Annotated in this window: 51 protein-coding genes and 1 other RNA gene (1 of these 52 running past the window's edge); 43 read left to right on the top strand and 9 right to left on the bottom strand. The window is 59.5% G+C overall.

What is annotated here, in order from left to right; translation table 11 throughout:
* The 3 genes in view from H3Z84_RS10550 to H3Z84_RS10540 are tightly spaced (at most 34 nt apart) and all read right to left on the bottom strand, a layout consistent with a single transcriptional unit that may run on beyond the window.
* A protein-coding gene (locus H3Z84_RS10550; RefSeq protein WP_199457423.1) for an SDR family oxidoreductase crosses the window boundary here: on the bottom strand, positions 1-678 show its 5' portion. 270 nt of this gene lie to the left of the window's left edge; only the first 678 of its 948 coding nucleotides appear in the window; the start codon lies at positions 676-678; its stop codon lies beyond the left edge, outside the window.
* Positions 678-1,493 carry a lysophospholipid acyltransferase family protein gene (locus H3Z84_RS10545; RefSeq protein ID WP_199457422.1) on the bottom strand — a complete coding sequence of 272 codons (816 nt, stop codon included), beginning with the start codon at positions 1,491-1,493 and terminating at the stop codon, positions 678-680. The genes H3Z84_RS10550 and H3Z84_RS10545 overlap by 1 nt, the downstream gene beginning before the upstream one ends.
* Before the next feature lie 34 nt (positions 1,494-1,527).
* Positions 1,528-2,448, bottom strand: a complete 921-nt coding sequence (locus H3Z84_RS10540; RefSeq protein WP_199457421.1) for a D-hexose-6-phosphate mutarotase — start codon at positions 2,446-2,448, stop codon at positions 1,528-1,530.
* A 109-nt stretch (positions 2,449-2,557) separates the two neighbouring features.
* Between H3Z84_RS10540 and H3Z84_RS10535 the strand changes: the two genes are divergently transcribed.
* From H3Z84_RS10535 to H3Z84_RS10435, 21 genes are all read left to right on the top strand, one after another.
* Positions 2,558-3,319, top strand: coding sequence for a 2OG-Fe(II) oxygenase (locus tag H3Z84_RS10535; RefSeq protein ID WP_199457420.1), 762 nt, complete (start codon positions 2,558-2,560; stop codon positions 3,317-3,319).
* A gap of 80 nt (positions 3,320-3,399) precedes the next feature.
* An RNA gene (ffs, locus tag H3Z84_RS10530) (signal recognition particle sRNA small type) lies at positions 3,400-3,496 on the top strand.
* Between the two features lie 195 nt (positions 3,497-3,691).
* Entirely contained in the window at positions 3,692-4,621 is a 930-nt protein-coding gene (locus H3Z84_RS10525) for an esterase/lipase family protein (RefSeq protein WP_199457419.1), read from the top strand.
* Between the two features lie 51 nt (positions 4,622-4,672).
* A complete protein-coding gene (locus tag H3Z84_RS10520) occupies positions 4,673-5,707 on the top strand; it encodes a lipase secretion chaperone (protein WP_199457418.1) in 1,035 nt (344 codons plus the stop codon).
* Positions 5,708-5,778: 71 nt separating this feature from the next.
* The gene (dnaX, locus tag H3Z84_RS10515; protein ID WP_199457417.1) at positions 5,779-7,659 is read left to right on the top strand and encodes a DNA polymerase III subunit gamma/tau; all 1,881 of its coding nucleotides are present in this window, start codon (positions 5,779-5,781) and stop codon (positions 7,657-7,659) included.
* Between the two features lie 4 nt (positions 7,660-7,663).
* The gene (locus tag H3Z84_RS10510; protein WP_022989044.1) at positions 7,664-7,987 is read left to right on the top strand and encodes a YbaB/EbfC family nucleoid-associated protein; all 324 of its coding nucleotides are present in this window, start codon (positions 7,664-7,666) and stop codon (positions 7,985-7,987) included.
* A gap of 32 nt (positions 7,988-8,019) precedes the next feature.
* Positions 8,020-8,622, top strand: coding sequence for a recombination mediator RecR (gene recR, locus H3Z84_RS10505; protein WP_022989043.1), 603 nt, complete (start codon positions 8,020-8,022; stop codon positions 8,620-8,622).
* Between the two features lie 14 nt (positions 8,623-8,636).
* Positions 8,637-9,788, top strand: coding sequence for a ribonuclease D (locus tag H3Z84_RS10500; protein WP_199457416.1), 1,152 nt, complete (start codon positions 8,637-8,639; stop codon positions 9,786-9,788).
* Positions 9,785-10,078, top strand: coding sequence for a YcgL domain-containing protein (locus tag H3Z84_RS10495; RefSeq protein WP_199457415.1), 294 nt, complete (start codon positions 9,785-9,787; stop codon positions 10,076-10,078). Before H3Z84_RS10500 ends, H3Z84_RS10495 begins: the two co-directional genes overlap by 4 nt.
* Positions 10,075-10,521 carry a YcgN family cysteine cluster protein gene (locus H3Z84_RS10490; RefSeq protein ID WP_199457414.1) on the top strand — a complete coding sequence of 149 codons (447 nt, stop codon included), beginning with the start codon at positions 10,075-10,077 and terminating at the stop codon, positions 10,519-10,521. Before H3Z84_RS10495 ends, H3Z84_RS10490 begins: the two co-directional genes overlap by 4 nt.
* On the top strand, positions 10,521-10,865 hold the full coding sequence (locus H3Z84_RS10485) for a hypothetical protein (protein ID WP_022989039.1): 345 nt from the start codon (positions 10,521-10,523) through the stop codon (positions 10,863-10,865). The genes H3Z84_RS10490 and H3Z84_RS10485 overlap by 1 nt, the downstream gene beginning before the upstream one ends.
* A 31-nt stretch (positions 10,866-10,896) precedes the next feature.
* Complete coding sequence (locus H3Z84_RS10480) at positions 10,897-11,739, top strand: AAA family ATPase (protein WP_199457413.1); 843 nt, start codon at positions 10,897-10,899, stop codon at positions 11,737-11,739.
* Positions 11,740-11,761: 22 nt separating this feature from the next.
* Positions 11,762-12,940, top strand: coding sequence for a vWA domain-containing protein (locus H3Z84_RS10475; protein ID WP_058340808.1), 1,179 nt, complete (start codon positions 11,762-11,764; stop codon positions 12,938-12,940).
* A 380-nt stretch (positions 12,941-13,320) separates the two neighbouring features.
* A complete protein-coding gene (locus H3Z84_RS10470) occupies positions 13,321-14,925 on the top strand; it encodes a hypothetical protein (protein WP_199457412.1) in 1,605 nt (534 codons plus the stop codon).
* Positions 14,922-17,720, top strand: a complete 2,799-nt coding sequence (locus tag H3Z84_RS10465) for a tetratricopeptide repeat protein (protein ID WP_228285807.1) — start codon at positions 14,922-14,924, stop codon at positions 17,718-17,720. Before H3Z84_RS10470 ends, H3Z84_RS10465 begins: the two co-directional genes overlap by 4 nt.
* On the top strand, positions 17,713-18,201 hold the full coding sequence (locus tag H3Z84_RS10460; RefSeq protein ID WP_199457411.1) for a tetratricopeptide repeat protein: 489 nt from the start codon (positions 17,713-17,715) through the stop codon (positions 18,199-18,201). The genes H3Z84_RS10465 and H3Z84_RS10460 overlap by 8 nt, the downstream gene beginning before the upstream one ends.
* Complete coding sequence (locus H3Z84_RS10455; protein WP_199457410.1) at positions 18,198-18,548, top strand: hypothetical protein; 351 nt, start codon at positions 18,198-18,200, stop codon at positions 18,546-18,548. Before H3Z84_RS10460 ends, H3Z84_RS10455 begins: the two co-directional genes overlap by 4 nt.
* Before the next feature lie 26 nt (positions 18,549-18,574).
* Positions 18,575-19,219 carry a MotA/TolQ/ExbB proton channel family protein gene (locus H3Z84_RS10450; RefSeq protein WP_022989032.1) on the top strand — a complete coding sequence of 215 codons (645 nt, stop codon included), beginning with the start codon at positions 18,575-18,577 and terminating at the stop codon, positions 19,217-19,219.
* Between the two features lie 40 nt (positions 19,220-19,259).
* Complete coding sequence (locus H3Z84_RS10445; protein WP_199457409.1) at positions 19,260-19,790, top strand: ExbD/TolR family protein; 531 nt, start codon at positions 19,260-19,262, stop codon at positions 19,788-19,790.
* Entirely contained in the window at positions 19,787-20,275 is a 489-nt protein-coding gene (locus H3Z84_RS10440) for an ExbD/TolR family protein (protein ID WP_036219463.1), read from the top strand. Before H3Z84_RS10445 ends, H3Z84_RS10440 begins: the two co-directional genes overlap by 4 nt.
* Positions 20,268-21,251, top strand: coding sequence for an AgmX/PglI C-terminal domain-containing protein (locus H3Z84_RS10435; RefSeq protein WP_199457408.1), 984 nt, complete (start codon positions 20,268-20,270; stop codon positions 21,249-21,251). Before H3Z84_RS10440 ends, H3Z84_RS10435 begins: the two co-directional genes overlap by 8 nt.
* Positions 21,252-21,262: 11 nt before the next feature.
* On the opposite strand, the gene H3Z84_RS10430 is transcribed toward H3Z84_RS10435, so the two are convergent.
* Positions 21,263-21,748, bottom strand: a complete 486-nt coding sequence (locus H3Z84_RS10430) for a MaoC/PaaZ C-terminal domain-containing protein (RefSeq protein WP_058340814.1) — start codon at positions 21,746-21,748, stop codon at positions 21,263-21,265.
* A gap of 163 nt (positions 21,749-21,911) precedes the next feature.
* Here H3Z84_RS10430 and H3Z84_RS10425 point away from each other — a divergent pair, with 163 nt between their 5' ends.
* From H3Z84_RS10425 to H3Z84_RS10415, 3 genes are all read left to right on the top strand, one after another.
* Positions 21,912-23,585: a long-chain fatty acid--CoA ligase gene (locus H3Z84_RS10425; protein ID WP_199457407.1), complete on the top strand. Its 1,674-nt coding sequence runs from the start codon at positions 21,912-21,914 to the stop codon at positions 23,583-23,585.
* Between the two features lie 140 nt (positions 23,586-23,725).
* Positions 23,726-27,658, top strand: coding sequence for an ATP-dependent RNA helicase HrpA (gene hrpA, locus H3Z84_RS10420; protein ID WP_199457406.1), 3,933 nt, complete (start codon positions 23,726-23,728; stop codon positions 27,656-27,658).
* A gap of 117 nt (positions 27,659-27,775) precedes the next feature.
* Positions 27,776-28,897 (top strand): beta-ketoacyl-ACP synthase III, encoded by a 1,122-nt coding sequence (locus H3Z84_RS10415; protein ID WP_199457405.1) that lies wholly within the window; start codon positions 27,776-27,778, stop codon positions 28,895-28,897.
* A gap of 6 nt (positions 28,898-28,903) precedes the next feature.
* On the opposite strand, the gene H3Z84_RS10410 is transcribed toward H3Z84_RS10415, so the two are convergent.
* Positions 28,904-29,311, bottom strand: coding sequence for an acyl-CoA thioesterase (locus H3Z84_RS10410; RefSeq protein ID WP_094624080.1), 408 nt, complete (start codon positions 29,309-29,311; stop codon positions 28,904-28,906).
* Between the two features lie 90 nt (positions 29,312-29,401).
* Here H3Z84_RS10410 and H3Z84_RS10405 point away from each other — a divergent pair, with 90 nt between their 5' ends.
* Genes H3Z84_RS10405 through dinG form a run of 5 tightly spaced genes read left to right on the top strand, consistent with a single transcriptional unit; the run spans position 29,402 to position 36,281 of the window.
* Positions 29,402-30,181 (top strand): VacJ family lipoprotein, encoded by a 780-nt coding sequence (locus H3Z84_RS10405; protein WP_199457404.1) that lies wholly within the window; start codon positions 29,402-29,404, stop codon positions 30,179-30,181.
* A 23-nt stretch (positions 30,182-30,204) separates the two neighbouring features.
* Positions 30,205-31,689, top strand: a complete 1,485-nt coding sequence (locus H3Z84_RS10400; protein ID WP_199457403.1) for a DUF3336 domain-containing protein — start codon at positions 30,205-30,207, stop codon at positions 31,687-31,689.
* Between the two features lie 6 nt (positions 31,690-31,695).
* Positions 31,696-33,384, top strand: coding sequence for an ExeA family protein (locus H3Z84_RS10395; RefSeq protein WP_199457402.1), 1,689 nt, complete (start codon positions 31,696-31,698; stop codon positions 33,382-33,384).
* 3 nt (positions 33,385-33,387) lie between these two features.
* Positions 33,388-34,095 carry a general secretion pathway protein GspB gene (locus tag H3Z84_RS10390; RefSeq protein ID WP_199457401.1) on the top strand — a complete coding sequence of 236 codons (708 nt, stop codon included), beginning with the start codon at positions 33,388-33,390 and terminating at the stop codon, positions 34,093-34,095.
* A complete protein-coding gene (gene dinG / locus H3Z84_RS10385) occupies positions 34,095-36,281 on the top strand; it encodes an ATP-dependent DNA helicase DinG (protein WP_199457400.1) in 2,187 nt (728 codons plus the stop codon). The genes H3Z84_RS10390 and dinG overlap by 1 nt, the downstream gene beginning before the upstream one ends.
* A gap of 236 nt (positions 36,282-36,517) precedes the next feature.
* On the opposite strand, the gene H3Z84_RS10380 is transcribed toward dinG, so the two are convergent.
* Complete coding sequence (locus H3Z84_RS10380; RefSeq protein ID WP_199457399.1) at positions 36,518-39,274, bottom strand: LuxR C-terminal-related transcriptional regulator; 2,757 nt, start codon at positions 39,272-39,274, stop codon at positions 36,518-36,520.
* A gap of 214 nt (positions 39,275-39,488) precedes the next feature.
* On the opposite strand from H3Z84_RS10380, the gene cysB reads away from it, so the two are divergent.
* Complete coding sequence (gene cysB / locus H3Z84_RS10375) at positions 39,489-40,466, top strand: HTH-type transcriptional regulator CysB (RefSeq protein WP_199457398.1); 978 nt, start codon at positions 39,489-39,491, stop codon at positions 40,464-40,466.
* 67 nt (positions 40,467-40,533) lie between these two features.
* On the opposite strand, the gene H3Z84_RS10370 is transcribed toward cysB, so the two are convergent.
* The gene (locus tag H3Z84_RS10370; protein ID WP_199457397.1) at positions 40,534-41,259 is read right to left on the bottom strand and encodes a phosphoadenylyl-sulfate reductase; all 726 of its coding nucleotides are present in this window, start codon (positions 41,257-41,259) and stop codon (positions 40,534-40,536) included.
* A 209-nt stretch (positions 41,260-41,468) separates the two neighbouring features.
* On the opposite strand from H3Z84_RS10370, the gene thrH reads away from it, so the two are divergent.
* A complete protein-coding gene (thrH, locus tag H3Z84_RS10365) occupies positions 41,469-42,083 on the top strand; it encodes a bifunctional phosphoserine phosphatase/homoserine phosphotransferase ThrH (protein WP_094624072.1) in 615 nt (204 codons plus the stop codon).
* Positions 42,084-42,141: 58 nt separating this feature from the next.
* On the opposite strand, the gene pabB is transcribed toward thrH, so the two are convergent.
* Positions 42,142-43,503, bottom strand: coding sequence for an aminodeoxychorismate synthase component I (gene pabB, locus H3Z84_RS10360; RefSeq protein WP_228285806.1), 1,362 nt, complete (start codon positions 43,501-43,503; stop codon positions 42,142-42,144).
* 177 nt (positions 43,504-43,680) lie between these two features.
* Between pabB and H3Z84_RS10355 the strand changes: the two genes are divergently transcribed.
* Positions 43,681-44,280, top strand: coding sequence for a hypothetical protein (locus H3Z84_RS10355; RefSeq protein ID WP_199457396.1), 600 nt, complete (start codon positions 43,681-43,683; stop codon positions 44,278-44,280).
* 170 nt (positions 44,281-44,450) lie between these two features.
* The gene (locus tag H3Z84_RS10350) at positions 44,451-45,518 is read left to right on the top strand and encodes a DUF6160 family protein (protein WP_199457395.1); all 1,068 of its coding nucleotides are present in this window, start codon (positions 44,451-44,453) and stop codon (positions 45,516-45,518) included.
* A gap of 134 nt (positions 45,519-45,652) precedes the next feature.
* On the opposite strand, the gene H3Z84_RS10345 is transcribed toward H3Z84_RS10350, so the two are convergent.
* The gene (locus H3Z84_RS10345; RefSeq protein ID WP_022990102.1) at positions 45,653-46,267 is read right to left on the bottom strand and encodes a hypothetical protein; all 615 of its coding nucleotides are present in this window, start codon (positions 46,265-46,267) and stop codon (positions 45,653-45,655) included.
* A gap of 251 nt (positions 46,268-46,518) precedes the next feature.
* On the opposite strand from H3Z84_RS10345, the gene H3Z84_RS10340 reads away from it, so the two are divergent.
* The 10 genes from H3Z84_RS10340 to H3Z84_RS10295 all read left to right on the top strand — a co-directional run bounded on the left by H3Z84_RS10340 (position 46,519) and on the right by H3Z84_RS10295 (position 57,133).
* The gene (locus tag H3Z84_RS10340) at positions 46,519-47,547 is read left to right on the top strand and encodes a DUF58 domain-containing protein (RefSeq protein ID WP_199457436.1); all 1,029 of its coding nucleotides are present in this window, start codon (positions 46,519-46,521) and stop codon (positions 47,545-47,547) included.
* Positions 47,544-49,640, top strand: coding sequence for a transglutaminase TgpA family protein (locus H3Z84_RS10335; RefSeq protein WP_199457394.1), 2,097 nt, complete (start codon positions 47,544-47,546; stop codon positions 49,638-49,640). Before H3Z84_RS10340 ends, H3Z84_RS10335 begins: the two co-directional genes overlap by 4 nt.
* Entirely contained in the window at positions 49,633-50,664 is a 1,032-nt protein-coding gene (gene holB, locus H3Z84_RS10330; protein WP_199457393.1) for a DNA polymerase III subunit delta', read from the top strand. Before H3Z84_RS10335 ends, holB begins: the two co-directional genes overlap by 8 nt.
* Positions 50,665-50,723: 59 nt before the next feature.
* Entirely contained in the window at positions 50,724-51,074 is a 351-nt protein-coding gene (locus H3Z84_RS10325) for a PilZ domain-containing protein (protein ID WP_022990106.1), read from the top strand.
* 12 nt (positions 51,075-51,086) lie between these two features.
* On the top strand, positions 51,087-52,007 hold the full coding sequence (locus H3Z84_RS10320; RefSeq protein ID WP_199457392.1) for an alpha/beta fold hydrolase: 921 nt from the start codon (positions 51,087-51,089) through the stop codon (positions 52,005-52,007).
* Between the two features lie 94 nt (positions 52,008-52,101).
* Positions 52,102-52,911: a DUF4892 domain-containing protein gene (locus H3Z84_RS10315; protein ID WP_323126978.1), complete on the top strand. Its 810-nt coding sequence runs from the start codon at positions 52,102-52,104 to the stop codon at positions 52,909-52,911.
* Between the two features lie 3 nt (positions 52,912-52,914).
* Positions 52,915-54,111, top strand: a complete 1,197-nt coding sequence (locus H3Z84_RS10310) for a patatin-like phospholipase family protein (RefSeq protein ID WP_199457390.1) — start codon at positions 52,915-52,917, stop codon at positions 54,109-54,111.
* 84 nt (positions 54,112-54,195) lie between these two features.
* Positions 54,196-55,101: a 50S ribosomal protein L3 N(5)-glutamine methyltransferase gene (prmB, locus tag H3Z84_RS10305; protein ID WP_199457389.1), complete on the top strand. Its 906-nt coding sequence runs from the start codon at positions 54,196-54,198 to the stop codon at positions 55,099-55,101.
* Between the two features lie 37 nt (positions 55,102-55,138).
* On the top strand, positions 55,139-56,233 hold the full coding sequence (aroC, locus tag H3Z84_RS10300; RefSeq protein WP_199457388.1) for a chorismate synthase: 1,095 nt from the start codon (positions 55,139-55,141) through the stop codon (positions 56,231-56,233).
* Positions 56,234-56,251: 18 nt separating this feature from the next.
* Positions 56,252-57,133 (top strand): MFS transporter, encoded by an 882-nt coding sequence (locus H3Z84_RS10295; protein ID WP_323126979.1) that lies wholly within the window; start codon positions 56,252-56,254, stop codon positions 57,131-57,133.
* Positions 57,134-57,245 lie beyond the last annotated feature (112 nt).

The raw sequence follows: 57,245 nt of genomic DNA, 5'->3' as shown, positions 1-57,245 counted from the left end.
GAATACGCCTTTAACCGGCTTTTGCCAGGCCAGCACGATGGCATCGGCCATGTCGTCAATATGGATGAACTGCATCATCGGCGAAAAACCTGCCAGCACCGGCGCCCGTTCACTGGAGAGCAGGGCGCTCATGGTGTTGCGTACACCCGGGCCGACGATGTTGCAGGGCCGCAGAATGGTGATGTTCAGCTCCGGATACCGCCACAGGTAGATGTTGGCCAGGTTTTCCAGTTCCACGGAATCCACCAGGTCTGCGCTCAGCCCGGCACTTTTCAGGGGTGCTGCCTCGTCAATCAGCGCCGGGTTGTAGGCCATGGCGCCATACACGTGGAAGGTGGAGAGGATAATCACCCGGTTGATGCCGTATTTGTGGGAGAGGTCCAGTAGCCTCTGGGTGCCCAGTACGTTGGCGTTGTAGCGGCGCATCCGGGTCAGTTCGCTGGTCATCAGCCGGCCCAGGTGGATAACGCCGTCAAACCGGTATTGCCGGAACAGGTCCTCGAAGCCGCGTTTGTTCAGGTCGATGCAGTAGCTGGGAATGTCATCGCCCAGGTACACCTGCTGCCGGAAGTCCACCGCGACAATGTCGCAGTTATCGCGCAGGCGGTTAATGACTTGCTGGGTGAGGGCGCCGGCTGCACCGGTCACCAGGATTCTGGGCTTGCGTTGCTCAGACATCAGAACAGCCCCTCCCGCTCGCTCAGGCCTTTGTCGATCAGTTTGCGGATTTCTGTCTTGACCGTTTCAACCCGTTCGGTCACCTGTTCTTCCGGAATCTCGCTGTTGTCGAAGTACATGGGTTCGCCAAAGTTCAGGCGCACTTTCACCGGGAAGATCACCGGTAGCGCCACCGGTACGTAGGGCACGCCCAGCGCCTTGGCCAGGGGTTTGATGTTGGCAATGGCCGGAATGGTTTCTTCGCAGCCGACAACGCCCACGGGCACAATTGGGGTGTTGTATTTCATCGCCAGATGCATGAATCCGTTGCCAAAACGTTGGAGCTGGTAGCGGTCCCGGTAGAGTTTGCCGGAGCCCCGAACCCCTTCAGGGAAAACGATGACGGCTTCATCGTTCTCCAGCATTTTGGCGCAGTTGATGGGGTCGCCCAGCACAGCGCCCACATCGTTGAGCAGGTTGCCCAGCCATGGGACGGTCGGGAAGAAGCGCTCGATCATGGCTCTGGGTATGCGAGGCTGGTCCGGGCGGGAAGCCAGCGCATAGCCGATCAGCAGGCCGTCCAGGGGCAGCTGGCCGGAATGGTTGGCGATCAGCAATACCGGGCCTTCCGCTGGAACCTTTTCCACGCCGGAGGCCTCTACCCGAAAGTATTTCTCGTAGATTTGCCGGGTGAGGGTGAAGCCGTACTTAACGGCATCGTTGTTGAATCCCCAGGGGTCGTAGCCAAGGCTGCCGATGGGTTTACGAATTCGGTTCAACTGCTCTTCCAGCTCCGCCGGAACCAGTCGGGATTTCAGATAAGATGCCAGGCCCATGCCCGCTCCCTGTGTTGACGATTACTTCAGGCCGTCAGCCGCGACCAATGACAACGCCAAGCGTGTGGCTTTGGCCCTCATTTAATACCCGGTAGTCGGTGGCTGCATTGGCCGTTTCGACACACACCATTTTTTGCCAGCCAGTGCCAGGAAAGTCAGAAAGTCTTAAGGCTTTCCCGGGCCCGGGGTTCCACACTACCGTGGAATCGCTGCCAACAGATGTCAGTTTGCGTTTTCCCGCCGGGGTGACCAGAGTAAGGGGTTCGGCCGATTCGTAGATGCGATCGGTTTCACCGTCAAAATAAACCGGGCCCTCCTGTTCAAAGTAGTCCCAGTCTTTCAGGGTATCCATATATTGGCTGTGGCCCAGCCCCAGTAACCGGGTGCGGCTGATATCCGAGGTTGGCAGATAGGTGTGCAGGGCCTGGCTGAGGGCCAGCGGGTGTTTGGACAGATTGGTGGTGGTCAGGGCAATCTGGCAGCCGCGGACTGAAAAGCTGAAGGTGATCAGCGCCAGCGCGTGGCCGTCCCACTGGTCTTCAAAGTCTTCATTGGCATTCAGCGACAGGCTGATTTCCACTTCGTGGGCACTTTCCCGGACATCTTCCAGCCGCCAGAGGGCAGTGCGGGCGAAGCCATGGGCAGAGGGAGTGTGCACCCGTTTGCGGATCTCCGGCGGGTTGCGGGCCGGGTCGCCAAACCACGGCCAGCACACAGGAATGCCGCCGCGTATGGCACGGCCCGGTTCAAATCGGGCGGTATCACTCAGCCACAGCCAGTTGGTGTCGTCGTTTACGGCAAAGTGGGTGATGTGCGCGCCCTGCAGAAATACCGTAGAGCTGAATACCGGATGATGAACCTCCAGGGCTTCCAGCTGGCCAATGGTTTTCCAGCGGGTGAACGACCATTGGCCCGGGGTGACGGATGACGGCGGAGTGTGGCTGCTTTCAGGCATGGCGGGTGGTTTTTCCTTAAGTGTATCTTCTTATCAGCAGATTAAATTAAATACGGCTTGCCGGCGAGTTTGACCCTACAATAGCTGGATAATTCCGCGAGGCCCCACCATGCATTCAGACACCGACCAGGCCATTATCATTTCGTTTCCGGACCCTGTGCTGGAACGTGCTGCCGACCAGCTCGAACAGGTTGCCGGTGACGAACTGATAGGCACCGTTACCGGGGCAGATGTTCAGCCAGCGATTGATGGCTTCTGGCTGGATGAGCTGGCGGATGGTTTGAGTGAATCGGCCTGGATGGAGCTGGACCTTACCCCCCGGTTGCCGGCTGGTTTGCTGGCGGCGTTGCGCAACGAAGTAGCCATCCTGGATAAAACCGAGGCCATGAGCCGCGCCGGTATCGGCCGGGGCTCGGGCCTGGTGAAAGACCGCAGTGTGCGCCGCGACAAGATCGCCTGGCTGGATGGTTACAGTGAGCCTCAGCGTTTGTTGTTCGAGTGCCTCGAACAGATAAGGGAAGGTCTGAACCGGCGCCTGTATCTGGGGCTCAAGCGGTTTGAGGCCCATTACGCCACCTATCACCCCGGCGATTTCTATAAGCGCCACCTGGACAGCTTTCGTGGCCGTGCCTCCCGCGTGGTCAGCCTGGTGTTGTACCTGAACGAGGACTGGGGGCTGGAAGATGGCGGAGAACTGCGGGTGTTCTCTGCGGCTGATTCCGGGCAGGTGGTAGGGCAGGTGCGTCCGGAAGCAGGCAGGGCGGTGCTGTTCCTGAGCGAGCAGGTACCCCATGAGGTTCTGCCGGCAAGGCGCACCCGTTACAGCATTGCCTGCTGGTTCCGGCAGGATGAAGTGCCATTACCGCTATAGGCCGTTGTAGTCCTGAAACCCTTCTGATACTATTCGCGCCGCTTTCGGGGAAATGTACCGAAACGCCGTTATGGTGGCCCCATTGGTGCCTCCGCAACATGAAACCGTGAACCCGGTCAGGCCCGGAAGGGAGCAGCCGAAGCGGTGGATGTGTGTGCCGGGGGATTGCTGGTGGGGTCACCCCCAGATTTTCCCCTCGTTGTTCGTTCTTTCCGATTTTTCTCTATTTTCCTGTACCGCTTTGTGATCCGTGTCACAATTGAGCGTTATGTGGCCCTGTTGGCACTTATCCCTGTCTATAGTGTTTTTGGCATGCTGCCCGTTGGGTATTGTGCCGTTGCCCGAACACAACAAAGACAAAAAGGGAAACACATGAAAAGTGCCAAAACAAAAGCAGTTGTAACAGCGGGTGTACTGGCGGCAGCACTGACTGCCCAGCCGGCTTCCGCATGGTGGTTCAGCAAACAGGATACCTATACCCAGACCGAGCATCCGATTGTCCTGGTGCACGGGTTGTCAGGCTTCAATAAGCTGTTTGGCCTGGTCTCCTATTTCAACGGAGTGCCGGATGAACTGGCGGAAAGCGGGGCGGAAGTCTTTGTTCCCCAGGTGTCTGCGGCCAACTCTACCGAGATCCGTGGTGAGCAGTTGCTGGCCCAGATTGAAGAATATATCGCTGTAACCGGGGCCGAGAAGGTGCACCTGATTGGTCACAGTCATGGCGGCCCGACCATCCGCTATGTGGCGGGCGTGCGGCCAGACCTGGTGGCTTCAGTATCCAGTGTCGGTGGCGTTAACTGGGGCACCCCGCTGGCGGATACCCTGAATAACGGCAGCCTGGACGGCCTGGGAGACTGGTTCTTCGGCTTGATCGATACCTTCTCCGGTGGTGGCGGCCTGCCGCAAGACACCGCCGCTGCCATCCAGTCACTGAGCACGGAAGGCAGTATTGCCTTCAACGCAGACTTCCCGGCAGGCCTTCCTTCTTCTTATTGCGGTAATGATGGCGCACAAGTGGCCAATGGCATCCGCTACTACTCCTGGGGCGGCAATAAAGCGGTCACCAATGTTCTGGACCCGAGCGATCTGCTGCTGGGTGCCCTGACTCCCATCTTTGACGAACCCTCCGATGGCATGGTGCCATCCTGCAGCATGAAGCTTGGCAAGGTGCTGGGTGTGGATTACCGCCACAACCACCTGGATGAAGTGAACCAGGTGCTGGGGCTGGTAGGGCCGTTTGTGACGGATCCGGTTCAGCTGTACCGGCAACAGGCAAACCGTCTCAAGAATCTTGGCCTCTGACACAGCCGATAACCGAAGGCGGGCCCCAGCGGCCCGCCACGGATCGATTTTATGAACCATAAACGATTTGCTGTATTGGCTGGCCTGCCGCTTATATTCGGAGCAGTCGGCTGGTGGCTTATGCCGGGTCCCGTCAAGACGGCCCCGGAGCCAGTCTCATCGGTAGTAGAGCAGGAGCATCAGAAACCGGCAGCTACTGCTGGTTCAACGGGTTCCGCGCTGGTGCCCGGTAATGTGAATCATCCTGCCTTACCCCGTGATGACCGCGTTTCTGACATTGAAGTGGACGGACAGGTGCGCCTTGATATGAATGGCAACCTGGTGCTGGACCGCCAGCTGCGCCGTTACCTGGATTTCTTTATCGGGCTGACGGGGGGCGCCTCCCATTACGAAACCCTGAAGGCCCGCCTGGCGTCTGAACTCAAGGCACAGGATTTACCTCCGGAGATTCAGCGACAGGTTCTTGCCATTCTCGACGACTACCTGTCTTACCGGAAAGCTGCCGAAGCGATGGCCAGTAACGAGCACCACAGCGTTGACGACGTTCGCCAGCCCCTGGGCCAGATTCATGACCTGCGCCGGGAGCATCTCGACCCGGATGTGGCGGAAGGCTTTTTTGGTGAAGAAGAGCGCCGGTTGCAGGTGATGCTCGACCGCCAGAAGATTCTCAGCGACGAAAGCCTGACAGCTTCCGAGCGTGACCGCGCCCTGGCGCAGCTGGACCAGCTGTTGCCGGAGCATTCCGTTGAACTCCGGCGCCGGTCCCGAACCGTGGTCGAAACAGCCATGCAGGTTCAGCAACTGCGGGAGCAGGGTGCTTCGGAAGCCGAAGTGCGGGAGTTGCGTTTGCAGGCCTATGGTGCGGAAGCTACCGAACGCCTGGCAAAGCTCGACCAACAGCGGAATCAGTGGCAGAACCGGCTGGGTGAATACCGGCAGCAAAAGGCCCTGATCGATAATAACGAAGGCCTGGCTCCGGCCGACCGGCAGGCGGCGGTGGAAGCCCTGCGGGAACGGATCTTCACCGAAGAGCATGAACGTCGGCGAATTCGCGCCCTGGAGCGCACGGCCGGCATGGATTCATAGCCACGTCATCCTTCTTCTGAAACCGGGTCCATGCTAGAGTTAAGCGCATTTTTCACAGCAGTTGACGGAACATGAGCTATCAGGTTTTAGCCCGGAAATGGCGCCCCCGTACGTTTGAAGACATGGTTGGGCAGGAACACGTGCTGCAGGCACTTGTTCACGCACTGGAACACCAGCGCCTGCACCATGCGTATCTGTTCACCGGTACCCGGGGTGTGGGTAAAACCACCATTGGCCGCCTGCTGGCCCGGTGCCTTAACTGTGAAACCGGCATTACCCCGAACCCTTGCGGCGAATGTGACAGCTGCAAGGAAATTCTGGAAGGCCGGTTTGTCGATCTTATCGAAATTGACGCCGCATCCCGCACCGGCGTGGATGACATGCGCGAACTGACCGATAACGTTCAGTACGCCCCCAGTCGTGGCCGCTTCAAGGTGTACCTCATCGACGAGGTGCACATGCTCACTAACCAGTCCTTCAACGCGTTTCTGAAAACTCTGGAAGAGCCGCCGGAGCACGTGAAGTTCCTGCTGGCTACCACCGATCCCCAGAAACTGCCGGTTACCGTGTTGTCCCGCTGTTTGCAGTTCAACCTCAAACGGATGACGCCGGAACACATTGTCGGCCACCTGAAACACGTGCTGACAGAAGAAACCATTCCTTTTGAAGAGCCGGCCCTGTGGCTGCTGGCCCGGGCAGCCGATGGCAGTATGCGGGATGCCCTGAGCCTGACCGACCAGGCCATCGCCTTCGGCAACGAGAACCTCAGTGCCAGCGATGTCAGTACTATGCTGGGTACCATCGACCAGCGGGACATCGAACGGATAGTCAGTACCCTGGTAGAGCGGGATGGCCCCGGGTTGCTGGCGGAAATCAGCCGGATTTCGGAATTTGCGCCGGATTACGGGGTCATCCTGGCAGACCTGCTTTCCCTGTTCCATCGCGTGACCATGGAGCAGGTAGTGCCGGGCAGTGCCGATAATGCGCTGGGTGATGCCGCCCAGGTGCAGGCGCTGGCCAGGCAGCTGAGTGCCGAAGATGCCCAACTGTTCTACCAGACCGCCCTGATCGGCCGCAAAGACCTCGCGGTAACGCCAGACGCCCGCATGGGTTTTGAAATGACCATGCTGCGCATGCTCGCGTTCCGGCCAGGGGCTGACCGTCGTGAGCCGCCAGCAGTGACTTCCGGTAACACGGAAAACACCGGCCGCGCCGAACCGGAGCCTGACCCTGGCCCGGTATCGCCCCCGGTAGCGGAACATCCGCAACCTGAGCCGCCGCCCGTAGCGCCATCACCGCAACCGGAGCCGGAACCTGCGCCCGCGCCCGCACCGGAGCCTGCGGCAGAAGCTATGCCGGAACCACCGGTTATGGATACCCCGCCCTGGGAGGATGAGCCGGAACCCCCGTATTATGATGAGGTGGCGCCGGAGCCAATGGTAGCGCAGGAGCCGGTCAGCGAACCGGAACCCCGTAGCCCGCAGCCTGTCGAAACACCGGAGGCTGTAATCGAGCCGGATCCGGAGCCCGAAGCCGTAGCGCCGGCCGAACCGGTTAACCCGGACGGTTTTGTCTGGGAACGTGACTACCGGCAGCTGGAAATCACCGGCATGCCCGGCAACCTGGCCAGCTACAGCGCCATGGCCATGGACGGGCAAACCGTTGTGCTTACCCTGGATGAAGGCCATGCCCGGCTGCTGAACGCGCGACACGAAGAAAAAATTGTGGCGGCCTTGAGATCCTACTTTGGCGACGCCACACAGTTAAAGATAGAGCAGGGCATTCCCGGGCCCCATACTCCGGCGGCGTTTGAAGAGCGCCAGCGGGTCGCCCGGCAGAAAGCCGCAGAAGCTGCCATCCGGCAAGATCCGGTGGTGCAGAGCATCGTTGAACGATTTGAAGGACGGGTGGTAGAAGAATCCATCCGCCCCGCAGAGACAGGCAGGAGATAAGCAGATGATGAACAATATGGGCGACCTTATGAAAAAGGCCCAGCAGATGCAGGAGCAGATGCAGAAGGCCCAGGAAGAAATCGCCAAGGCGGAAGTGACCGGAGAATCCGGCGCCGGGCTGGTGAAAGTCACCATGAACGGTCGACACGACGTTAAAAAGGTAGAGATCGATCCTTCCTTGCTGTCCGAAGACAAGGAAATCCTGGAGGACCTGCTGGCCGCAGCGGTGAATGATGCCGTTCGCCGGGTAGAGGCGAACCAGAAGGATAAAATGTCCGGCATGATGTCTGGCATGGGCATGCCGCCCGGCTTCAAGATGCCGTTCTGACGCCAGCCTGCCATCGGAATTGAGGAGTATTCATGGCGTTCAGCCCCCTGGTTGATGAATTGGTGGAATCACTCCGGTGTTTACCCGGAGTAGGCCAGAAAACCGCCCAGCGTATGGCCTTTCACCTGCTGGAACGGGGTCGTTCCGGCGGCACCCGGCTGGCCGGCGCTCTGAGCCAGGCCATGGACGGTGTGCGCCGCTGCGACAGTTGCCAGAACTTTTCCGATACCGACATCTGCCAGATCTGCGAAAAGCCCGAACGCCGCACCGGTACCCTGTGTGTGGTGGAGAGCCCGTCAGATCTGCTGGCTATCGAGCAGGCCGGTGACTACCGTGGCAGCTACTTTGTGTTGATGGGACACTTGTCGCCCATCGATGGCGTTGGCCCGGAAGAAATCGGCATTGAACGTTTGCTCCGGCGGGTGCGCGAAGAAGGCGTTACCGAGCTGATACTGGCCACCAACCCCACGGTGGAAGGCGAAGCCACAGCCCACTATATTGCCGACCGACTGGATGGCCAGAATATCCTCATTACCCGGCTGGCCCACGGTATTCCGGTGGGTGGCGAGCTGGGTTACGTTGACGGTTTTACCCTCACACACGCCTTCCGGGGCCGTAAACCCCTTTCCGAATAACTCCAGGTTTTCCTATGACAGATAGCCCATTGGCCGCACCGGTTCCCCCGGCCCCCGAGACTGTCCGCTGGCTCAGCAGCCCGGCGGAGCTTGATCAGTGGCTGGAGCAGCTGGCGCCCGGCGCGCCGGTGGCGCTGGATACTGAATTTGAACGGGTCTCCACCTTTTACCCCATCCCCGGCCTGGTGCAACTGGGCGGGCAAGGGGAGTACTGGCTGATTGACCCGGACATAGCCGAAGGCTCGGCAGGGTTTCGTAATATGTTGGCAGATCCGGCTCGCCCGAAGCTGCTCTATGCCATGAGCGAAGACCTGGAACTGTTTCGCCACTGGCTGAACGTGGCACCGGCCGGGCTGCTGGACCTGCAGATTGGCGCCGCCATGGCCGGTGCCGGGTTCTCGCTCGGTTACGCGAAGCTGGTGGAAACCCTGTTCGGAGAAGCCCTCGACAAATCCGTTACCCGCTCAGACTGGGTGTCCCGCCCGCTGTCGCCGGAGCAACAGCGGTACGCTATAGACGACATCCGTTTTCTGGAGCCCCTGTACAACTGGGTGATTGAAAAGCTGAAGCAGCGGAATCTGGAACAGGCCCTGGCCGAGGAATCCCAGCGCTTTGCCGATGAAGCCGCAGGCCAGGAAGATCCGGAGCAGCATTACCTGAAACTGCGCGGTGGCTGGACCCTCACCCGGGAGCAACAGGCCGTTTTGCGGTTGTTGGTGGCCTGGCGAGAGCGGGAATGCCAGAAGGTCGACCGCCCCCGAAACCGGGTGCTGAGCGATGGCCTGCTGATTGCCATCGCCGAACGCCTGCCGGGTTCACGGAGAACGCTGAATGACATCCAGGGCGTTCCCGGCGGTATCGTAAAACGCTATGGCGAGCACCTGCTGGAACTTGTCCGCGAAGGTCGGGAAGCCGATAATGCCAACCTCGAGCCAATCCCCCGGCCCCTGAGCCGGGACCAGCAAGCTGTCTATAAAAAGGTAAAGCGTTGCTTTAACAAGGCGGCGGAAGATCATGATATTCCGATAGAACTTCTGGCTCCCAGGAAGCGTATCGAGAAGGTGTTGCAAGACGGCGCCCTGGCCGGAAACGAATTTTTTCAAGGCTGGCGAGGCGAATTGCTGAAGCCGGTAGAAACAGACATCGAGGAACTTCTCAGACCATGACAGACCGTGAATTCGTTTCGGTGTTTCGCAGCAGCAAGAAGATGGACACCTATATCTACGTACGCCGCGGCCAGGTTTGGGACGATCTGCCGGAAGCATTGCGGAGCATCTTCGGCAAACCGGTCCATTCGATGGACCTGCTGCTAACACCGGACAAGAAACTTGCCCGCACGACCGGGAAAGAAGTCCTTGAAGCTATCCACGATAAATCCTTCTTCCTCCAGATGCCGGAAGAGCAGGAAACCTATATCGTCGATTTCAAGCGCAAGATCGAGCAGCGTCAAAGATGATTGCCGAGATTCCCTTCTGGCAGCGCAAGCGCCTGGATGAAATGACGCCGGCCGAATGGGAATCCCTGTGCGATGGCTGCGGCCTGTGCTGCCTGCAGAAGCTGGAAGATGAAGACACCGGCGAGGTGTACCATACCGACCTCGCGTGCCGGTATATGGACCTGGAAACCTGCCGCTGCACGGTTTACAGCGAGCGCCTGAAAAAGGTACCGGCGTGCACGGTGCTGACGCCGGATACGGTGAACGAGTACCACTGGATGCCGCAAACCTGCGCTTATCGCACCCTGGCAGAAGGCCGGCCGCTGGCAGACTGGCACCCCCTGCGAAGCGGCGATCCGGATTCCGTGCACAGGGCCGGTGTTTCAGTACGGGGCAAGGTGGTTTCTGAAGACGCCGTTGCCGAACAAGACTGGGAAGAACATATCATTCACTGGATTTTGTAATGATCGATACTGACGCCTCACTGGCATACGGGATTTTCTGGGCGGCCTACGCCGTTGCGTTTGTCGTGTTTTTCTACATGATGAAAGCGCTGTTCCGCCTGCTGCCACTATACGGGCTGCGCACCTTGCTGCTGGCAGCACTGGTTGTGTTGCTGCTGACCCCCGTGGAATCACCGGAAGTGGCAGGCTGGTACATCCCGGCCTGGCTGTTTGCCGGCTACGAGCTGATTCTTGGTGACATCAGCGCGGCCGGTTCCGCCATATTCAACTTCACCGTGGCATCGCTGGTGATGCTGCTGGTGTGGATACTGGATCTCGTTCGCTACCGCCTGGTACGCAAATAATTTTCATAGAAACCAAACAGGACACAGCCCCATGAAATTTACCGGTACCGAAAAATACGTAGCCACCGATGACCTGCAGATGGCTGTTAACGCAGCGATCGCGCTTCAGCGCCCGTTGCTGATCAAAGGCGAGCCCGGCACCGGCAAAACCCTGCTGGCGGAAGAAATGGCGGCGGCCCTGGGCATGCGCCTGATTCCCTGGCACATCAAGTCCACCACCAAGGCCCAGCAGGGCCTGTACGAGTACGACGCGGTCTCCCGCCTGCGGGATTCCCAGCTGGGCGATGAGAAGGTCAAAGACATTCGTAACTACATCGTCAAAGGCAAGCTGTGGGAAGCCTTTGAGGCCGACGACCAGGTGGTGCTGCTGATCGACGAAATCGACAAGGCCGACATCGAATTCCCGAACGACCTGCTGCTGGAACTCGACCGGATGGAGTTCTTCGTTTACGAAACCCAGGAGTTCGTCAAAGCGAAGAAACGCCCGATTGTGGTTATCACCAGTAACAACGAAAAAGAACTGCCAGACGCCTTCCTGCGCCGTTGCTTCTTCCACTACATCAGCTTCCCGGACCACGACACCATGCAAGACATCGTGGACGTGCATTTCCCTGGGCTGCAGCAGCAAGTGGTGCGGGACGCGCTGGAAGTGTTCTTTGACGTGCGCAAGGTGCCGGGCCTGAAGAAAAAACCGTCTACCTCCGAGCTGATCGACTGGCTGAAGCTGCTGATGGCCGATGAACTGTCTGCCAAGGCACTGCAGGAAAAAGACAGCAGCTCGGCACTGCCGCCGCTGTACGGCGCGCTGGTGAAGAACGAGCAAGACGTACACCTGCTGCAGAAGCTGGCGTTCATGGCGCGCCGCCGCAACTGATCTCTGGCAAGAGTTTCGCTTTATGTTGATCGACTTTTTTCTCGAAGTGCGCCGGGCCAAGGTTCCGGCCAGCCTGCGGGAATTCCTGGACCTGCTGGAAGCCCTCCAGCAGCGCCTGGCCTTTGCTGATATGGAAGAGTTCTACTACCTGGCACGAGTGTGCCTGGTGAAAGACGAGCGCCATTTCGACAAGTTCGACCGGGCGTTCAAGGCGTATTTCGAAGGCATCGAAAACCTGGATGATCTGCTCGAGGCACTGATTCCGGACGACTGGCTGCGGGCCGAGTTCGAGAAGCATTTGTCCGAGGAAGAGAAGGCGAAAATCGAATCCCTGGGTGGCCTCGAGGAGCTCATCGAAACCTTCAAGAAACGCATGGAAGAGCAGAAAGAGCGCCATGCCGGTGGCAACAAGTGGATTGGAACGGGCGGCACCTCGCCATTCGGCGCCAACGGCTACAACCCCGAAGGTTTCCGCATCGGCCAGAAAGACGGTCGTCAGGGCAGGGCGGTTAAGGTCTGGGAAAAACGCGAATTCAAAGACCTGGACGACAGCATCACCCTGGGCATTCGCAACATCAAGGTGGCCCTGCGCCGGTTACGTAAATTTGCTCGACAGGGGGCGGCCGATCAACTGGATATGGATGACACCATCCGCTCCACCGCCCGTAACGCCGGTTACCTCGACCTGAAGATGGTTCCGGAGCGGCATAATGCCGTTAAAGTGCTGATTTTCTTCGATGTGGGTGGTTCCATGGACCCGCACATCCGGGTCTGCGAGGAGCTGTTCTCGGCGGCGCGGCTGGAATTCAAGCACATGGAGTATTTCTACTTTCACAACTTCGTGTACGAGAGTGTGTGGAAGAACAATATTCGCCGCATGAATGAAACCAGTAGCACCTGGGACATCCTTCACAAGTACACGCCGGACTACAAAGTGATCTTTGTGGGCGATGCCACCATGGCACCCTATGAGATTACCCACCCGGGCGGCTCCATCGAGCACTGGAACGAAGAAGCCGGTGCCACATGGATGCAGCGGATTACCGAGCACTTCAACAAGGTGGTCTGGCTGAATCCGCTACCGGAGAGCTATTGGGGTACCGGAGGGTCGCTGGGGATTACCCGGCAGCTGGTGGAAGACCACATGTACCCGCTTACCATTGAAGGCCTGGAATCGGCCATGAAGCAGCTGAGCAAATAAAAAAAGCCGATGCGCGGTTAACGTATCGGCAAAAGCTCGGCATATTCAAGCGGGGGTTGCCCATTCAGCGCTCCCGCCCCTTCCGTTAAAGCAAGTCAGGGGCCAACCCTTTCCCTTCTGAAGCAAGATCAATAAGTTAACCGGAAAATCGCTGTCTGGTTACTCCCTCTGGCCCCGTCATCTGTCAAATAAACCGACACTTTTGCCGTCTGACCCAAAATGCCATTTGGTGAATTGGATACCGTTCTTGGTTTGTAGCCGGTGTTACTCTTCCTTTCGAATTGTTACACAGCAGGATCAGCATGTTCGGCAGACAAAAATCACAACAGTGCCGGATACCCCCACGGAGCAGGGGGCTTTGGATATCCGGTCTTCCTGTTATGTTGATGATTGCAGCCATGGCCCAGGCCAGTGCTGCGGCCATCGACAACGCCATCAGTGGCCTGGAGGCTGAGGTCTCACGCCATGCTGCCAGCGTGCACACCCTTGAGAAACAGCTGCGCAAGACCATCGATACCCGCGTTGCGGTATCCCTCTCCCTCGCCAACCCGGAAGCACTGGACCTGGATTCTGTCGAACTGTTCCTGAATGGCCGGCCGGTTGGTAATCACCTCTTTACCCTTTCCGAGAGGGAATCCCTTGAAGCCGGCCGCAGCTACCCCCTGTTTACTGGCTATATGGCGGATGGCAATCATCAGCTGACCGCCGTTATCAATGCCAGGGCGGTGAACAAGCGGTTTGTCCGTCGTGAGGTGGTACACCCGTTCCGCAAAGTGTCGGGTGCGATGCAGCTGCAGATGAGCATCGACGCGACCGGGCCGGATTACGAGCCCCGGGTTAGCCTGGACAAACAGCCCTGGGCCGGGGCGGCGACCTCTGAAGCCGGGAATGCTGCAATTGCCCGGCCCAACCGGCAAAAGGAATTACTGCAGGATGCCGAGCAGGCCCGGCAGCAGGGCAGGCTCGATAAGGCCGGTCAGATTCTGGCCGGGATGAAGGAAGGTTACCTGGCCGCAGTGGGTTACATGAACCTGGCGGCTGACTTTGCCGAGACCGACCTTGATCCGTCCCGGGCGCTGGTTGCCCTGCGGGTGGCTATGTCGATGGCGGCCCATGATACCGAGTCGGCACGCAGCCGTGATCTACTCGACCAGCTGCATCTGCGCGCCGGTTACCTGGCCCTGAATAACGAGGAATACGACAAGGCGTTGGGGTTTCTGGAAAAGGTCTCGCTGGACAGTTACCACGCTCCGAGGGCGCTTTACCTGCATGGCCTCGCTCTTTCCGGCAAGGAAAACCACCGGGGCGCCATGCAGAGCTGGCACCGGGCCAAGAAATTCCCCCTGGCGTTTCCCGGTGTGGCGGAAGCCTGGATTGGTATGGGGCGTGGCTACGACATTGCGGGATATCCCGGCCAGGCCGGGGAGTCCTGGCTGGCCGCCAACGTGGCCTTTGAAGGCGAGCGGACAACCCTTTCCAGGCTGGCAGATGGCATCAAAAGCGATGGCGCCTATAAAACCCTGGTAACCGATGCCCGCGGCCCGCAGACCGAGTGGTTCCTTTCGGACAGCCGAACCCTGACCCAGCCACGCATGGCCTATTTGCTTCGTTTCCTGGAAAAAGCCGACACCCAGATCGCGGTACGCCGGGTAGCCGGGCTGGACGAGATGTCGGCAATACTTGAAGAGAACCGGCACAACCTTGAAGTATTTGCGCAGGTTATCGAACACCACGGTGGCATGAACGATCTGTTGGTAGCAGCCCGGGAACTGGCCACCACTGGCCGGGCGCTTGGCCAGCAGGTTCTTCAAACCCGGCAGCAGGCGTCCGGCCAACTGGACGAACTGGCCCTGGGCTTTGTGGCCAACGAAGACCGGCGCATGGAACACGCCATAGACAGAACCGAACAACAAGTGGCGCACCTGTACGAATACCTGGCACTGGAAAAACTGGCCTATGAAGCCAGCGGGGAGAGCCCCCAATGACGCTAATGACCCCGATGGCCCCAACGAAAACCACCGCCCGGGTGAAGTTACGCACCTGCTTGCTGATGGCAGCGCTGGTATCGGCACCGGCTCTGGGCCAGGAATCCTTCCGGGTGGAGCTTGGTCGCGACGGCGAAACCCTGGGTGATATGCGCCCGGTGTTCCTGAAATTCGAAAGCCGGCCATTACCGGCCATTTCGCCTGCCGAAGTTGCTCGCCGCTACCAGAAGCTGTTCGAGAGTTCTGACGAACCGGAAGTGCGCATCGATGCCCTCAACCGCCTGAACAACATCCGTGATCGCTCCGGCCAGGAGGTGGGTTTTTCCGCCGAACAGGAGGCGGGTATCTACGAGGAAGTGCTGGAGAGCTATGAAGACATCCTGGCCAGGGGGTCCTTCTCCGGCCGGCTGGATGAACTGCTGTACCAGATGGCGAAAGCCCACGCGCTGACCGGCCAGCACCGGCAGTCCATCGACCGGCTTGAGCAGCTGATCGGCCTGTATCCGAAATCTCCGCTGGTGCCGGAAGCCCGGTTCCGGGTTGCTGAAGCCGACTTTTCCGCCGGTCGTTACCGGGAGGCCGAAGCGGGGTATCGCCAACTGCTTGATGGCGATGGTAAACAGGATATCGCCTCAAAAGCCCGCTACATGATGGGCTGGAGCCAGTTCAAGCAGGGGGCAGGCGCCTGGGATCGCTCGGTGGAATCGTTCATGGCGTTACTGGATCAGCACTTGCCGGAGCCCGAACGGCTGAATTCACCGCCGGCCGAGAGCCGGGACATGATCGAAGACAGCTTCCGTATTCTGGCCGTGATGGCGGCCCGCTCCGATAACGCGCGATCACTGGACCGCTGGCTTGCCGGGCGAAACCCGGCGCCCTGGGTTCCCATTCTCTATGACCGGCTGGCGGATCTGCATGCCCATGAGGGCCGCTACCAGCAGGCGGTGGCGGTCAATGAAGCCTTTGCGGCAGCCTATCCGGACAACGCTGCAGCATCGGATATGCTGGCTCAGAGCGTTGAATTCTGGCAGATGGCCGGAGATGCCGGGGCCGCCAGAGTCGCACGTTCCGATTATGTTGCGCGCTTCGCTTCGGATGCGCGTTATACCGCCCTGAACGGCAACCAGAAGGCAAACTGGCGCGATTACAGCCGGTTCCTGGCCGACTATCACTACGCCGGCAAGCGCTGGAGCCGGTCGGCTGATTATTACGAATCCCTGGCGTTGCGAGCCGATAACACCGGCGAAATCCTGCACCTGGCCGGCGATGCAAGATTGCAGATGGGGCGCCTTGACCAGGCCCTGGCGAATTTCGAGAAAGCGGCCTACACGTATTCCCATGACCGCTCAGCGGAATCTGCCTGGGCGGCGATCAGCATTCTGCGGGGCAGGCTGGGCAACCGCTCCGAACCTGTTAACGGGGCACTGGCTAGCCTGAGTTCCGCCGAACAACGCTACACCAATGCTTTCGGGCCGGATGCCAGGCTGTCCGCTTTACGTGCCGATCTCGCCAACCGCTGGCTTGAAGCCGGTGACGGCCAGCAGGCGCTTCTGTATGCCCGCGCCACGCTGGACTGGTCGGAAGCAAGCGCTCGGGAACAGTACGCCGCCTGGCTGGTTACGGCCCGGGTACGGCAGGGTGATGGCGACTATCCGCAGGCGGAGGCAGCCTGGCGCCAGGCGCTGCAACTGGTGCAGGCAACTCCGGAGGTGGCCGAGGCCCGGGATGATAAGCAGAAAATCCAGAACCAGTTGGCCACCGCAATATACCGGCAAGCAGAAACCGCCGCGGGCGCTGGTAAGACAGCACTGGCCGTTGCCAATTTCCAGCGAGTGGAAACCATCCTCCCTGGCTCGGAAATCGCCATCAAGGCCCGCTTCGATGCTGCCAACACCCTGCTGAAGGCTGCAGACTGGCAAACCGCCATTAATGAATTGCGCCGGTTCCGCCTCGATTTTCCTGAAGATGCCCTTACTGCTGAAACCAGTGAAAAGCTGGTCTACGCCTATCAACAATCCGGTCAGCCGGTGAAAGCCGCGGGCGAACTCATGGCCGCTGCCGGTTCTGCGCCGGAGCCCTGGCCCATAAAATTGCGTGCCGCAGCGCTGTACCACGAGGCGGGTGCTGAGCCGGAACGTAACGATCTTTACCAGCAGTGGCTGGCCGTTGCGCCTGAGCCCACCGATGCGAGGGATCACCTGCAGCAGCAGAGTATGCGTCAGCGCCTGATTGAGTCCGGCATCGATGTTTCGAATCAGCAGAACACCCTGCTGGCCCGGGAAGACGCCAGTGAGTGGCACTCGGAAGAGACCCTGCAATGGGCCGCAGATGCTGCGTTGGCGCTGGGCTCCGGTGCTGCTGAACGTTTCGCAGCCATTGCGTTGACTGCGCCCCTCGAAACCACCCTCGCCAGAAAGCAGCAAGCCATGGAGCAGGCGCAAACCTACCTGCTGCAAGCGGAGTCCTTTGCCGGTGAGGACGTGCAGTCCGAAGTCTTGTACCGGCGGGCAGAGCTCTACCGAACCCTGGCCAGTGACCTGATGGCATCAGAGGTGCCGGCCGAACTGAACGATATGGAAACCATGCAATACCAGATGCTGCTGGAGGAAGAAGCCTTCCCGCTGGAAGAACGGGCCATGGCACTGCATGCCCGTAACCATCAGCGCATTACCGGGCAGGGCTATGACCAGTGGATCGCTCGCAGCCTGGAAGCGCTGGCAGGTATGCATCCGGGCCGTTACCAGAGGGAACTGCGATGGATGAGCTGGAACATGGAGGGTAACGACGATGCCTGAGTTCAGTCTTCGCTGCCGTACGGTCGGTGCACTGATCGGACTGGTTATGCTGGCGGGGTGTGCTTCTACCGGGCCTGTCTCCAAACAAGCGGAACCGGAGCCTATACGTTCGCCGGAGCAGGCCCGGGAACTGTCCCGGCAGGGCATGCTCGCGCACCAGCAAGGCCAGACGTCGGTGGCCATTGAAGCACTGCAAAAAGCCGTGGCGCTGGACCCGACCGACGCCGCGGCGGCCAACAACCTGGCCCTGCTGCTGAAGCAGCAAAACCGGTTTGAAGAAGCCGCCGGCGTGCTCAAAACCGCCATTCAGCGCAGCCCGGATGTGGCTGACCTCCATTACAACCTGGCCGTTATTTCAGAAATTTACCTGCTCCATCTTTCCGCTGCGCTTAACCATTACCAGCGCTACACCGAGTTGGCCGCGGAGGAAGACAAGGCCGTCACCGGCTGGATGGCCGACCTTCAGAGGAGATTGCAATGAGCCCGGTGATTCGTGCTGTCGCAACCGCCCTGATGCTGGTTTTTGCCCCTGCTGCGTTGGCGCAAAGTGCCGACACAACCGAGGCCGAATCGCCGGAGCGGCCTGGCTTTGAGGTGGCCGGAATTTCCGCCAGTGGCGGCGAAGACGACCCCCGGGTGCTCTACATTTTGCCCTGGCAGGCACCCAGCCTGCCGCGCCGGCCCCGGGCCGAACTGAACCGGGAAGCGCCGGAACTGGATCAACCGCTTTCAACCCGGACGCTGGAAAGCCATCGCCAGTTCCGGCAGACCCTGAACCCGCTGGTGTTGCAGCCCTTAACCGCAGCACCCGGCCAGACCCAACCGTGACACAGCAGTAGACGGAGAAACGCACCATGCTCGACACCATCATCCGATTTTTTCAGGAAGGCGGCCCATTCATGTACCCCATCGCGCTGGTTCTGGCGCTTGGCCTGGCCATAACACTGGAACGCTTCATCTACCTGGGAGCGGTGCGGCGCAGAAACCGGCTCGCCTTTGAGCGGGGCATTCTGCCGGCCCTGCAAAAGCGGGATTTCAAGCGGGCCATGAAAGCTGCGTCTACCTCCGACAGCGCCATTGCGGCCGTGATGGGGGCCGGGATTTCGCGCCTGCTGTCAAACAGCCGCCGTGAAGACATCGAATACGCCATGGAAGAAGGCTTGATGGAAGTCTTACCACGGCTGGAAAAGCGCACCCAGTACCTGGCAACCCTGGCCAATGTCGCCACGCTGCTTGGCCTGCTTGGCACCATCATCGGCCTGATCGCCGCCTTTACCGCGGTTGCCGCGGCGGATCCGGCCCAGAAGGCTACCTTGTTGTCGGAAAGTATTTCCGTAGCCATGAACACCACCGCCTTTGGCCTGATCTCTGCCATTCCGCTGCTGCTGTTCCACGCCTTGCTGCAAACCCGCACCAATGAAATTGTCGACAGCTTCGAGATGGCCGGCGTGAAACTGCTGAATATCGTGTCCGACCCGGATGCACCGGTCGCTGCGTGAGCCCGCATCATAAAGCCAGGACAAACAGGAGTATGGCGATATGAGACGTCGACATCGCAGGCTTGAGGCCTCGGCGGACCTGGACATTACCGCGTTTCTGAACCTGATGATCGTCCTGGTTCCGGTATTGCTGCTGGGCATGGTGTTCACCCAGATCCGCATGATCGAACTCAACTTCCCGGGCATGGAAGCGGGAGAGGCTCCGCCGGCAGACCAGTTCCGGCTGGTGGTTACCGTGATTCCTGATGGGCTGGAAGTAGCCGACAGCGATCGCGGGCTGATTGAGGTGCTGCCGGCGAAAGAGCAGATTCAGGACTACGAGGGTTTGCGCTCGGTGCTGCAGCAGATCAAGTCCCGGGTGCCGGATAAAACCGATGTGATCCTGGAAGTGGGGCCGGAGGTGGATTACCAGACCCTGGTGACCGTCATGGATACGGTGCGTTCCTATTCGGCGGTGGTGGCCGCCAGCGTGGTGGAAGCGGAGCTGTTTCCGGACGTTTCCCTGATGGATGCTGAAGAGGGCCGGACACTGGCCGCACGGGCAGATGCGGCAAATGGGGAGGGCGCATGAAAACCTCCCGCAGAGCAAGGCTGCGCCAGCGTCATTACCGCAGGATGCACCGGGCCGGAGGCCTGAACCTGGTGTCGCTGATGGATATCTTCACCATCCTCGTGTTCTTCCTGATGGTGAATTCCTCTGATGTAAAAGTGATGCAGAACACCGCCGATGTGCCTTTACCGGTTTCCACCTCGGAGAAGGATGCCGTTGAGAACCTGACCATTCAGGTCAGCGGCCAGTCCATTCTGGTGCAGGGCCGGGAAGTCGCCCGGGTGGATAGCATCGGTGCCGATGACCTGCACGTGGCCGGCTTGTCGGAAGAGCTGGCCTATCGCCGAAATCGCTGGGCGGAGATACCGGAACAGGGCCTGGAAGTCACCATTATGGCAGGCCGGGAGACCGACTATCGCCTGTTACGAAAGATCATGAAAACCTGTGTAGACGAGCAGTTCCGCCAGGTGCGGCTGGCCGTGGAAGCGGAGGTTCGCAATGGCTGAGCGTCAGCAGGTCGGAAGCACCCGTTTACCCTGGAGCCGTGACCGGGCAGAAAGCATTCGCTTTGGCGTAATTGTGATCGTGATGCTGGCGGCATTCCTGGTGCCTGCGGTGATCATTCCGGGGCTGACCGTGCCCGAGCCGGAGCGGTCCGAGGCCGAAAAGGTTCCGCCCAGACTGGCCCGGCTGGTCGAAACCCCGGCGCCGGTAGAACCGCCTGAGCCGGTCAAACCTGAACCCGAACCTGAGCCGGAGCCGGAGCCGGAGCCAGAGCCGGTCGCAAACGTCGAGGAAGTGACGCCGCCGGAACCGACTCCGGAGCCTCAGCCCGAACCTGCAAAACCGGCTGCAACCGTCGCGGATAAGCCTGCCCAGACTACCGAGCAAGCGAGGGAAACCGCCGCACGCTCGGGCCTTTTTGCCATGAAAGACCGGCTGGCCGCCTTAACCCGGGCAGAACAAACGCCGGTACCGGTGGCACGGCAGGCCAATATCACCGGTGATGAATCTGATGTGGCGGAACCCGAGGTGAACCGGGAGCAAGCGCTGGCCGGCAGTGGTGGCGTGCAGGACAGTGACGCGCCAGTCAGGGAGGTAGCGGTTGCCGAACACCAGGTGAGTCAGGTGCAGGCACCGAAAGAAGAGGTGCAGGTGGCCCGGGCGAAACCTGCTGCCAGGCCTTCGGTTGGCCAGCGCGCCATGAGCAATATCCGGCAGGTATTCGATGCCCAGAAGAGTGTGCTGTATTCGCTGTACCAGCGGGAGCTGCGGCAGGACCCGACCCTGGAAGGCAAGGTTACCCTGGAACTGGTTATCGAGCCGGACGGCAGTGTCTCGGCCTGTCAGGTGGTGGGCTCAGAACTTGGTAACCCCGGCCTTGAGCAGCGTATCGCCATGCGGGTGCGGATGTTCAACTTCGGATCGGCGCAGGTAGAAACCCGGAAGGTTCAATTCCCGATTGAATTCCTTCCGGGCTGATCAGCGCCGGTTCAGCCTTCGATGGTAATCTTCGGCAGGCGGGGTTTCTGCAGGGAAATTTTCTCGGTAGGGGCGATCACCTTGGCTTCGCCACTTACCACTTGCTGGTCGTTCTGGTTACGCACATCGCAGCCGAACACCACCCGGTTCTTCGGTTCCTTGGCCAGCACCGTGAGGGTGACGGTCAGGGTATCGTCCAGCTTCACCGGCCGCTTGAATGCCAGGCTTTGTTCCAGGTAGATCGTGCCCGGGCCCGGCATCACGGTCGCCAGTGCGGCAGAAATCAGCGAGCCACTCCACATGCCATGGGCAATGCGTTCCTTGAACATGGATTCGGCGGCAAATTCCGAGTCCAGGTGCACCGGGTTAACGTCTCCGGACACGGCCGCAAACAGCACCAGTTCGTCTTCGGTCAGGGTCCGGGTGAAGGTGGCAGAATCGCCTTCGTTCAGCTCGCTGTAGGTGATATTTTCCAGGGTATCGAGGGTGTCGCTCATCACAGGCTCCGGTGATTGGTGTTTCCAGCAAGGGGTGCTTTCGTTGTCCTGAAACCTACCTCATCATTAACAAAACTGCTATTCTCTCCACCACTTTTTGAGGCTGATACTTTTGTAGGGTTGATTTTTTAATCAATTCGCGCCGTTCAGACAGGAGATGGTGATGGATTTCGAGCAGTTCTATCAAGACAAATACCCCGCCGGCATTCCCCGGGAGGTAGACCTTAAGAAATACAAGAACATGGTGGATGTCTTCGAGCAGGCCGTTAAGAAATACGGTGACCGCCCGGCATTCTCCGCAGTCGGCGCTACGCTGACCTACAAGGATCTTGATACCCAGAGCCGCAACTTTGCTGCATGGCTTCAGAACAAAACCGACCTTAAACCCGGCGACCGCATCGCGGTACAGATGCCCAACGTTTCCCAGTATCCGGTAGTAGTTTTCGGTGCCATGCGTGCGGGCATGATCGTGGTGAACACCAACCCGCTGTATACCACCCGTGAAATGGAGCACCAGTTCAACGACTCCGGCGCCAAGGCCCTGGTGGTGCTGGCTAACATGGCGGAAAACGCGGAGAAGGTGCTGCCTCATACCGGTATCGAGCATGTCATTATTACCGAAGTGGCCGACATGCATTCACCGCTCAAGCGTACCCTGATGAACGCTGCGGTTAAGTACCTGAAGAAAATGGTACCGCCGTTTAACATTCCGGGTGCCCACAAGCTGCCAGCCGTTCTCAGCGCCGGTGCCCGCGAGAAGTTCACCCCGGTCGACATCAAGCTGGATGACCTGGCTGCACTGCAGTATACCGGCGGTACCACAGGCGTAGCCAAGGGTGCCATGCTGACCCACGCCAACCTGGTGGCTAACCTGACCCAGGTTCGCCCGATGCTGGAAGACCAGATTGAAGAAGGCAAGGAAGTGGTGATTGCACCGCTGCCCCTTTACCACATTTATTCCTTCACCCTGAACTGCGGCATCATGCTGGAAGCCGGCGCCCACAACATCCTGATCCCGAACCCCCGTGATATCCCGGGCTTTGTGAAGGAGCTGCAGAAGCAGAAGTTCTCCGCCTTTATCGGCCTGAACACCCTGTTTGTCGCCCTGTGCAACAACGAAGAATTCCAGGATCTGGACTTCTCCGGCCTGAAGCTGACCGCCTCCGGTGGTATGGCCCTGACCAGCGACACGGCCAAGATGTGGGAGCGTGTGACCGGTTGTGAAATCAGCGAAGGTTACGGCATGACCGAAACCTCTCCGGTGGTTACCTTCAACCCCCGCAGCGCCATCCAGATTGGCACCATCGGCCTGCCGATTCCGTCTACCGTGATCAAAACCATTGATGACGACGGCAATGAAACCCCGGTTGGCGAACCCGGTGAGCTGTGCGTGAAAGGCCCGCAGGTAATGCGTGGTTACTGGCAGCGCCCGGATGACACCCAGAAGTCATTCACTGAAGACGGTTACCTGAAAACCGGCGACATCGCGCTGATCCAGGAAGACGGCTACATTCGTATCGTCGACCGTAAAAAAGACATGATTATCGTGTCTGGCTTCAACGTGTTCCCGAACGAAATCGAAGACGTGGTAACCAGCCATCCGAAAGTGGTGGAGTGTGCTGCGGTTGGTATCCCGGATGCCAAGAGTGGCGAAGCCGTGAAGGTTTACGTGGTGCCCACCCAGGAAGGCGTTACCGCCAATGAGATCAAGGAATTCTGCCGCGAGCGCCTGACCGCGTACAAGGTGCCCAAGCACTTTGAATTCCGCGACGAACTGCCCAAGAGTAACGTGGGCAAGATCCTGCGCCGCGAACTGCGGGATGAAGCCAACGCCTGATTCCTGGTGTTGCCTGCTCTCCCGGGAGAGCCCAGAGACCCTGCTTCGGCGGGGTCTTTGTGTTTCTGCAGGGGCGATTTCCCGTTAGACTGTGGCGCCTGAACAGATCCAGCCCCCAGCAAGAGCCCGTAAACCGAGCAATGACAGAACCGACCCGTAGTAACGCACCCGATACCATCACCGCTGACCCGCAAGCAGCCGTGAAGGCTTTTATGAGCCAGCTGGACGCCTGTAACCAGCAGGAGGCGGCGCGCATTATTCGTCAGGTCAGCCGGAGCAAGGGCAGGCCCGGGCAGAAGGATCTGGAGAAAATGGCACGCTGGCTGGATCAGGGGCTGGACAAGGTGCGGAAGCGACAAGCCCTGCACAAGCCAGCCAGTTTTCCGGACAGCCTGCCGGTCAGTGCCCGGGTAGAGGACATCAGCCGGGCCATCGAGCAAAACCAGGTGGTCATCATTGCCGGTGAAACCGGCTCCGGTAAAACCACCCAGATTCCCAAAATCTGCCTGAACCTGGGCCGGGCCATCCGCGGGCTGGTGGGCCATACCCAGCCCCGGCGGATTGCCGCACGCAGTGTGTCGGCCCGGATTGCGGAGGAACTGGGCGAGCAGGTCGGGCAGCAGGTGGGTTATCAGGTGCGTTTCACCGATAACACCTCCGAGTCGTCCCGGATCAAGGTGATGACAGACGGTATCCTGCTGGCGGAAATCCAGCACGACCGCTTTCTCGACAAGTACGACACCCTGATTATCGATGAAGCCCACGAGCGCAGCCTGAATATCGACTTCCTGCTGGGCTACCTGCGCCAGTTGCTGCCCAAGCGTCCGGACCTGAAAATCATCATCACCTCCGCCACCATTGAGGTAGAGCGCTTCAGCGAGTTCTTTGACAAGGCTCCGGTGATTGAAGTCAGCGGCCGTACCTATCCGGTGGATGTTCGCTACCGCCCGCTGGCCGGCGATGAAGACGACCGGGATCAGGGCTGGACCGATGGGGTGCTCTCGGCACTGGAAGAAATCGAACAGCACGAGCGTACGGAAAAACAGCCTCCGGGAGATGTGCTGGTGTTCCTGCCCGGCGAGCGGGAAATCCGTGCCCTGAGCAAGGTGCTGCGCCATGCCGAGCTGCGGCACACCGAAGTGCTGCCGCTGTATTCCCGGCTCAGTAACCAGGAGCAGAACCGCGTTTTCCAGGCCCACAAGGGCCGGCGCATTGTGCTCTCCACCAACGTGGCGGAAACCTCCCTGACGGTGCCGGGCATTCGCTATGTGATTGACACCGGCGTTGCCCGCATCAGCCGTTACAGCGTGCGTTCAAAGATCCAGCGCCTGCCTATCGAGCCCATCTCCCAGGCCAGTGCCAACCAGCGGGCAGGGCGCTGCGGCCGGGTGGCACCGGGTATCTGTTTTCGCCTGTACGATGAAACCGATTTTCTGAATCGCCCGGAGTTCACCGATCCGGAGATTCTGCGCACCAACCTGGCGTCCGTTATTCTGCAAATGGCCACCTCCGGGCTGGGCGAGATTCGCCATTTCCCGTTCCTGGAAGCACCGGACCGCCGCCAGGTTAACGATGGCTACAAACTGCTGGAAGAGCTGAGCGCGGTTGACGACAAGCGCCGTGTCACCAAACTCGGCCGTACCATGGCCCGCCTGCCGCTGGACCCGCGCCTGGCCCGGATGCTGGTCACTGCGGCAGACCACGGCAGCCTGGCAGAGGTGCTGATCGTGATTGCCGGCCTCAGCATCCAGGACCCGAGGGAGCGACCCCAGGACAAGCAACAGGCGGCAGACCAGGCCCACGCTCCGTTCAACGACAAAGAATCCGACTTTGCCACCTTGCTGAATATCTGGAACTGGTTCGAGGAACAACGCCAGGAATTGTCCCAGAACCAGCTCAAAAAGCTGTGCCAGAAGACCTTCCTGAGCTGGATGCGCATGCGGGAGTGGCGCGATATCCATCGCCAGCTGACCCTGATTTGTCGCGAGCAAAAGCTCAGCATGAACCGGGACCCGGCCAACTACGACCGGATCCACAAGGCTATTCTGGCCGGCTTGCTGGGCCAGATTGCAGTGAAAGTCGAAAAGCGGGAATACCTGGCCACCCGAAACCGTAAGGTGATGATCTTCCCCGGTTCGAAAGTGGCCAAGTCCGGCCCCAAGTGGATCGTGGCGGCAGAAATTGTCGAAACCAGCAAGGTGTTCGCCCGCATGGTGGCGGGCATACAGCCGGAGTGGGTAGAACCGCTGGCGGGTCATATTGTGAAGCACCACTATTTCGAGCCCCACTGGGAACAGAAGCGAGCCCAGGTCATGGGGTATGAAAAGGTCACCCTCTACGGCCTGGATGTGGTGCCCAAACGCCGCATTCCCTACGCCAAGGTCGACCCTGAAGAATGCCGTAACCTGTTTATCCGGCGGGCGCTGGTGGAGGGCGATTATCAGTCCAAAGCCCCCTTTATTGCCCGCAACCGGGAAATGCTCGACACCGTCGAGAACCTGGAAAAGAAAACCCGCCGCCGGGACCTGCTGGTAGACGACGAAGTGCTGGTGGCCTTCTACGACGAGCGCCTGCCTTCGGAAATCGTCAGTGGCCGGCATTTTGAAAGCTGGTGGAAAGGCCTGTCGGCAGAAGAACTGAAAAAGCTGGAACTGACCGAAGCCGATGTGCTGCAACGCCCGCTGGACCAGGGCGCGGCGGAGCAGTATCCCGACTACCTGGAGTGGGAAGGGGTGAAATACCCCCTGAGCTATGAATTCGAACCCACCAGCGAGCGTGACGGGGTGACCCTGAAAGTGCCCCTGATGGCCCTGAAGCAGATTCCTTCCCGCCGGCTGGAGTGGCTGGTGCCGGGGCTTTTGCGAGAGAAATGCATTGCGCTGGTCAAAGGCTTGCCCAAATCCCTGCGCCGGAACTTTGTGCCGGTGCCGGATTTTGTCGATGCCGCGCTCGCCAACATGCAGCCGAGTAACGAGCCGCTGGCCCTGAAGCTGGGCGAGCAACTGCGCCGGATGACCGGTGTGCAGATTGACCCCCAGGCCTGGCCGGAAGACGAATTACCCAGACACCTGCGGATGAACCTTCGGGTAACCGGCAACAAGGATAAAACCATTGCCGAAAGCCGGGACACCGACGAGCTGCAGGCGAAGCTGGAGGGCAGGGCAACCGAAGCCCTCGCCTCAGTTACCAGAGAAAACACTGGCGACCATAAGGTAAAGGAATACCTGGACTGGCAGTTCGGCAGCCTGCCGGAGCAGGTCCAGACCGAAAAGGGCGGTATGCAAGTAACCGTGTACCCGGCCCTGGAAGACCTGGGCAAACAGGTTCGGGAAATCCGCTGCCTGGACCGGCTGACCGCCGGGGATACCACCCGCCGTGGTATCGCCCGCCTGATCATCAACCGTTTCGGAAACACCCTGTCAGACCTGGAGCGCAAGCTGCCCCGGTTCAAGCAGTCGGCATTGATGTTTGCCCCGGTCGGGCAGGCGAAGGCACTGCTGGATGACCTGCTGTTGTCTGCGGTGATGCAGCACTTCCTGGCCGGCGACCTGCCCAGGGATGAAGGCGCCTTCAACCGGGTTTACGAGCAGCACCGGGGCGATTTCATTCCTGCCCTGGAAGCGGCGGATGAGCGACTGTTCCAGGCCATGAGCGGCTACCAGAAGGTGGCAAAGCAACTCAAAGGCAAGATCAACCTGGCCCTCGCCAACAGCATGGCAGACCTGAAATTCCAGTTGCAGCACCTGGTGTATCCCGGTTTCCTGGTGGCCACGCCGGCAACGTGGCTGGATCGATTCGGGGTGTATTTCGAAGCGGCTTTGATACGGCTGGAGAAAATGCCCCGGGAAATGGGTCGGGAGCGGGAGTTTCTGCACACCATCGAGCCGCTCTGGGCCCGTTATGCCACCAGGCAGGAACAGCAGAAACGCCAGGGCGTTCGTGACCCGGAACTGGAACTGTACCGGTGGATGCTGGAAGAGTACCGGGTCTCCTTCTTCGCCCAGCAACTGGGCACCGCCATGACGGTGTCGGTCAAGCGGCTGGATAAACAGTGGGAAAACACCCGGATATAAATTGCACCAGCCTGGTACCCGAGGATGATAGTCCAGCGGGCAAATCCGGCGGACTGTGTTAGTATTTCTGACAGTTAATTGTCAAAAACTGTTTTATAACCATGACGTGGGGTTATTGTGATTAAAGCCGTCATCAGCGGAACCGGCCTGTTTACGCCGCCCGCCATCATCGAGAACGACGAACTGGTCGAAGCCTTCAACCAGTATGTAGAGCTGTACAACAACGAACACGCGGAAGAGATAGCCCGCGGCGAGCTGACAGCCCTGCAACCCTCGTCATCTGCTTTTATCGAAAAGGCGTCTGGCATCAAGCGCCGGCACGTGATCGACCGGGAAGGAATCCTGGACCCGAAGCGGATGAAACCGTACATTCCCGAGCGCAGCAACGACGAACCATCGGTGCAGTGCGACATGGCAGTTGCAGCCTGTAAAGAAGCCCTTGAGCAGGCAGGTAAAACCGCCGCCGATGTAGACGCGGTGATTGTGGCATGCTCCAACATGCAGCGCGCCTATCCCGCCGTGTCTATTGAGGTGCAGGAAGCCCTGGGTATTAACGGCTTCGCCTACGACATGAACGTGGCCTGCAGTTCTGCCACCTTCGGCTTGCAGGCTGCGGTGAACTCGGTGGAAAACGGTGCTGCCCGCGCCGTGCTGGTGGTCAGCCCGGAAATCTGCTCCGGCCACCTGAACTTCCGTGACCGCGACAGCCACTTTATCTTTGGTGACGCCTGCACCGCCATCCTGGTGGAGCGGGAAGAAAACACCCAGCCGGGGCAGGGCTTCGAGATCCTGGGCACTCGTCTGAAGACCCAGTTCTCCAACAGCATCCGTAACAACTTCGGTTTCCTGAACCGGGCGGATGACAGTGGCGTGGGCAAAGCGGACAAGCTGTTTATCCAGCAGGGCCGGAAAGTATTCAAGGAAGTGTCACCGCTGGTGGCTTCCACTATCCAGGATCACCTGGCTTCCCTGAACCTGGAACCGGACAACCTGGACCGCATGTGGCTGCACCAGGCCAACCTGAACATGAACCAGCTGATTGCCCGCAAGGTTCTTGGCCGGGATGCCACCGAGCAGGAAGCACCGGTGATTCTGGACGAATACGCCAACACAAGTTCGGCCGGCTCAATCATTGCCTTCCACAAGCACAAGGATGACCTGAAAGCCGGCGACCTGGGAGTGATCTGCTCCTTCGGTGCCGGCTATTCCATCGGCAGCGTGGTGGTTCGCCACCGCTAATCCGGTTTACCTCGCTGCCAGGGCCTTCAGGGTGTCTGGCAGCGGGGTGGATTTGCGGGTTGTCCGGTCTACCCACACGATCTTTGCATAGCCTTCCGCGTAAACATCGCCGGTGTCGGCATCTTTCAGCAGATGGTAGGTGTCGAGGCTGGTCGTTCCCGCTTTGTCTGCATAAGTTTCAACAACCACACTGGCAGGGTGCGTCAGTTCCTTCAGAAAGGTGGCGCTGGTCTTTATAATAACCGGTCCGGTCGGGTCTTCTGCTTTACCCAGACCCAGTTCCGCCAGCCAGACAATGCGGGCTTCCTCGTAAAAACGGAAGTAAACTGTATTATTGGCGTGGCCGTATGCATCCATATCGCCCCAGCGCAGGGCCATGGACAGCGAACTGACGGGATTACCCGGTACAGACATCTGAGTTTCCTCCGGAACAGTGACACAAGAAAAATAAAGCGCCGGTATTGTCGACGAACTGAAACAGGTTAAACAACCCGAGAGTGCAAAATGAGAGAGTTTGATATCCGGCGTTGGGCGCCCGGCGTGCTGCTGTTTACGGCACTGGCCCTTGGTGCAACAGCCGTGCAGGCCCAGAATCTGCAAGAGCCGCCCATGGAAGGCGAGGCGATGCCTGCCAATACCGACGACCCCTACGAGAACTGGAACCGCAAGGTATACGCCTTCAACGATGCCATCGACCGCTGGTTCCTGCGCCCGGTAGCCAGTGGTTACCGGACCGTGACCCCGGACATCGTAGATCGCGGCGTGACCAATTTCTTCAACAACCTCACCGAAATCCGAAATTTCACCAACAGCCTGTTTCAGCTGAAAGGGGAATCGGCCGTGGTGGCCTTTGGCCGGTTTACCTTCAATACCGTGTTCGGACTGGGCGGTATTTTTGATGTAGCCACGGCTTGGGAACTGCCCGAGCGACCGGAAGATTTCGGCCAGACCCTCGGCCACTGGGGCGTAGGTTCCGGCCCTTACCTGATGCTTCCGCTACTGGGCCCGTCCACGCCACGGCATTTTTCCGGCCTGGCCTCGGACAGCTTTATGCTGCCGTCAGCCTGGGATGCGGTCGACAGCCCGGAATGGTATTACCTGCGCACCCTGCAGATTGTTGATAAGCGGGCAGACCTGATTCCAGCGGAAAGCTTTATTTCCGGGGACCAGTACACGTTTGTGCGCAATGCCTTCCTGCAGCGTCGTGAATTCCTGATTAACGATGGTAAGATCACGGAAGATCCCTTCGCGGACGACGACGATTTCATGCTCGAGGATTTCTGAGCAGTAAAGCCGGGAGGCAACAGGTGATCAAGGACCCCAGAATTTCCCGTTTTCGCAAAGCCCTGGCCGGCGCTACGACCTATGAGCAGTGGATGGAAGCCGGGCTGGAGCTGGATTTTCTGGAAGGCAATGCCGAGTGGAAGGAAGAGTTCGTTTCTGACCTTTACCACTACGAGCTGATCTATGATCGCCTGAGCAACCTCAAACAGTATCGCCAGCAAAATGACTTCGAGCGCCTCAAGCGGGCGCTGCGTGAAGGCCTGCACCACGATCTGGGCAATATGGGGAACCCGGCCCTGTACACCCGCTCCCGGGTGGGCACCAAGCACCTGATCGAAGAATACATCAGCCAGGTGTGTGAAGCCCTGGATTACCTGTGCGATCACCCGGTGCCGGGCTTTCCGGTTTACGACAAGCTGCAGTTCTTCCGCGATACCCTGACCAGCTTCGGCCGGCCCACGCTGTTGCTCAGCGGTGGTGCATCGCTGGGCATGTTCCATTTCGGAGTCATCAAGGCACTGTGGGAAAAGGGGCTGCTGCCCCAGGTGATCGCCGGCTCCAGTATCGGCGCCATTATCGCGGGTATTCTCGGGGTACACACCGATGCCGAGATACCGGAAATGCTGGTGCCGGAGAACCACAACCTCAAGGCCTGGAAATGGCGCGGGCTGATCAGCGCCATGCGCGGCGAAGGCCTGATGGACCAGCAAACCCTGCAGCAATGCCTGCGCGCGAATATCGGCGAATACACCTTCGAAGAAGCCTATCAGCGCACTGGCCGCAGCATTAACATCAGCGTGTCGCCGGTGCAGTCCAATCAGAAAGCCCGGTTGTTGTGCGGTTACACCTCGCCGTACCTGATGGTGTGGAGTGCCGCCCTGGCCAGTGCTGCGGTGCCTGGGGTGTTCCCGCCGGTCACCCTGATGAAGAAAGACCTTTACGGCAATGCGCTGCCGTATATGCCCAGAATCCAGTTTGTGGACGGTTCCGTGGTCAGTGACCTGCCCATCGAGCGCCTGATGCATTTGTACGATGCCAATTTCAGCATCGTCAGCCAGACCAACCCCCATGTGGTGCCGTTCCTGGCGGAACAGGCAGACGAAAAACTCTCGCTGCCGCGCCTGCCAATGCATTTCCTGAAGTCGGAAGTGCAGTTCCATGGCCGTGGCGTGTTCGACTACCTGCGCAAGCGGGTGCGCCCGGAACTGCTCAGGCAGGCCTCCGGGCAACTGTATACCATCATGGCCCAGCGTTACTCCGGCGACGTAACCATTGCCCCGGAGTATTCCTTGCGGCACTATCGCGGCATGTTGTCGAACCCGAGCCCGGAGTATGTTCGCGAGATGATCCTGGCTGGCGAGCGGGCCACCTGGCCGAAGATTTCGATGATCCGGACCCATGCCCGGATTTCCAAGACCCTCGAACGTTGTGTGCGCCGCCTTAAGCAGCAGAACCGGCGGGCGGTAGAATTGAAACTGGTCAGCGGTACTGCGCCGGCCAGGTCCTGAGGAAACATGTACTACGATTTTTTTGGCTTTCGGGAACCGCCTTTCTCCATTGCGCCGGACCCCCGCTACCTGTACCTGAGTGACCGCCACAAAGAAGCCCTGGCGCACCTGATGTATGGCGTGCAGGGGCAGGGCGGTTTTATCGTGATTACCGGTGAGGTAGGAACCGGCAAAACCACGGTCTGCCGCTGTTTTATCGAGAACGCACCGGAACACGTCGACATAGCGCTCATCCTGAATCCCCGGCTCTCGGCCCGGGAGTTGCTGTCGGCTATCTGCGACGAACTGGGCATTGCCCACGCAGCCAACGCCACCATCAAGATCCTGGTGGATGCCATCAACCAGGACCTGCTCAAGGCCCACGCCGCCGGCCGGCACAAGGTACTGATTATCGATGAGGCCCAGAACCTCTCCGCAGAAGTGCTGGAACAGCTGCGCCTGCTGACCAACCTGGAAACCGCCGAGAAAAAGCTGTTGCAGATTGTGCTGCTGGGCCAGCCGGAGCTGCAGGACATCCTGGCCCTGCCGGAGTTGCGCCAGCTGAACCAGCGGGTAACCGCCCGTTACCACCTGGATGCCATCGACCAGGCGGAACTGCCAGCCTACCTGCAATACCGGCTGAGCGTGGCTGGCCTGCGCGGTGACCTTTTTTCTGCCGGTGCGGTCAAAAATCTGTATCGCGCCAGCGAGGGTGTACCCCGGTTGATCAACCTGATCAGCGACCGTGCGCTGCTGGGCGCCTATGCCGAGGGCGAACACCAGATAACCCGCGCCCATATCAAGCGGGCTGCGAAAGAAGTGACCGGTGGTATCCGTAACGGCAGCCGCCGGACCGGCTCCGGCGGGCCGGCCAAAAGCCAACTGGCCCTGGTGGCAGCCAGTATTCTGCTGGCCATTATTGCCACCCTGTGGCTGCTGGACAGCCCGGATTCGGTGAACAAGGCCCTGGCCGATAGCAACCCGGAAGTTCAGACCGGTGGCACCATCGAGCGGGACGAGACTACAGATCCTGTCCCTGCCGAACAAAGCCCCGAGTCGGCCGAACCCGCTGCCACCCAGCCGGCTTCGTTTGTTCTCGACAGCCACGCCATGCCTCGCGCCGAGGCCTTTGTTGAACTGTTTGGTATCTGGGGCAACGACTACAACCCTACCGCTTTCCCCAACGCCTGTGACCACGCCCGGAATTCAGGTTTGCGTTGCCTGGAGCGCCAGGGCAGCCGCCGCAGCCTGGAATTTATTGATCGCCCGGCCCTGTTAGTGCTCAAGCCGGAAAATGGCGAGGCCCGCTATGCGGTGCTGCGTTCACTGGATGGCGACACCGCCACCCTGGCGGTTCCGGGGGGCACCGAAACGGTTCCGTTCCGGGAACTGGAGCGCTATTGGTTTGGTGATTTCCAGGTACTCTGGCGGGTGCCGGAATTCATGACCGGTGACGGCTTCTACGGCGATGAGTCCGGCCAGGAGCTTTGGATCGGGGCCCGCATGATGGAAATCGCAGACCGGCTGGCCGGTACCGGGCCTGAAAGTACCCGGGTCAAACGCCTGGCCATGGAGCAGCAGGTGCGCTGGTACCAGGAGCAGAAAGGTTTGACGGTAGACGGTATTCCCGGCGCCATGACCATCATTCAGATGAACAACGACCTGAAAGTGCGGGTGCCGCGCCTGGTAACAGCCCCGGCGGGAGGCACCCGGTAGGTTATGTCGTACATTCTTGATGCCCTCAGAAAGTCCGAAGCCGAGCGTCGGCAAGGCAAGGCTCCGGATCTCGGCCACCAGGTACAAATGGTGTATCGGCCGAAGAAAAAACGGGTACCCGCGGTGGTGTGGATTGTGGTGCTGGCCTTGCTGGTCAATGCCGGGGTGATTGCCTATGTGTTCTGGCCGGACACCGGCCCGGTTGCCACCGTCATTCAGTCCGAACCAGCCCCGGCACAAGCGGCACCCACAGAACAGCTCGTTGCAGAAACTCCGAACGTGAAGCCCGAACCGGAACCGGTTGCAACGGTACAACCGGAGCCAGCGCCGGCGCCGGCGGTACCGATTCCGGATGTACCGGAAGCCCATTCCGGCACCGAAGAGCTCTGGGCGGAACCGGTGGTGATCGTGCCCAGCCAGTCAAAATCCAATCCGGGCTTGACCCAGCCCCAGCCAGAGGGCAGGGTGCCGCATCTGGTAGAATTGCCCCTGTCCTTTCAGAAGAGCGTGCCCGACTTGACCTTCAACAGCCATATCTATTCCTCGGACCCGTCCGCCAGCCGCGTGATGATCAATAATCGTTATCTGCGCACCGGCGACCGGTTCGAGCAGCTCACCATTGAACGCATTACCGAAGACGGCGTGGTGCTCAGCAAGAACGGCCAGTACTTTCGTGTTGGTACCGTGAGGGACTGGGTGAGCCCGAGATAATGGCCCTGACAGAAGACGTAAAGCAGCAAATCCAGCAGGCCTATCGCGACTTGCTGGCCGGCAAGGACATCCGTGCCCGTTATGGCCAGCGCCTGATGATTGCCGAGATTGCCCGCTACATGGGCGATATCACCGACAACGATGGCCAGCGCACCTCGCCGCCGGCCACCTGCGTGGTGGAGGCCGGTACCGGTACCGGTAAAACCCTGGCGTACCTGATTGCCGCCATCCCTGTGGCCAAGGCGCTGGGCAAAACCCTGGTGATTTCCACCGCCACCGTTGCCCTGCAGGACCAGATTGTCCTGAAAGACCTGCCGGACCTGCGCAAGCACAGCAAGCTGGATTTCAGCTGGACCCTGGCCAAGGGCCGTGGTCGTTACCTGTGTATGTCCCGGCTGGAATCCCGGCTGCACGACGAAGGCCATGGCGACAGCGACACCATGCCGCTGTTCCTGCTGGACCAGCCTGCCGACGATGAAGCGGCCAGCCGGATTACCTTTGAAAAAATGCTGGCCAGCTACGGCTCCCGGGAATGGGATGGCGACCGGGACCATTGGCCGGAACAGATCCCCGATGAAATCTGGCGCCAGGTGACCACCGACCACCGCCAGTGCACCAATCGCCACTGCGCCTATTTCGACAGCTGTGCCTTTTTCGACGCCCGCAAAGACCTGGACGACGCCGACGTGGTGGTGGCCAACCATGACCTCGTATTGGCAGACCTGGCCCTGGGCGGCGGCGCCATACTGCCGGAGCCCGAAAACGCCCTGTTTATCTTCGACGAAGCCCACCACCTGCCAGACAAGGCCCTGAACCACTTTGCCGCCTCGGTTCCCCTGAACTCCACCCGCCAGTGGCTTAAGCAATTGTCCCAGGCCCTGGTGAAAATGCAGCCCTGGTTGCCGGGTGGTTCGCAGGCAGCCAAGGCAGTGGACAAGATCAGCCTGTCTGGCCGGGATCTCGACCTTGCCCTTGCCAAGGTGTACGACGAGGTGGAGCTTAATACCGCCTGGGAATTCAACGACGAGCGCCGCAGCGCCCAGTGGCGCTATCCGGATGGCGAGCTGCCGGATACCCTGGCGGAACTGGCGGCCGAAACGCGCATTGTGACCGCCGGCCTGTGCCGGCAACTGGGCACCCTGGTTGAAGAACTGCAGAATGCCTTCGACGAACGCAAAGATCCGGAACTGGACCGGGACACCGCCGATTCCTGGTATCCGGTGATCGGTGCCTTCCACAGCCGGGCAGAAGAGCAGTTGCGCCTGTGGGCGGCCTGGTGTGAAGGGGCGACCGATTCCGATGCCACCACTCAAACTGAAAGTACAGACGCGGCCCCGGTTATCCGCAAAGGCCCGCCCGCGGCCCGGTGGGCGGTTCGCCAGCGCTGGGACCACGCTGAAGACATTACCCTGTACAGCTCGCCGGTGCTGGCCGACAACCTGTTGTATTCACGGCTTTGGTCCCGGGCCTATGGTGCGGTGCTCACCAGTGCCACCCTTACGGCGCTGGGCAAGTTCGACCGCCTGCGCTCCCGGGCCGGCCTGCCGGAAGCCAGCCGTTACCTGGTGGTGCCCAGCTCGTTCCGTTATGGCGAAATGGCCACGGTGGAAGTGCCGGCCATGAATGCCATGCCCACCGATGACGGTTTTGGCGATGCCCTGATCAAGCGCCTGCCGGAACTCTGGGCCGGTGAAAAAGCCACCCTGGTGTTGTTTACCTCCCGCCGGCAGATGCAGCAGGTGAGGGATGCCCTGGCTCCGGAATACCCGGAACTGATCCGGACCCAGGACGACATGGCCAAGAATGAGGTGCTCAAGCAGCATTGCGCCCGCATTGATGAAGGCAAGCCCAGCGTGCTGTTCGGCGTTGCCAGCTTTGCCGAAGGTATCGATTTGCCGGGCAAGTACCTGCACCACGTAGTGATTACGCGCCTGCCGTTCTCCGTGCCGGATGATCCCATCGACGCCAGCCTGGCTGAGTGGGTTACCCAGCGTGGGGGTAACCCGTTTATGGAAATTACCGTGCCGGATGCCTCGGTGAAGCTGGTTCAGGCCGTGGGCCGTTTGTTGCGTACCGAACAGGATACCGGCCGGGTGACCATCCTGGACCGGCGTATTGTCGCCCGCCGCTATGGCCAGCTGTTGCTGGATGCCCTGCCGCCGTTCCGCCGTGTAATCGAATACTGAACCTTTCCCTTTGCCCATAAAAAAAGAGCCATCCCAATCGGGTGGCTCTTATCAAGGGGTTCTGACGAACCCGGGCGTCGAAATAACGCGGAACAAGAAATCTGAAGGCCTGAATTTCAGAATTCGCGGTAAGGCGCTAACCTCACCATGGTTAAATGATAGGGCGTAAGGGGGCGTAAACGAATCGTCCAAAGGGCGTAGTGAGGGGGCTTAATTCGGGCAAAGTGTGAACTGCATCACGTTTTGGTCGTGTTCACCAACAGCCCAAGCTCCCGAGCCCGGGCCAGAGCCTCGGTGCGCCGGCCCACGCCCAGCTTGCCGTAGAGGTTACGGATGTGGGCTTTCACCGTCGCCGGTGCCACCGACATCTTGCCGGCAATATCCTTGTTGGCCAGGCCCTGATTGATCAGCTCCAGCACTTCCTGTTCCCGTTGGCTTAGAGGTTCGGCCAGTTCGCTGACTGCGGATCTCGGCGCCGGGGTTGCGGCGCCCGCTTCCGGCTCCGCCGGTTCTGAACCGGCAGCCATGGGTGGTTCCAGCAGTTGATCCTTCAGCATGGTCAGCAATTCCCGGTTCCAGCGCCCCGGTGTTCTCAGCCGCGGCAGCTCCAGCATCTTCTCCCGCAGTGCCGGGCTTTCTTCGGCAAACAGACGCAGGAAGCCGGCATGTTCCGCCCTGTCCATGGCACGTTCCAGCATGCGGTTGGCTTCTTCCTCGTGGCCCTGACCGAACAGGGCCTCGGCGTAAACCAGCAGAATCTCTACCAGGTGCCGGGTATGGGCGTTGCGCTCGGCAGCTGGAATCAGTGCAGACAAAATCTCCTGGGCCTTCTGGCTGTCATTTCGGGCAATCAATACCCGGGCCAGGGCGATTTGGTTCTGCTCCCGGTTCAGGGGGTTGGTGGCCGGTTCTTCAAGGGCTGGTTGCAGGCATTCCATGGCCTTGTCAGCCTGGTCTGTGGCGAGGTAACAGCGCGCCAGCAGGGCAGCAGCAGCGGGCGGATCAAACAGGATGTGATCCCGGCGTTTTCGGCCAACGGCAACGGCATCTTTCAGGGCGTCGATGGCGGCATCCAGCTTGCCTTCACTGAACGCCAGGTGGCCCCGAACAAACTGGATGACCACATGTTGGCCGGGCTCGGTGCCTTTTTCGACATGTTCGAGCAATGGCGACAGGTAGCCGGCTGCGGTCTGAGGTTGGTTCTGTTCCCGGTAGATCTCAATCAGGGCGCTGTTCTGCCAACAGGAGATCAGCCGCGGCTGGCTGGGGTCGGCGTAGTGTTCGTCTACCCATTGCCGTACCCGGCTGGTGGTTTCCAGGGCAAGGTCGGTGTCGCCCCGGTTGTACTGGATCCACGCCAGCAACCCGCCGGAAGACAGCACGGTGCTGGGTTTTCGTTCCACCTGGCCGTAATACACGGCGCTTTCCAGGGCTTCTTCGGCCTCGTTCAGCTCGCCCTTGCCGAAATAATCCATGCCCAGGCCGTAGTAGGTGACGGACTTCAGGGGAATGCTGATCTTGTCGATGTCCTTGAGCACCTGCCGGGTCAGGTCCGAGGCGTTCTTCTCGTCGTTTCGGCTGCGGGCAAGGTACGAACGCACCAGCGATACTTCACTGTGAATGGCCAGGGCGCCTTCGGCATCGGGGTGCGAGTCTGCCACCCGGCGGTCCAGCAGGTCTTCCACCCGGGTCAGCAGCGGTTCCAGCCCTTCTACCCGGTTGGCGAAGAACAGACCCCAGACCTTGAGCATTTGCAGCTGCGGGCTGTCGTTGATGACATCCGCAGGGATTTTCTCCAGCCATTCCAGTACCGGCAAATGGAAACCGCCGTGGATCAGGTTGTTGCCGTGCTCCGAGAGCACCCGCGCCAGCCGCTCGGTGTCTTTGCGCCGGACAATCTGACCGATGGCTTCCTGCACCTGACCATGGCTGAGCAGCCAGTCGATGGTGCGGGATTGCATCAGCTCTGCCCGGGCGGGGTCTTTGCTTTGAATGCGTTGCAACAGGGCTTCCCGGAACAGGTCGTGGTAGCGGAACCATTCGTTACGGGTGTCCAGCGGAATCAGGAACAGGTTCTGGGCCAGTAGCCTGGTCAACGCATCCTGGCTGTCGCTGCGCTCCCGGATGGCATCGCACAGGGCGCCGGACAGGCGAGGGCAGCAGGCGGTATCCAGCAGGAAGTCCATCAGTTCCCGGGGCAACTGCCGCAGCACCTCGGTGAGCACGTAATCGCTGATCAGCCGGCCATCGGGATTCAGGCTTGGGGGCGCGGAGGTCTGATCCAGGTTGAGCTGGCCAGACTTGGCCGACAGCGCCGACAATTGCATGGCAGCCACCCAGCCTTCGGTACGCTGGCACACCGAGCGGATTTCCTGCTCCGATAACTCCATGGCCATGGTGTCCCGGAAGAATGCCCGGCATTCGTCTTCAGAGAACGCCAGCAGCCCCGGATGAATATCCTGCACTTGCCGCCGTACCCGCCAGCGGGCAAGGGGCAAGGGTGGTTCGGTGCGGGAAGCAAGGGTCACCAGCATGCCCGGGGGCAGGTAGTCGATAAACCAGCCCAGCTGGCGGTGAATGGTGTCGCTGGTGATCTCGTGGTAGTCGTCCAGCACCAGGAACCAGGCCGTGTTGTCCTGGCTCAGGGTGTTGATCAAACCGGTGATGGCGGCGGTCTGGTCCTCGCCGTCACTGCGGGCGAGTTGTTTGCGGATATCTTCCAGCCCCATCAGACCGGCGTGTTCAAAGGCACCCACCACGTATTGCCAGAACTGGCGTGGCTGGTTGTCGTGTTCGTCCAGCGATAACCAGGCGGTGCGGTGGCTGTTCAGGGCACACCACTGGCTTACCAGGGTGGTTTTACCGAAGCCCGCCGGCGCAACCACCATATTCAGCCGCTTGCCGGTTTCCGGCTCCAGCAGCGAGTCGAGCCGTTGCCGGCGCACGGCTCTCGGGTCGGGTGTTGGCCTCAGAAACTTGGTGGTCAGCAGCATGGTTGTCCGGTTAACCGAAATGTAGATCTTGGATTGTGTGCTTTGCTGCCGGCAAGTCAAGGGCTGCGGTGACGCAAGGCTTTGGCAGGGCTGCGAAAGCACGGAATTGGTCTACACTGAATACAGTTACCTTTTGTATATCAAAAAAGAATGAAAATAACCGTTCTTATGCGTATTATCAGGCGGTAGACTCATCCAGGGAGCGACAGATTCAATGAAATTACAACAACTGCGGTATATCTGGGAAGTTGCGCACCACGATTTGAATGTGTCCGCCACCGCCCAGAGCCTGTTTACCTCACAGCCGGGGATTTCCAAGCAGATCCGCCTGCTGGAAGACGAGCTGGGGCTGGAAGTATTTGCCCGCAGCGGCAAGCACCTGACCCGCATCACCCCGGGCGGCGAGATTATCATCCGCGAGGCCGGAGAAATCCTGCGCCGGGTAGAGGGCATCAAAAAAATTGCCCAGGAGTTCAGCAACCAGCGCAAGGGCGACCTCAGTATTGCCACCACCCACACCCAGGCACGCTATGCCTTGCCGCCGGTGATCAGTGGCTTTATTGAAGAGTATCCGGATGTGTCGCTGCATATGCACCAGGGTACGCCCATGCAGATCTCCGAGATGGCGGCCAACGGCGCCGTGGACTTTGCCATCGCCACCGAGGGTATGGACCTGTTCAACGACCTGCTGATGATGCCCTGCTATCGCTGGAACCGCTGCGTGGTGGTGCCGAAAGACCATCCACTGGCCAGGGGGCAGGAGCTGACGCTGGAAGAGCTGGCGGAATACCAGCTGGTGACCTACGTATTCGGCTTTACCGGCCGCTCCAAGCTGGACGAAGCTTTCCAGTCCAAGGGTCTGACCCCGAAAGTGGTGTTCACGGCGGCGGATGCCGACGTTATCAAAACCTACGTACGCCTGGGACTGGGTGTGGGCATTATCGCCAGCATGGCGTTCGACCCGAAAACCGACAGCGACCTGGTGGCGCTGGATGCCAGCAAGTTGTTCCGCCCCTCGGTTACCCGGATCGGCTTCCGCAAAGGGACGTTCCTGCGGGGCTATATGTACGACTTCATGCAACGCTTTGCACCGCACCTGACCAAGGAAATGGTAGATCGCGTAGTGGCCCATCAGGGCAGCCGTACCGAGATTCAGGAACTGTTCAAGGACATTGAGCTGCCGGTTTACTGAGGCCCCTGAACAAAGAAAGCCCGCCGTCAGCGATGACAGGCGGGCTTTTTTTGATTCTGGAGGGAGGTTAGCCGGATTTGCCAATCAGGTTGCCGGCATGCAAGCCGCATTCCTTGTGGGTGGCTTCTTCCCACCACCAGCGGCCTTCGCGCTCGTGCTGGCCTGGCAGTACCGGGCGGGTGCAGGGCTGGCAGCCGATGCTGACAAAACCCTTTTCGTGCAGGCTGTTGTAGGGGGCTTCTGCCATGCGGATGTAGTCCCAGACTTCTTTAGAGGTCCAGTTCGCCAGCGGGTTGAACTTCACCAGCGTTTTATCATCGGTAGAGAACGCCGTATCGACCTGCACCACCGGCACCTCGTTCCGGGTGCCCGGGCTCTGGTCCCGGCGCTGGCCGGTAATCCAGGCATCCACCGTGGCCAGTTTCTTGCGCAGCGGGTTCACCTTGCGGATGCCGCAGCATTCCGAATGGCCGTCTTCATAGAAACTGAACAAGCCCTTCTTGCCCACCAGGGCCTGAACTTCCCCGGAATCCGGAAACAGCACTTCAATCTCAATGCCGTAATGCTGGCGCACTTTCTCGATAAACTCGTAGGTTTCCGGGTGCAGCCGGCCGGTGTCCAGGGTGAACACCTGCAGGTTGTCCGTCAGCTTGTGGGCCATTTCGATCAGCACCACGTCTTCCGCACCACTGAAGGAAATGGCGATGTTGTCGTAGCGGGCGATGGCGGCTTTCAGGATAGCCCGGGGGCTCTGGCCGTCCAGTTCGGTGCGCAGAGAATCGATATCAGTCATGTTGTTCCAGCAATCGTTATCGTGTTGCCGCAAGGCTATCATTAAACCGCTCATAACCTGAAGGAATGACAAACTATATATTTATAGCTCGCCGGCAGGTTAAAGGCCGGGATTCCCGATGCATTCCCGCCCCGTTTTTCATATCATACGCGGCAGCAAGTCGGGCGCCTGTTGTGCCTGCCACCTTATCATTTATTCAGGAGACCGTTGTGGAACTCGCATGTCTTGACCTTGAGGGCGTACTCATCCCGGAAATCTGGATCGCCTTTGCAGAAAAAACCGGTATTGAAGAACTCAAGGCAACCACCCGGGATATTCCTGACTACGACGTACTGATGAAGCAGCGCCTGCGCATTCTGGACGAACACGGCTACGGCCTGCCGGAAATCCAGGAAGTGATCGGCACCCTGGACCCGCTGCCCGGCGCCCGGGAGTTTCTGGACTGGTTGCGCGAGCGTTTTCAGGTGGTGATCCTGTCGGACACCTTCTACGAATTCGCCATGCCGCTGATGAAGAAGCTGGGCTACCCGGCGCTGCTGTGCCATAAGCTGGAAGTGGCTGACAACGGCCAGATCACCAACTACCTGTTGCGCCAGCGCGACCCCAAGCGCCAGTCTGTGCGGGCCTTCCAGTTGCTGAACTACCGGGTGATTGCCGCCGGTGATTCCTACAACGACACCACCATGCTGGGCCAGGCCGAAGCCGGCATTCTGTTCCACGCGCCCCAGAACGTGATCGACGAGTTTCCGCAGTTCCCGGCGGTGCACAACTTTGATGATCTGAGGCAGGAGTTCCTGAAAGCCAGCGCCATTCACAGCGCCTGATTTTCCGGTCTTCCGGTCTGTGCCGCTGCGGGAAACCCGGCGGCACAGATCACAGCCCTTACCGCTTTAGTTGTTCCAGAAAGTCCATCAGCGGCTTCACCTTGGTGAGGGTTTCCTGATACTCCGACTCCGGGTCGGAATCCGCCACAATTCCGCCGCCACCCCAGCATCGTATGATTCCGTTCGCCTCACACAGCAGGGTACGAATAGCGATGTTGCTGTCCAGCCGCCCATCCAGCCCGTAATAGAACACCGACCCGCAATAGGGCCCGCGCCAGTGGGGTTCCAGCTCGTGAATAATCTCCATGGCCCGGATTTTCGGAGCGCCGGTGATGGAGCCGCCGGGGAAGGCATCAAACAGCGCCTGTAACGGGCTGACACCGGGCTTTAGTTGTGCGCGAATGTGGCTCACCAGGTGGTGGACATTCTGGTAACTTTCCAGCGCAAACAGCTCGTCCACCTTCACCGAGCCGGGCAGGGCGTTCACGCTCAGGTCGTTGCGCAGCAAATCCACAATCATCAGGTTTTCGGCACGGTCTTTTTCCGAGGCCAGCAGCTCATCGGCCAGAGCCTTGTCTTGCTCGGGTGTGGCGCCGCGCCGCCGGGTGCCTTTGATCGGGCTGGTTTCGACCACCCCGTCGCGGATAGCGAGGAACCGCTCCGGTGAAACCGACACCACCGCGTTGCCTTCATGGCGCAGAAATGCGGCGTAGGGGGTGGGGTTGGCATGGCTCAGTTCCGTGAACGCCAGCCAGGGATCGCCACTGTAGTGGCCTTCAAAAGACTGGGACAAGTTGGCCTGATAGCAATCGCCGGCCTGGATGTAATCCTGTACCTGTTGCACGCGATTGCGGAAATCGGCCGGGGCTTGAGTCGGCTCGAATGGCTGCTCCATGGCCCAGTGCCTTGGTTGTGGCTCAGCGGGTGTAGCCATCCAGCTTTCCAGTTGTTTTTGCTGGGCCTGCGGCAAGTCCGGGTGTGCCCACAGATAACAGTTCCCTGTTTCCAGGTCTTCACTGGCAAACCACAGATACAGCCCGGCAAACATCAGCGGTAACGGCAGCTCCGGCACCAGCCCTTGCAGCTTCGCCTCCCGGGCATAGCCGAATTCATAGGCCAGGCTGCCCACCCAGCCGCCGATCAGCGGGTAGGGTGCCGTCTTTAACGAACTGAGGGCGTGCTGGTAAGGCGCCGCAAGTTGTTCCATCTCCCGGGCCAAAGCCCGAGTGTCCACGCCCGTGCCTGCATTGGCTGGCAACGAGACCCTTTCTACCGCATGGCAGGAGAACCCCCGCGCAGCCCCGCGCCCGCCCGAAATCGCCTGGCCACCCAGAAATACAAAGTCCGGCTCTGCCGCCGAATGGCTGCAAAGCTGATCAAACTGTTGGCGGGAAATGGACTGGCAGACAGGAAAGGCCAAGTTACCTCCGTTAAAAATTGGAAGAATGCTACACGCTGCACAAAACGAGCGTTGTCCGATTGGGACAGGCGCTGATTTAATGAGATCAGGTCACAGCGAGGGGCTGCAACCGGTAGCTGATTTTACCCGAGTTCGTTAGAACCCGAGCAAACAAACTAACAAAAAAGGTTTTGTGCAATGCGTAGTCTATTCAAAAACTTATTTGCTGCCATTTCGCTTGGAGTGCTTTGCAGCTTTACTCCGGTCCATGCCCAAGACGCGATTGGGGCGACTATTCCTGACAATAGCGTCTTGTCAGATGGGGTTTTGACTGAAGAAGAGCTGGCTCGGTACATGGTGATTGCTAAAGCCCAATTGGAATACCTGACGAAGCATGCGGCCGAAGAATATGCTGCGGAGCTTAAAGGAGATACTGCACCAATGCCTCGTGCCTGGATGCTAATGAAGGATGGTAAGAGCATAAAAGAGGTGAAATTAGACCAATCCGGGGATGGGGCCCCGCCCGAGGTCAGGGCTGTCTTGTTTCGTGCCGCAATGAAATCAATTGCCCGTGGAGGAGAGATCAGTGCAGCAACGATACTTTTCGCGGGGCAAATGAGTGCTGAAAATCCCCAAAAGTTGTTGGTTTTTGAATACGAGCATCGGGTTGGGGTGTCTAGCTCAAAGTTTGTTCCGTACAGCGCGAAAAACCAGGTCATCTACTACGGGAAGCCGGTTATTAGAGAAAAGCCCTTCCAGTTATTTTATGACACTCAGTTCGACGCTCCTGGTCAATAGCGGCTCAGTAAAAACTCTGGCTGGATCAGCTGGGAAGAGAAGGTCATAACTTGTGATCAGAGTCACGGACTAGGACTGTAAAACAATCTTAAATGAACGCGTGGAGTTTGAGGCTTCACAAGCAAACCAAAAACTCAGAAAACAACAAAATGAGTTCTAAGGAGATAATAATGAAAGGCCTGAAAAAATTAGCTTTGGCTACAGCAGTAGCTGCTGCACCGTTCGCCGCGAACGCCGACCTGAAGGCCCTGGACGATGTGTCTATGGGTAACGTCACTGGTCAGGCAGGTGTGACCATCGAACTCGAAACTAAAGTGAGCATCGGGCAGTTTAAATACACTGACGAAGGTTCATTTGCTGTTAACAACATTGTGTTGGGTGGTTCTGGTGTTGCTGGTGGCACCGGCGGCGATAAGCTGGACGAGCTGAAGATCGACATTGACGTTGCTGACGATGGTGATGCCATTATTCATGTTGGCTCTCTGGCGGAGGAAGACCTGATTAATCCGGTCACTAAACAACCGGTTTATGTTAACGGAACTGATGATACTGACGGCATTGTACAGAAGCCCGTTGCAATTGATTGGGGTGTGACTGTCGGATCTGTGGCGTTACTTCCAGGTTCAACCGGTAGTGACAGCACTACACTACTGTCCAACATGAGCATGCACGGTGATCTCGCGCAGCTTGATATTCAGGTAGATACTGCGACTGACGCGCTGTGGCTGGATGTTGCTTTTGACATCGACGACATGGATTTCGATGTTGATTTTCTGGGCATTGGCGTTCGGGATATGGTCATCACAGGTGCTGGCACCAATTTTGACTACGACGGTGATGGCCTGACTGCTGAGATTGAAGCAGGCTACGCCGCTGGAACTGAAACTGAAAAAGATGCGATTGTGGCTGGTCTTGTGGCAAGTGAATTGTTTGCTGATGAGGCAGAGGCAGAGGCATTCCTGCAGGCTAATGCCAATGGTGAGGGACACAATCTCGGTACCGCGGATGGCATGATCGGTTTTGGAAAACTTACCCAGTACGCCCAAGCCAGCCTTGATGTGTATAAAGGCGATGGCTTAGGCTCTTCCACCATGAAAGACGTCCTGCGTATTGATGTGGACAACGTCTACATGGACGTAAGCATCGGTGAAACCATTATCGGCGGTACCAATATCGGTACCATCGCCATTGATAACCTGGCAGTAACCGACACCAAGCTGGCAGTCTACGGTCGCTAATCCGACCTGACACCAAACCTGGTGCAACGCCCCGCCTCGGCGGGGCGTTTTTGTTTCTGCAGAACACGCAGGCACAAAAAACGGCAGCTCATCGGCTGCCGTTTTTCATTAATCGTAAGAATTGTTATCAGGCCTTACTGATCCGGCACCTGAATGGAAAGATCAAACCCACCCCCAGGTCGCGGCGTCAGATTAATTGGCCCTTCATTAATCCCCTGCGGAATATTGATCCGGTCAATCCCCGGCGGGTTGCCAATGCTGAAATTCAGGTTCTGGCCGTCAAAGCCGATACCCAGCTGGTCGTTCAGGAAGGTTTGGGTAAAGGGTTCGTCCGGAATTTCCGGTTGCTGGCCGAAGATCAGCTGGGGGATGTCCGGGCGGAATTCGGCTGGTGGCTGGACCCTTGCCAGTTCGTCGACTGGTAGCAGCAGGGCGCGGCGCAGGAATTCTTCTTCGGCGTCGGTTAAGGAATCTTTGCGGTCATCTTCCAGGTAGCGTTGCAGGGCTTCCCGGTAGGCTTCTTCTTCTGCCTCGGTGACAACCGGCTCGCCCGGGGAAATGGTCAGGGCCTGGATGATGCGCTGGCGATCTGCCTCGGACTTCTGCTGGTCTTTGGGTACCACGATAACGGCGGAGTCTTCTACGTAGGTTTCCACCATTTCGTCAGACGTCATGGTTTGTACGCCCGCAGTTGCGGGGGCAGCGATGGCGGCCGTTATGGCAGCGGCAAGCAGTTTGCGACGTATCATGAGTTGCCTCTTGGGTAACCGGTGTGTGCAGAGGCGCTGCTGAGACTGCGAGGACTGCTGAACTCAGGGCATTCAGGCTATGCGCTTCATTTTGTCAGTATTCGGTTTGTCTGACACTATTTCAACCGGAAAGTGCCGTTATTGTGATCAGAATCTTCCCCTACGGAGTACAGTTATAAAAACGCTGTGGATATGGTTTCATAGTCCGTAAACTGGATTGAACTTTTCAGGAGTCTTCCGGCCTGATGGGCATGATAAAACAATCTGTTGGCCGCCGTTTCAGCCGCTGGATCAATCGCCGCATTCCCCGCGCAGACAGCGTTCTGTTCAGCCAGAAAAACATCTTCATTCTGCCCACCGGTGCCGGTGTGGTGTTCGGCATGCTGTTGCTGATCATGCTGATTACCGGCATCAATTATCAGAACAGCCTTATTTACCTGCTCACCTTCATGCTGGGCGCCCTGTTTGTGGGGGCCATGTACCAGACGCACCGTAACCTGTCCGGCTTGACGCTGGCCCTCGTTCAGGCGGGGGAAGGTGTGGCCGGTGAAGATATTCCTTTCCGGTTCCGGGTCAGCAGTGGTAAGGACGATGCCTTGTCGATCAGCCTGTCGGTGGAGGACTCACGGGTTGAAGGCATTCATGTGCCAGCCGGGGAGTCGAAAGACGTCACGCTGCCTGTCCCTTCGGCCTGGCGTGGCTATCTGCGCCCGGACCGGGTGCGTATTGAAACCCGGTATCCGTTTGGTTTGCTGAAGGCCTGGTCCTGGGTGCGGCCGTCTTCGGCCGGGTTGGTGTTTCCGCGGCCATTAGCGGCGCCGGAAGCACTCAGTACCCTGGAGGATGGCCCGGAGAACGCCGCAGCTGCGAAAACAGCCGGGCAGGACGAAGCGGACTTGCGGCCCTGGCGGGAAGGGGACTTAAGCCCCCGGGTGATGTGGAAGCGCTTTGCCCGCTCCGGCCAGATGGTGGTGGCAGATTGGGAAGAGAAGCAGGGCAGCCCGCACTGGCTGGATTTTGCTGCTTTCCCGGGCGTGGATAACGAACTGCGTTTGAGTTACCTGGCCTGGCTGGTGCAGGACAGGGCGGCAAAGGGTGCCCGTTTTGGCCTGAACCTGCCCGGTGAGGTGATCGAGCCGGATTCCGGCAAGGTGCATGTGGAGCGTTGCCTGCGGGCGCTGGCTATCTGGGGCGAACAAAAGCCCCGGGATGATGATGCCAGGGCCTTTGGTACCCGCAGGAAACTGGATCGGGCAGCACGGGGAGGCAAGGCAGCATGAAGCTTTCCCTGCCTTTTGGCCTGTTCAGTGGCCGGGAAGAACCGCCGAAAGAAACCATTCCCGGTAAGGCGCTGCTGTGGCTGATTGCGGCCTTTGCGGTGTTGCTGGTGCCCCAGTGGGATCGCCTGCCGGTTTGGCTGATTGCCGCCTGTGTGGTTCTGGCCGGCTGGCGCTGGCTGGCGCAGATGGGCCGGGTGCGTTTGCCCGGGCGCTGGTTGCGCACCGGTATCATGCTGATCCTGATGGCGGTGTACATTGCCACGGTTCAGGGACGTTTTACGGTAGATACGGCGGCATCGTTCTTTGTGCTGGCGGTGGGCCTGAAATGGCTGGAAACCCGCAGTGCCCGGGACTTCTATGTGCTGTTTTTTATCCTGGTGTACCTGGCCACGGTGAATTTCCTGTTCCGGCAGGACATTCTCTGGGCGTTGGTGAACTTTGTGGCGATTGCGTTGTTGCTGGTGGGGCTGCAAACCATCAACGCCCCGGACCTGCCCAATGCCATCGGCCGGGGCTGGAAGCGCCTTGGCCTTCTGATGCTGAAAACCCTGCCGGTGGTGATCCTGCTGTTTGTGTTCTTCCCCCGCATGGCGCCGCTGTGGAGTGTGCCCATGGTGTCTGGCCAGGCCCGGAGCGGGATTTCGGACACCATGCGCCCGGGAGATATCTCCAACCTGGCCCAGAGCAGTGAGCGGGCCTTTCGGGTGACCTTCGGTGGTGATGCGCCGGATTACCGTGACCGCTACTGGCGCGGGCTGATTCTGGACCGCCTGGACGGCGAAACCTGGCGCCAGGGCGATTCCGAGCGTTTCTTCCGGCCGGGCCGGGTGGCCATCGATGGCGGCGTGGGGGACCTGGAGCCGAACCAGTACGATGTGCTGATGGAACCTACCGACCAGCGCTGGGCGTTCGCCCTGGATGGCTCCGAAGCTGTCTCAGATAACGTGGTAGAGGCGGAACAGAACCTGTTCCGTTTCCGGCGCCCGGCAGACAGTTCTGTGCGCTATCGGATGGCTCTGGGCAATGTGGCGGCGAGCAGCGCAGTGCAGGGGTTGTCACCGCTGGAACAACGCCGATACCTGCAGCTGCCGGCCCAGGGGAATCCCCGGGCACGGGAACTGGCGCAGCAGCTGGGTTCGCAGTTAAGCCCGGAACAAACCGTGATGGAGTTGATGCTCCGGTTCCGGGAGCAGGAGTATTTCTACACGCTGCGGCCACCCGCCATGCCGGAAGATGGCATTGATGCACTGCTGTTCGATGAAAAGCGGGGGTTCTGTGCCCACTATGCCGGTGCAGCTACTTTTGTGTTCCGGGCAGCAGGTATTCCGGCAAGGGTGGTTGTGGGTTACCAGGGTGGCGACGCCGGTGCCAACAACGAGTATTACATTGTTCGTCAATACGATGCCCACGCCTGGGTGGAAGTGTGGCTTGAAGGGCGCGGCTGGGTAAGGGTTGATCCTACTGCCGCCATCGCACCCAGCCGGATTGAATCCGGGCTGAGGGACGCCATGGCAGACGAAGGTTCATTCCTGGAGAACGAACTGATCTCGCCTCAGCGTTACAGCGATCTGCAGGTGTTGCAGTGGGCCTCACTGCAGCTGGACCGCATCAACTACCAATGGCAGCGCTGGGTGGTGGGTTATCAGGGCCAGAGCCAGATGGATTTGATGTCCCGGTTGCCCGGTGGCGTGGGTATGAAGGAACTGGGCTACCTGACTGCAGGTATTGTGGGCCTGGCGTTGCTGGTGGCCGGCCTGGTGTCTGCCCTGGGCATGAAGCGGGGCGCACGGCAGGATGCGTTCCGCCGGGTGGTCAGCAGCTGGCACCGGTTCTGTGAGCAGGCGGGTGTTCCGGTGCGGGCTGGTGAAACTCCGGAGGCGCTGGCGCAAAGGCTGTCCCGGGCGGTTCCCGCTGTGTCTGAATCGGCGCGGGTCTTTGCCCGGGCCGTGAACAATCATTACTATAGTGCTTCATCTGCGTCGGCCTCTGCCGACGATACCCGCCGTTTGAAGCGGTTGCTGCGCACCATGAAGCGGCAACGACGCAATGGCCCGGAACCAGTACCCGAAATACGGACTCCACCCAATGAGTGATATCGCCCAAGACATGCCTTGGCTGACCAAGGCCTGGCACGCGGTTCAGCACCGGCTTGTGGAAGACCGGCTGCCCCACGCCTTGCTGGTGGCCGGCGAACGGGGTGTGGGCAAGCGTGCCTGGGCCGAGGCTGTTGCCGGGTTGTTGCTGTGCGATCGCCGGGAAGACCAGGGCAATGGCAACCTGGTGGCTTGCGGCCACTGCAAGCAGTGTGAGTTGCTGCGTGCGGGCAGTCATCCGGATTTGCGAATCTACGCGCCGGAGAAATCCCGCATGGTAAAGGTGGACCAGGTGAGGGCACTGTCGACCTTTGCCGTGGGTTCGCCCCAGGTGGCCCATCACAAGGTGGCCATTGTCGACCGGGCAGACCTTTTGAACATCAATGCCGCCAACGCCCTGCTGAAAACCCTGGAAGAACCGCTGCCGGATGTCACCCTGCTGCTGTTGCAGGAAAGTGGCCGGCCGGTGCTGCCCACCATTCGCTCCCGGTGTCAGGCGTTGACGATTCCGGTGCCGGCGGAAGAACAGGCCCAGAACTGGCTGGCGGCGCAGGTATCCGGGCTGGAGGAGGATCAGCGCCCCGGAGCCGGGGTGCTGGCCAAGAGCCTGATGCTGGCGGGTAATGCGCCGAGGTTGGCGCTGGAATATGCCACCGGCGAGTTTCCGGGGTTACGGGACAAGGCCTTCGAGGCGTTCAAGCAGTTTATGAAAGGGCAGGTCACCGTGGGTGATGCGGCGAAGTGCTTCAAGACCATCGGCCTGGAGGATACTCTCTGGCTGTTCGAAAGCTGGGCCGCCGACCTGGCCCGGTGCAGCGCCGGCGGTCAGCCCAATGATACCGAAGCGGCAGACATGCTGATGTTCCTGGCCCGCAGCAATCCGCCCTGGCGGGCCCATGAATTGCTGGATCGGGTCCGGCAGAGCCGGGAGGCCGCCGTGTATAATGCCAGCCCGGAACTGGAGGCCAGCCAGCTGTTGATTGCCTGGCGTGATTTGATGCCCAGAAAGCGCGCCGCAGGTTGAGCTTTAGCGGTTAACAGCTGCTATGATTGCGAAATATCAGAAAAAAGAAGGTGTTTGATATGGGGCCCGGATTCGGAGCACGCAGTGGTATTCTGACCCAGACTATCAACGACAAAGCCGCGCTGTACGCAGCCTATATGCCGTACATAAAGCAGGGTGGCCTGTTCATTCCCACCCACAAGCAGTACCAGCTTGGCGACGAGGTTTTCCTGCTGCTGACCCTGATGGACGAGCCGGAGAAAATCCCGGTGGCCGGCAAGGTTGTATGGATAACCCCGAAAGGCGCCCAGGGCAACCGGGCTGCCGGTATTGGTGTGCAGTTCAACGGTGATGATGAAACCGCCCGCACCAAGATCGAATCATACCTGGCTGGCTCCCTGAGCTCTGATCGCCCCACCCACACCATGTAGGACCTGCCTTGCATGAATGACACAGTGTTACCCGACAGTGGGCACGAAGTTCCGGCCGACTGCCGGGAGGCGCACTGGCCACTCGAAAACATCACCCTTGCCGGCCTGAGCTGGCATCCGCCCCGCGAAGCAGCTACCCGGCAACCTGTGCTGATGGTGCACGGCTGGCTGGATAACGCCATGAGCTTTGCCCACCTTGCGCCGGAACTTGCCGCCCATGCGCCGGTCCACGCCATCGACATGGCAGGCCACGGCCAGTCCGGCCACCGGCCGCCGGGGTACAGCTACTGGCTGATGGACTATGTGGGCGACCTTTCCGAACTGATCGACAGCCATTTTCCGCACAGCGAAAAAGAACCGATAGACCTGGTCGGCCATTCTCTGGGCGGCATCGTATGTGCTTTGTACGCAGCGGCCTTTCCGGAGCGGGTTCGGCGGCTGGTGATGATCGACAGCCTGGGGGCGCTTAGCCGCCCGGCGGAAGAAACCATTCCCCAGCTGCGCCGGGCGTTGCAGAAAAAGCGTAACGGTTCGGCACCGCCGGCGATCTATCCGGATGTGGAAACCGCAGCACGAATTCGCGAGGGAGGCCTCAGCCCCCTGAGTGCCGAGGCGGCCAGCTTGCTGGTGCCCCGGAACATGCGCAGCTACGGGGTGGGGTATGTCTGGCAGACCGATGCAAGGTTGCGGCACCCCACGGCTTTGATGATGACAGAGCAACAGGTGGAAGCCTCTTTGGCGGCCATCAAAACACCGGCGCTGTTTGTGCGTGCCGAGGAAGGCCTGCTGACTTACCGGAAGGGGCTGGACCAGCGCGCGGCGTTGATTCCGGAGCTGACCACGGTGGATGTTCCCGGCGGCCACCACTGTCACCTGGATGGCGATACCGCGCCAGTCAGTGATGCCATAAAAAGGTTTCTTTTTGATGTTTAACCGATCCCGCAGTGGCTTTTTGAGAGGTTTGGCGGCCATAGTTCTGTTTTCGTCTGCCGGTGCTGTCCAGGCGAGCGCTCTTGCGCAGGCCCCTGTGCAGTTCTCGCAATCGTCGCTGCAGAACACCGCAGCGATTGAATCCAGCGGCCACTTGGTGCTGTTCAGCCCGGTGCGGGAGATTCGCAACGAAATCCGTTCCGATGTAATGGCGCGCCTGCCGGTGTCTGGCCACGGGCAGCTGTTCGAGATCAACCGGGATGCCAGTCGCGAGGCTGCGCTGGACCATTACCTGACAGAATTCCGGGCCAGGGGCGCCAGCGTTCTGTACCAGTGTTCCGGTATCCAGTGCGGTCGCAACAACGTCTGGGCCAACCAGATTTTCCAGCAATCCCGCCTGTTGGGCCGTGACGGCAGCCAGGATTACGTGGCCGCTGCAGTGGAAGACGAGAACGGCACCCAGTGGCTCACGCTGGTGTATACCGTCACTCGCGGTAACCTGCGGGAGTATGTCTGGGTGGAGCAGCTGGAGGTAGGCGCAGGTGCGTCCATTCCGGGCTTTGAGGCGTCAAACGGGCGAATGAAGGGGCCGGTGGTGGTGCCCTGGAGCGGTGGCGTTACCTATCGGTTTGATTTCAGTGCCGATGACCGGCGCAGGCTGACCGACTGGGCGGCTGATGAGGGCGCCGAGGTGGTGTTGGCCGCGTTCTCCTCCCTGCAGGACGGCGAGCGTCTGGAGGCGGCCCTGGAACGCGCCCGGCAGGCAGGTGATGCCCTGGCCGAGGTGCTGGGCAAAACCGGAATCTCCCGCAGCCAGATTCGAATTGTCACGGTAGGGCCCGTGGTGCAGGTGGAAGACCCGGATCGTCGTGGTGATCGTGTAGAAGTATTGGTGATCAAGAGGTAAGCCATGGCACAGAAGGATAAGCCGGTTGATAACGGCGCCAGTGCTGTCATAAAAAGCTCTGATGTTTCCCCTGCAGGTGCGCCCGCCAGCAGCAATGTTCGCAAGACCGGAAAGGGCAAGACCGTTGCCTTGACCCTGGGTAGCGGTGGCGCCCGGGGCTATGCCCACATTGGCGCAATCGAGGTGCTGGTAGAGCGTGGTTACAAGATTGCTGCGATTTCCGGCTGCTCCATGGGCGCCCTGATTGGCGGTATGTATGCCGCCGGCAAGCTGAAAGAGTACAAAGACTGGGTAACCGGGTTAGGGCAGTTTGATGTGATCAAGCTGCTGGACCTTACCTTCAGCTCCATCGGTGCCATCCGGGGCGAGAAGGTGTTTTCCATCGTGCGGGAAATTCTGGGTGATACCCGCATTGAAGACCTGCCGATTCCCTTTACGGCCGTAGCGACCGACCTGTTGGCACATAAGGAAATCTGGTTCCAGGAAGGGCCTCTGGACAAGGCTATCCGTGCCTCCATTGCGATTCCCAGTGTAGTGACACCGCTGGTACTGGACGGCCGTGTGCTGGTGGACGGTGCGGTGCTGAATCCCTTACCGATTATTCCCACCATCTCTGCCCACGCAGACCTGATTATGGCGGTCAACCTGGCGGGCGAGGAAGAGCAACTCCAGCGAATTCCGGACGCAGCGCTGACGCCTGCAGAAGATACCGGCGGCGATATGGAAGAGTGGATGGACGCGCTTCGGGACAAGGCTTCCCGCTGGTTCGACTGGGATGCCCTGAAAGCGCTCACTAACCGCAAAGGCAGTGAGGACGAAACACCGGAACAGAAGATCAGCCGGGAGATTGCCAAAAAGTCGCAGGAAAAAGCGATTGAGGCCAAGGCCAAGGCTCCGGTACCTGCCGACCACCCGGATGCGGAAAAGCGGGAAGAGCACGACACCATCGACTGGGACAAGCTGGGCATTGGCAAGTTTGATGTGATGAACCTGACCATCGAAACCATGCAGAGCGCCCTGGTGCAGTACAAGATTGCCGGTTATCCGCCGGACTTGCTGATCAACATTCCCAAGAATGCGTCCCGTAGCTATGACTTCCATAAAGCGCCGGAGCTGATCCAGCTGGGGCGTGAGCGTATGACCGCGGCCCTGGACCGTTTTGAGGCTAGCCGCAGCAGTTCCGGCCCGCTGGCGCTGTGATGGCCGGCGGGCGGAAAGCTGCAGCCATCGGCCTAATCAGCGTATAATGCCGCGCTGAAACTTACCGACCAGGAAACCGACTTTGTGACCAGCCCCGTAGATGACCTGCAGACCATTCGCGACCTGTTGCGCTATGCCGCCTCACGGTTTGCTGCCTCGCCCCTGTACTTTGGCCATGGCACCGATAACGTGTGGGACGAAGCCGTACAACTGGTGCTTCGCAGCGTTCACCTGCCGCTGGAAAACAACAACCTGTTCCTGGATGCGCGCCTGACCCGCAGCGAGCGGGAGCTGATCATTGAGCGCATTGAGCGGCGCATTAACGAGCGTTTGCCCATTGCCTATTTGCTGGGCGAAGGCTGGTTCATGGGCATGCCCTTTAACGTAGATGAGCGGGTACTGGTGCCCCGGTCACCACTGGGAGAGCTGCTGGAAAACGGCTTGCAGCCCTGGCTTGGCGGCACCCACGTTCAGCGCATTCTGGACCTGTGCACGGGTAGCGGTTGTATCGGAATTGGCGCCGCGACGGTGTTCGACGAGGCAGAAGTAGACCTGTTGGATATCTCTGAAGATGCGCTGGCGGTTGCCGAATCCAACATCGAGATGCACGGCCTGGAAGGGCGGGTACAAACGGTTCGCTCGGATGTTTTTGACAACATCGAGGGCCGCTACGATGTCATCCTCAGCAATCCGCCGTATGTGGATGCGGAAGACCTGGCGGACATGCCGGAAGAATACCAGCATGAGCCGGCACTGGGCCTTGCCGCAGGCGACGACGGCCTGGATATTGCCCACCGCATCATTGCCGGTGCCGCCGATCACCTGACCGAAGACGGCCTGCTGATTGTGGAAGTGGGTAACTCCTGGGGTGCGATGGACGATGCCTATCCGGACCTGCCGCTGACCTGGCTGGAATTCGAGAATGGCGGCGACGGCGTGTTCCTGGTTACGGCCCGGGACCTGCGTGAATGGCAGGCCAGAAACAGCTAAAGTAATTTATTATAAAACCTTTATAAAGTGCTGAATTATGTCCGGAAATACTTTTGGAAAACTGTTTACCGTAACCACCTTCGGTGAAAGCCACGGGGCGGCTCTGGGCTGCATTATTGACGGTTGCCCTCCCGGGCTGGAGCTGTCTGAAGCGGATATGCAGAAGGACCTGGACCTGCGTAAGCCGGGCACATCCCGCCATACCACCCAGCGCCGGGAGCCTGACGAGGTGCGAATTCTGTCCGGTGTGTTCGAAGGTAAAACCACCGGCACGCCCATTGGCCTGATCATCGAGAACACCGATCAGCGCTCCAAGGACTATTCCAAGATTTCCGAACAGTTCCGCCCGGCCCACGCCGATTACACCTACACCCACAAATACGGCGTGCGTGACTATCGTGGCGGCGGCCGTTCCTCGGCCCGGGAAACTGCCATGCGGGTGGCCGCTGGCGCCGTTGCCCGCAAGTTCCTGGAGCAGCGTCTGGGTATTCGTATTCGGGGTTACTTGTCACAGCTGGGCCCCATCAAGATCGAGAAGCTGGATTGGGACCAGGTACACCAGAACCCGTTCTTCTGCCCGGATGCCGACAAGGTGCCTGAAATGGAAGCCTACATGGACGCACTGCGTAAAGAGGGCGACTCCATTGGCGCCCGTATCAACGTGGTCGCTGAAGGTGTTCCGCCGGGACTGGGCGAGCCGATTTTTGACCGGCTGGATGCCGACCTGGCCCATGCCTTGATGAGCATTAACGCTGTTAAGGGTGTGGAAATCGGTGCCGGTTTTGGCTGCGTAGAGCAGAAGGGCACCGAGCACCGGGACGAAATGACGCCGGAAGGCTTCCTGTCTAACCACGCCGGCGGTGTGCTGGGTGGCATTTCCTCCGGTCAGCCCATTGTCGCGAGTATTGCCCTGAAACCCACATCCAGCTTGCGCCTGCCGGGCCGCAGTATCGATGTGAATGGCAACCCGGTGGAAGTGATCACCACTGGCCGGCACGACCCCTGTGTGGGTATCCGGGCCACGCCGATTGCCGAAGCCATGATGGCCATTGTGCTGATGGATCATTACCTGCGCCATCGTGGCCAGAATGGCGATGTAAGCGTCGATACGCCGGTACTCGGCCAGCTCTGATAACCGGGAGGCGCTACCATCTACTGGCGGCTGTCTAACCTTTACTTCTGGTTCTTCGCCCTCCTTGGAGGGCTTTTGCCTTATTGGTCCCTCTACCTGGAGGGGCAGGGCTTTTCCTATCTGCAAATCGCCACCCTGATGGCGACCATTCAGCTGACCAAGGTAGTGGCCCCCAGCGTGTGGGGCTGGCTGGGCGACCGCACAGGCCAGCGGGTAAGGCTGGTACGCTTCGGAGCTATCACCGGTTCCCTGTTTTTTGCCGGAGTGTTTCTGGAGCCCGGCTTTTACGGCCTGCTGTTGGTTATGTTCGCGTTTACCTTTTTCTGGAACGCGATTCTTCCGTTATATGAAGTGATCACCCTGCGGGTACTGGGTTCAAAGAAAGAACGTTACGGCAAGATACGGCTTTGGGGCTCGGTGGGCTTTATCGGTGCGGTGGCGCTGGTTGGCGGCTTGCTGGAACTGGTGCCGATTCGCTATTTGCCCTGGCTGTTGCTGCCGGTCTTCGCCGGCATTGCCGTGTCGGCCTTCCTGGTGCCGTCCGAACGGGGTGAACGCAAAGAGTCTGCTCCCAAAGGCAGCCTGAAAGCCATCGTTACCCATCCGGCGGTGGTGGCCTTCTTCCTGATGAACTTCCTGCTGCAGGTGTCCCACGGCGCTTACTACACGTTTTTCAGTATTCACCTGGAGCAACACGGTTACGGCAAACTGTCGATCGGGCTGTTGTGGTCACTGGGGGTGATTGCGGAAATCGGGCTGTTCCTGGTCATGCACCGGCTATCGACGCGGTTTACCGTGCGCCAGATTGTGGTCGGCTCGCTGGTGTTGACCATGATTCGCTGGGGGCTGATTGCCGAACTCACCGGGCTTGTGCGAGTTATTGTCAAATCTGGTGTATGACCATCAGGCAGCGTTCCTGCCAGATTGATCTTCCACCTGTATTCCATCCTGAAACTGCACGTTGTCCACGACCAGCTTCAGTTGGTCAAACCCCTTGATTCGCTTCCAGCGT

This window comes from Marinobacter sp. bablab_jr003 (genome assembly GCF_016464245.1).
Lineage (GTDB): Bacteria > Pseudomonadota > Gammaproteobacteria > Pseudomonadales > Oleiphilaceae > Marinobacter > Marinobacter vinifirmus.
This window is presented reverse-complemented; position numbering and strand designations above follow the sequence as displayed.

Excerpts from the sequence above, each read along its gene's own strand:
- H3Z84_RS10345 (WP_022990102.1), bottom strand. The coding sequence starts at position 46,267 with ATGATACGTCGCAAACTGCTTGCCGCTGCCATAACGGCCGCCATCGCT.
- H3Z84_RS10455 (WP_199457410.1), top strand. The coding sequence starts at position 18,198 with ATGAGCCCGGTGATTCGTGCTGTCGCAACCGCCCTGATGCTGGTTTTT.
- dnaX (WP_199457417.1), top strand. The coding sequence starts at position 5,779 with ATGAGCTATCAGGTTTTAGCCCGGAAATGGCGCCCCCGTACGTTTGAA.
- dinG (WP_199457400.1), top strand. The coding sequence starts at position 34,095 with ATGGCCCTGACAGAAGACGTAAAGCAGCAAATCCAGCAGGCCTATCGC.
- H3Z84_RS10495 (WP_199457415.1), top strand. The coding sequence starts at position 9,785 with ATGACAGACCGTGAATTCGTTTCGGTGTTTCGCAGCAGCAAGAAGATG.
- H3Z84_RS10370 (WP_199457397.1), bottom strand. The coding sequence starts at position 41,259 with ATGACTGATATCGATTCTCTGCGCACCGAACTGGACGGCCAGAGCCCC.
- hrpA (WP_199457406.1), top strand. The coding sequence starts at position 23,726 with ATGACAGAACCGACCCGTAGTAACGCACCCGATACCATCACCGCTGAC.
- H3Z84_RS10450 (WP_022989032.1), top strand. The coding sequence starts at position 18,575 with ATGCTCGACACCATCATCCGATTTTTTCAGGAAGGCGGCCCATTCATG.
- H3Z84_RS10320 (WP_199457392.1), top strand. The coding sequence starts at position 51,087 with ATGAATGACACAGTGTTACCCGACAGTGGGCACGAAGTTCCGGCCGAC.
- H3Z84_RS10465 (WP_228285807.1), top strand. The coding sequence starts at position 14,922 with ATGACGCTAATGACCCCGATGGCCCCAACGAAAACCACCGCCCGGGTG.
- H3Z84_RS10350 (WP_199457395.1), top strand. The coding sequence starts at position 44,451 with ATGAAAGGCCTGAAAAAATTAGCTTTGGCTACAGCAGTAGCTGCTGCA.
- H3Z84_RS10380 (WP_199457399.1), bottom strand. The coding sequence starts at position 39,274 with ATGCTGCTGACCACCAAGTTTCTGAGGCCAACACCCGACCCGAGAGCC.
- H3Z84_RS10540 (WP_199457421.1), bottom strand. The coding sequence starts at position 2,448 with ATGCCTGAAAGCAGCCACACTCCGCCGTCATCCGTCACCCCGGGCCAA.
- H3Z84_RS10520 (WP_199457418.1), top strand. The coding sequence starts at position 4,673 with ATGAACCATAAACGATTTGCTGTATTGGCTGGCCTGCCGCTTATATTC.
- H3Z84_RS10490 (WP_199457414.1), top strand. The coding sequence starts at position 10,075 with ATGATTGCCGAGATTCCCTTCTGGCAGCGCAAGCGCCTGGATGAAATG.
- H3Z84_RS10470 (WP_199457412.1), top strand. The coding sequence starts at position 13,321 with ATGTTGATGATTGCAGCCATGGCCCAGGCCAGTGCTGCGGCCATCGAC.
- cysB (WP_199457398.1), top strand. The coding sequence starts at position 39,489 with ATGAAATTACAACAACTGCGGTATATCTGGGAAGTTGCGCACCACGAT.
- H3Z84_RS10390 (WP_199457401.1), top strand. The coding sequence starts at position 33,388 with ATGTCGTACATTCTTGATGCCCTCAGAAAGTCCGAAGCCGAGCGTCGG.
- H3Z84_RS10525 (WP_199457419.1), top strand. The coding sequence starts at position 3,692 with ATGAAAAGTGCCAAAACAAAAGCAGTTGTAACAGCGGGTGTACTGGCG.
- H3Z84_RS10485 (WP_022989039.1), top strand. The coding sequence starts at position 10,521 with ATGATCGATACTGACGCCTCACTGGCATACGGGATTTTCTGGGCGGCC.
- H3Z84_RS10500 (WP_199457416.1), top strand. The coding sequence starts at position 8,637 with ATGACAGATAGCCCATTGGCCGCACCGGTTCCCCCGGCCCCCGAGACT.
- aroC (WP_199457388.1), top strand. The coding sequence starts at position 55,139 with ATGTCCGGAAATACTTTTGGAAAACTGTTTACCGTAACCACCTTCGGT.
- H3Z84_RS10340 (WP_199457436.1), top strand. The coding sequence starts at position 46,519 with ATGATAAAACAATCTGTTGGCCGCCGTTTCAGCCGCTGGATCAATCGC.
- H3Z84_RS10310 (WP_199457390.1), top strand. The coding sequence starts at position 52,915 with ATGGCACAGAAGGATAAGCCGGTTGATAACGGCGCCAGTGCTGTCATA.
- H3Z84_RS10335 (WP_199457394.1), top strand. The coding sequence starts at position 47,544 with ATGAAGCTTTCCCTGCCTTTTGGCCTGTTCAGTGGCCGGGAAGAACCG.
- recR (WP_022989043.1), top strand. The coding sequence starts at position 8,020 with ATGGCGTTCAGCCCCCTGGTTGATGAATTGGTGGAATCACTCCGGTGT.
- H3Z84_RS10535 (WP_199457420.1), top strand. The coding sequence starts at position 2,558 with ATGCATTCAGACACCGACCAGGCCATTATCATTTCGTTTCCGGACCCT.
- H3Z84_RS10480 (WP_199457413.1), top strand. The coding sequence starts at position 10,897 with ATGAAATTTACCGGTACCGAAAAATACGTAGCCACCGATGACCTGCAG.
- H3Z84_RS10445 (WP_199457409.1), top strand. The coding sequence starts at position 19,260 with ATGAGACGTCGACATCGCAGGCTTGAGGCCTCGGCGGACCTGGACATT.
- H3Z84_RS10410 (WP_094624080.1), bottom strand. The coding sequence starts at position 29,311 with ATGTCTGTACCGGGTAATCCCGTCAGTTCGCTGTCCATGGCCCTGCGC.
- H3Z84_RS10435 (WP_199457408.1), top strand. The coding sequence starts at position 20,268 with ATGGCTGAGCGTCAGCAGGTCGGAAGCACCCGTTTACCCTGGAGCCGT.
- H3Z84_RS10475 (WP_058340808.1), top strand. The coding sequence starts at position 11,762 with ATGTTGATCGACTTTTTTCTCGAAGTGCGCCGGGCCAAGGTTCCGGCC.
- H3Z84_RS10460 (WP_199457411.1), top strand. The coding sequence starts at position 17,713 with ATGCCTGAGTTCAGTCTTCGCTGCCGTACGGTCGGTGCACTGATCGGA.
- H3Z84_RS10430 (WP_058340814.1), bottom strand. The coding sequence starts at position 21,748 with ATGAGCGACACCCTCGATACCCTGGAAAATATCACCTACAGCGAGCTG.
- H3Z84_RS10510 (WP_022989044.1), top strand. The coding sequence starts at position 7,664 with ATGATGAACAATATGGGCGACCTTATGAAAAAGGCCCAGCAGATGCAG.
- H3Z84_RS10440 (WP_036219463.1), top strand. The coding sequence starts at position 19,787 with ATGAAAACCTCCCGCAGAGCAAGGCTGCGCCAGCGTCATTACCGCAGG.
- H3Z84_RS10425 (WP_199457407.1), top strand. The coding sequence starts at position 21,912 with ATGGATTTCGAGCAGTTCTATCAAGACAAATACCCCGCCGGCATTCCC.
- H3Z84_RS10355 (WP_199457396.1), top strand. The coding sequence starts at position 43,681 with ATGCGTAGTCTATTCAAAAACTTATTTGCTGCCATTTCGCTTGGAGTG.
- H3Z84_RS10325 (WP_022990106.1), top strand. The coding sequence starts at position 50,724 with ATGGGGCCCGGATTCGGAGCACGCAGTGGTATTCTGACCCAGACTATC.
- holB (WP_199457393.1), top strand. The coding sequence starts at position 49,633 with ATGAGTGATATCGCCCAAGACATGCCTTGGCTGACCAAGGCCTGGCAC.
- H3Z84_RS10545 (WP_199457422.1), bottom strand. The coding sequence starts at position 1,493 with ATGGGCCTGGCATCTTATCTGAAATCCCGACTGGTTCCGGCGGAGCTG.
- H3Z84_RS10405 (WP_199457404.1), top strand. The coding sequence starts at position 29,402 with ATGAGAGAGTTTGATATCCGGCGTTGGGCGCCCGGCGTGCTGCTGTTT.
- H3Z84_RS10395 (WP_199457402.1), top strand. The coding sequence starts at position 31,696 with ATGTACTACGATTTTTTTGGCTTTCGGGAACCGCCTTTCTCCATTGCG.